Genomic DNA, 54,301 nt, shown 5'->3' on the forward strand with positions numbered 1-54,301 from the left:
CCCCGTATCCCCGGACCACGGACACGATCCGTGCCACCGGATATGGAGCGAACGCGGGCGACCAGGACACCCAACACCGTTCGGGATGTCCGCAGCGCGCAGGAATGGGTCCAGGACTCACTCCTGCACACTGAATAGGAACGGTTCGTGGGCGGGTGGCAGCGGTACGTCGGGCGGGCGGCCGGCCGCCGCCATGTCGCCGGTGACCGGCCGGGACACGCCCTCGCGGACGTCGGTGGCCTCGCGGCCCCACAGCCACAGCCCGAGGAGCAGCACCACCCAGGCGATGCCGGTCACCAGGCGGGGGGCGCCGACGGCGGGTCGCGAGTCCTGTTCGGTCATGGCCGGTCAGTCCGTCCCGCGGCTCCGGCCGCGGACACCGCGCAGCGCGACGGCGACGGCGGCGATGCCCGCGAGGACCAGACCGGTCACGGTGTGCGCCGTGCCGGGAGGCTCGGGGCGGGCCTCGTCCCGGGAGCCGGCGCCGGCCAGCCGCGCGGTACCGCCACCGCCCGCGTCGACGGGGGCGACGGGCGAGGCGGGGGCGGCGGTGGCGGTGGCGGTGCGGGCGGCGGGGAGGGTGCGAGCGGTGCGGGCGGTGGGGAGGGCGGGGCTGTCCGGGCGCCGTCGCTCGGCGTCGCCGCCGGGCGCGGGCGTGGACGGCTCGGGCGGCTCGGGCGCGGGCGGCGCCACCGGGACGCCCCCGCCGTCCGCCTCGTACGCGGCCGGCGTGCTCGTCCCGACCGTCCCCACCGCCCCGGCCGCCCCGACCGGTGCGAGCGCCGCGGTGAGCGCGGCCGCGGCACAGAGAGTGACCTTCATCGAGCCCATCGTGTACCTCCAGTCACCTGGAGACTCCCCCGCGGGCCGGTTCCCCGCACCCCACGCGGGGCCCGGCTACTCCGAACGGGTGGCGCCGAGGAAGTGCGGGTTTACCTGGGCCTACCTGCTGCTACTCGGCTCGCTTCACGCGGCTCCACGGCGTTCAGACCCGATCGACGAGGTCCGCGATCGAGTCGACCACCTTGGACGGGCGGTACGGGAAGTCCTCGACCTGCTCCGGCCGGGTCAGGCCGGTGAGGACGAGGAAAGTCTGCATTCCGGCCTCGATGCCGGCCAGTACGTCGGTGTCCATGCGGTCACCGATCATCGCGCTGGTCTCGGAGTGGGCGCCGATGGCGTTGAGCCCGGTGCGCATCATCAGCGGGTTGGGCTTGCCGGCGAAGTACGGCTGCTTGCCGGTCGCCTTGGTGATCAGCGCGGCCACCGCGCCGGTCGCCGGGAGCGGCCCCTCGGTGGAGGGGCCGGTCTCGTCGGGGTTGGTGCAGATGAACCGGGCGCCCGCGTTGATCAGCCGTACCGCCTTCGTCATGGCCTCGAAGGAGTACGTGCGGGTCTCGCCCAGGACCACGTAGTCGGGTTCGTGGTCGGTGAGGATGTAGCCGATGTCGTGCAGGGCGGTGGTCAGGCCGGCCTCGCCGATGACGTACGCCGAGCCGCCGGGCCGCTGGTCGTCCAGGAACTTGGCGGTGGCCAGCGCCGAGGTCCAGATGGACTCGATCGGCACCTCCAGGCCCATGCGGCGCAGCCGGGCGTGCAGGTCGCGCGGGGTGTAGATCGAGTTGTTGGTGAGGACCAGGAAGGGCTTGCCGGATTCGCGGAGCCTCTTGATGAAGGCGTCGGCGCCGGGGATCGGCACGCCCTCGTGGATGAGGACACCGTCCATGTCGGTGAGCCACGACTCGATGGGCCTGCGGTCTGCCATGTGCGGGATCTCCTGCCGTACGCGGTCCTGCGTGCGCCCCAGCCTAAACGGCGGCCCGATCATGGGGAACGGTCGGTTCACAGGTCGGTTCCCGGGCCCGTGCGCGGGTCAGTTCCCGGTCGCCTCCTTCCAGGAGTCCACGTACGACGTGAGGTTCTCCTCGATGTCGTCCCAGTCGGGCTCGAAGACCTCGACGCCGTCCATCAGCCTGGTGAGCGCGAGGGCGTTGGCGTCGGTGGCCTTGACGTCCTGGCGGGCCGCGAAGCCGCCGCCGATCTCGCTGACCTGCTGCTGCGCCTTCTGGCTCAGCATGTGGTCGAGGAGCTTCTTCCCGTTCTCGGTGTGCGGGGCCCCGGTGACCAGGCCGGCCGCGTAGGGCAGGGCGAAGGTGGTGGGCTTCCCGCCCTCGCGGGCCGGGAACCAGATGCCGAGGTTGGGCATGGACTTCGACTGGGCGTAGTTCATCTGGACGTCGCCGTTGGCCACGAGGAGTTCGCCCTTGTCGACCTTGGGGGCGAGCTTGCCGGTGGACGCGGACGGGCCGACGTTGTTGGCCTGGAGCTTCTTCAGGTACTCCATGGCCTGCTTCTCGCCGCCGAAGTCGTGCATGGCCTTGATGAGGACGGCGGTGCCGTCGCCGGCGACGCCGGGGGTGGAGTACTGGAGCTTGTTCTCGTACCTGCCGTCGAGCAGTTCCTCCCAGGTGGTGGGGGCGTGCTTCAGCTCCTTCTTGTTGTGGATGAAGCCGAAGTAGTTGTTGACGACGGCGGTCCAGGTGCCGTTCGCCGCCTTGTCGGCGCCGCTGACCCGGTCGACGCCCTTGGGGGCGTACTTCTGCAGCAGGCCCTTGGTGTCGGCCTGCTGGATGAACGGCGGGAGGGTGACGAGCACGTCGGCCTGCGGGTTGCGCTTCTCCCGGACGGCGCGCTGCACCATCTCCCCGGAGCCGCCCTCGACGTACTCGACCTCGATGCCGGTCTCCTTCTCGAAGTCCTCGAAGACCTGGTCGTACCAGCCGTCGCCGTTCTCGCCCCTGAGGCCGTCGGCGCTGTAGACGGTGACGACGTTCTCGTCGGAGGCGGCGGAGTTGCCGCCGCAGGCGGTCAGGGGGAGGGCGAGGACGCAGAGGGCGGCGAGCGGCTTGACGGCGTTCCTGGGCATGGCGAGGTGGACTCCTTGCGAGGCGATGCGGAAGGGGGTCAGCGGTAGGAGGCTCTGGTGCGGATCCGGGAGACCGCGAGGAGGACCAGCAGGGTGGCCGCCATGAGGACCACGGCGATCGCCGAGCCGGTGAACAGGGCACCCCGGTCGGTGGACGCGTAGATCAGGACGGGCAGCGGGGTCCAGTCGGGCGGGTAGAGCATCATCGTGGCGCTCAGCTCGCCCATGGACAGGGCGAAGCAGAGCCCGGCGGCGGCCGTCAGGGACGGCAGCAGCAGGGGCAGCTTCACCCGCCACAGGACGTACGCCGGCCGGGCGCCGAGCGACGCGGCGGCCTGTTCGTAGGCCGGGTCGAGGCGGGTGATCGCGGCGGAGACGGACTGGTGGGCGAAGGCGGTGACCAGGACCGTGTGGGCGATGATCACGATCCACCGGGTGCCGTTGAGCAGCATCGGCGGCTGGGAGAAGGCGACCAGGGTCGCGAGGCCGACGACGACGGAGGGCACGGCGAGGGGCAGTACGAACAGGGCGTCGAGCACCTTGCGGTGCCGCTTCCTCAGCTCCGCCGCGGCGAGGGCGGCCCAGGTTCCGGTGGCGAGGGCGAGCAGGCTGGCGGTGACGGCGGTGGCCAGGCTGGTGGTGAGCGCCTGGAGGGCCTCGCCGCGGGTGGCCGTCTGGTAGTTGGCGGTCGTCATGCCGGAGGGCAGGACGCTGGACCAGTTGGTGGCGAAGGAGGCGCCGAGGACCACCAGGAGGGGGAGGGCGAACAGGGGCAGGAAGAGGAGGAGGAAGACCGCCCACACGGCCCACCTCGCCCCGCGGCTATGCACCAGCACGGCGGCTCACCACCCGGTAGAGGCCGTACAGGCCCACGGAGATCAGGACGTTGACGACGGCGACCACGCAGGCGCCCGGGTAGTCGGACTCCAGGATGGCCTTGCCGTAGACGAGGGTCGGCAGGGTCGTGACGCCCTTGGCGCCGGTGAACAGGACGATGCCGAACTCGTTGAGGCACAGGACGAGGACCAGGCTGCCGCCGGCCGCGAGGGCGGGCAGCGCCTCGGGCAGGATGATCCGCCGGATGACGCGCGGCGCGCGGGCGCCCAGCGAGCCGGCGGCCTCCAGCTGGCCGGTGTCCAGCTGCGAGAAGGCGGCGAGCAGCGGGCGCATCACGAACGGCGTGAAGTACGTGATCTCCGCGAGCAGCACCCCCCACGGCGTGGTCAGGAACTGGAACGGCCCCTGGGCGGCGCCCGTGGCGTCGGTCCACGCGCCGTTGGCCATGCCGACCGTGCCGTAGATGAAGAGCAGGGCGAGCGTGATCAGGAAGGACGGGAAGGACAGGAAGACGTCGATGAACCGCGACACCGCCTTCGCCCCCGGGAACGGCACGAAGGCGATGACCAGCGCGAGCGCGAACCCGAGCACCAGGCACCCGACGGTGGCGGCCACCGCCAGCCACACGGTGGTCCACAGCGCCTCCCTGAACGCCCCCGAGGCGAAGACGTCGGCGTAGGGCTGGAGCGAGGTGCCGCCGGAGTCGGGCTGGAAGGACTGCTGGACGACGAGGGCGAGCGGGTAGAGGAAGAAGAGGGCGAGGAGGGCGACGGGGGGCAGGGCCCAGACCCAGGCCCCGGCCGCGGCGCGGGTCCGCTCCTTCACGGCCGGTGCGCTGATCGTCGTACTAGCCATGGCCGCCCACCTCGGCCGGAAGCAGCACCGCGTCGTCCGGGGCGAAGTGCAGGGTGACCTCGTCCCCGTGGGCGGGCGGGTCGCGCAGTTCACGGAGGTCGGCCATGACGCGGTGGCCGGCGACGTCGACGTAGAGACGGTGGGTGGCGCCCCGCCACTGGATCTCCCCCACCGTCCCGGTGAGCCGGTTGGGCCCGTCCCCGAGCCCCACCAGATGCGGACGTACGCACAGGGTCGCGGTCGCCCCCAAGGCGGCCCGCTGAGTGTCGACCTTGATCTCCGCGTCCCCGAAGGACACTCCCCCGGCCCTCACGGTCACCGGCAGCAGGTTCGCGCCGCCCACGAAGGACGCCGTGAACTCGTCGGCCGGCGCCCGGTACAGCTCCCGCGGGGTGCCGCAGGCCTGGAGACGGGCCCTGTCCATCACGGCGATCCGGTCGGCGAGGGTGAGGGCCTCCACCTGGTCGTGGGTGACGTAGAGGATCGACACGTCGGGCAGCTCGCGGTGCAGGCGGGCCAGTTCGGCGAGCATGCCGGAGCGCAGCTGGGCGTCGAGCGCGGACAGCGGTTCGTCGAGGAGCAGGACGTCGGGCCGGATGGCGAGCGCGCGGGCGATGGCGACGCGCTGCTGCTGACCGCCGGACAGCTCGCGGGGGTGGCGGCGGGCGTAGGCGCCCATGCCGGTCATGTCCAGCGCCTCCCGGACACGGGCGCGGATCTCGGCCTTGGCGACCTTGCGGGCCTTCAGACCGAAGGCCACGTTGTCCTCCACCCGCATGTGCGGGAACAGGGCGTACTGCTGGACGACCATGCCGATGCCACGCCGGTGCGGGGGCAGGTCGGTGACGTCGCGGTCGCCGAGCAGGACCCGCCCCGAGGCGGGCCGTACGAACCCGGCGACCGCCCGCAGCGCGGTGGTCTTGCCGGATCCGGACGGCCCGAGGAGCGCCATGACCTCGCCGGGTTCGACGGTGAGGTCCAGGGCGTCGAGCACGACGTTGCCGTCGTAGGCGACGGTGACCTTGTCGAAGCGGATGCCGCTGGCGGTGGCGGTGGCAACGGCGGTGGCGGTGGCGGCAGTGGTGGTGGCGGGGGCGGCCATCAGCCGGCTCCCCGCAGGAGGGCGGGCAGGTCGGCGACGGAGTCGAGGACGTGGCTCGCGCCCGCCTCGCGGAAGGCGTCGTCGCCGTGGGCGCCGGTGCGCACACCGGCGACGAGTCCCGCGCCGGCCCGTACGCCGCTGAGCACGTCGTACGAGGTGTCGCCGACGACGGCGACCTGGCGTACGGCGTCGGCGGCCTGGGTGCGCAGGAAGGCCGCCAGCACCATGTCCGGGTACGGCCGTCCGCGCCCGCCCGCGTCGGCGGGGCACAGGGTGAGCGGCACCAGGTCGCGCCAGCCGAGGGCGCCGAGGATGGCGTCCTGGGTGACCCGGGCGAAGCCTGTGGTCAGGACGACGGTGCGGCCGTCGGCCGTCAGCTCCTCGACGGCCTCGCGGGCGCCGGGAACGGGCGCGATCAGGCCGCCGTCGACGAGTTCGCCGTACGCCTTCTCGAAGGCCGCGTTGGCGTGCTGGGCGCGCTCCTCGTCGCCGAACAGGTGCCGGAAGACGGAGATCTTGGACTCGCCCATGGTGGCGCGGACGTAGTCGAGCTTCTCGGTGTGGTCGGGGGTGCCGGGCTCGACGCCCAGCTCGCGGGCGGCACTGTCGAAGGCGCGCTCGACGAGGCCGCCGTCGGCGACGGTGGTGCCGGCCATGTCGAGGACGACGAGGCGGACGTCCGCCGTGGCCGCAGGGGTGGCAGGGGTCATAGGGGTCGTAGGGGTCATAGGTGCTTCACCAGCCCAGTTCGTTCGCGGTGGTCTCGGCTATCGCGGGTGAGCAGGTCATGCCGCGCCCGCCGGGCCCGGTGACCAGCCACACCCCGTCGCGGACCTGCTGCCGGTGCACGACCCGGCTCTTGTCGGTGCACTGCGCGTACACCCCGGCCCAGCGGCGGCGGATCCTCGGCAGCGGGCGGCCGAGGAGGGACTCGACGACACCGGTGAGGTGCTCGTAGGGGTCCTCGACGGTGTCGAAGGCGAAGGGATGCTCGTACTCGTGGGTGTCGCCGATGGTCAGGCCGCCGTCGGCACGCTGCACCATCAGCAGCTGCATCCTGTGCTCCGCGGCCGTGGCCGGCTGCGGCGCGTGCGCGTTCAGCTCGTCCAGGGCGGGCGAGCCGTAGGCGGGGTAGTAGCGGAAGCTGTCGGCGTCGGCGACCGAGGTGGTCAGCGGTTCGCCGAGCGGGTCGGTCTGCATCATCTGGAGGCGGACCCGGCGCACCGGCAGGCCGGGCCCGGCCAGCTCGCGGACCAGGCCCCCGAGCCAGGCGCCGGTGCACAGGACGACGACGTCGCCGGTGTGTACGTCGCCGTGGTCGTCGCGGACGGCGTTCTCACCGATGACGTCGCGGACCTCGCGGCCGGGCAGGAAGGTGTACTTCGGGGACCCGAGCAGCTCGGCGCGCAGGGCGAGCTGGGCGGTGCGCGGTTCGACCGCCGCGTCGCGCTCGCAGTACAGCGCGGCGTCGAAGTCACCGCGCAGGGCCGGGTTCAGGGCGCGGGCCTCACCTGGGGTGAGGAGCTCGTGGCCGCGGGCGGCGGCGTCCGGGCGGGCGACGGCCGCCTCGGCGACCGCGCGTTCCAGGTCTCCGCGGACGGGGGTCAGGGAGCCGTTCGGGCGAAAGCCCAGCGCCGGGATCCGGCCGCCGATCTCCTCCCACAGCTCCCGCGCCCGCAGCGCGGTCTCCAGCTCCTCTCCACCCGCGCGGCCACTGACCCAGATCTGGCCGAAATTGCGCAGCGAGGCGCCGCGGGCCTCGGTCTCGCGTTCGATCTGTACGACCTCATGGCCACGGTTCACTGCGTGCCAGGCGTGCATGGTGCCCACCACGCCGGCTCCGACGACTATCACTCTCACGACCGCAACGCTCCTCGGCATCGGGGAACCGGAGGAATCCGGCTGACGACGAGAGCGTGAACTGGTCGCCACGTTTGGGCTAGACCCGTTATCTCTCCGTTATGAAAATGCGAGGGGCGGCGGGATGGCGAGGGGTGGTTTTCAGCCGCGCAGGTGGGCGGTGAAGGAGAAGCGGTCGCCCCGGTAGAGCGTCCGTACGCGTTCCAGCGGGCCGCCTCCCGTGTCCCGCGACACCCGGTGGATCAGCAGCATCGGAAGGGCCGGCGGGGTACCGATGAGCAGCGCCTCACGCGGGGTGGCGAGCACGGTCTCGATGCGTTCGTCGGCGTCACCGAAGGCGATGCCCTGCTCGGCGAGGTGGGCGTAGAAGGACGAGTCCGGGTCGAACGCGGTGTCCAGGTCGGGGATGCGGGCCACGGCGACGTAGGTGCTCTCCAGGCCGACCCGCTCGTCGTCGGCGAGCAGCACGCGCTCCAGGTGCCAGACGGGCTCCCCGCGCGTGAGGCCGGTCTCGGCGGCGAGCGCCTCGGGGCAGGGGAAGCGGTCGAGGGTGACGAGCGCGCGGCCGGGGGTACGCCCCTGGCGCCGGACGCCCTCGGTGTAACTGGCCAGCGACAGCGGCTGCGCCAGCTTGGGGCCCGCGACGACGGTGCCGCGTCCCTGCCGGCGCAGCTTGCCCTCCAGTACGAGTTCGCGCAGCGCCTGCCGGACGGTCTCACGGGCGACCTCGTACCGCTCGGAGAGATCCCGTTCGGTGGGGATGGCGCTGCCCTCCCCCAGTTCGCCGACCAGACGGTCGATCCGCGCCTTGACGGCGTAGTACTTCGGCACGCGGCCGTGTTCCGGGATTCCGGAGCGTACGGGGGCGCCCGGGGCCTGGTCGTTCGGGTAGTCCACGCAGGGATGGTCGCAGACGGGGGTGGCGGGGACGCGGGGTGTCCCGGGTTCAGCGTCCCCGCCCTCTGGTCACGGGCACGGTTGGTGCGCGTCAGCGACGTCAGTGGCGTCAGCGGTGTCAGTGGTGTCAGTGGCATCAGCGACGTCTGCGGGCCAGCAGTACGGCCGCGCCGCCGGCGGCGACGAGCAGGACGGTGGCGCCCAGGGCCGCGTCCGCCCGCCCCAGACCGGTGCCGGCGAGTTCGTCGGCGAACGGGAAGCCGGTGCCCTGGTCGTCCGGGGTCGCGGCGACGGAGGGCGTGGCCGGGTCGGTGGGGGCGGCTGGGTCGGTGGGGGCGGTGGGGATGGCCGGGCCGGTGCTCGTCCCGGTGGCGGACTCGCCGGTCCCGATGCGGAAGCGGTAGTCGTTCGACTGGCCGATCCACTCGCCGTCGCCGCCACGGCGCTGGACCACGGCCGCGTTGGCGGTGACCTCGTTGGGGGCGGTGTCCGGGGTGAGCGCGAGCCGCACCTTGACGGTGAGGGTCTTGCCGGGGCCGACGGTGAAGCCGGGGAAGCCGCCGGTGCCTTTACCCTCGCCTTCACCGAAGGCGCCGATCAGCTCGTCCCGGTCGGTCGTCTCGAAGCCGACGGGGTGCGGGCGGGAGCCGTCGTAGAACTCCAGGCGGGCCTGCGACGGCTCCAGCGCCCGCTTCTCGTCGACGAGGACGACGACCGGGTGGATGCCCTCGCAGGTGCGGGAGGTGGTGTTGGTGAGGTCCAGGTACCAGGTGCCGTGGCCACCGCCCGCCTCGTAGCCGGCGGGGCCGCCGTGGATGCGGGTGGTGAGGGGGAAGGTGTGGTCCTCCGGTGCCGTGCAGGCGGGAAGCGGCGCATCGGGGCCCGCGTGCGCGGGGCCGGCGGACGCGAAGCCCGCGTGCGCGGAGGCGGCGTGCGCGGGGCCGGCGGACGCGAAGGCGGCGGACGCGAGGGCGGCGGACGCGGAGGCGGCGTGCACGGAGGCGGCGTGCGCGGGGCCGGCGGACGCGAAGGCGGCGGGCGCGAGGGCGGCGGACGCGGAGGCGGCGAGGAGGGCGGCTGCCGCCACCGGACGGGGGGACGCGGGCGTGAACAGTCGCATAAACACATGAGCGTGCCGGTAGATCGCCGCTTCGGGCACCGCCAATCGGGCCACGACGCCCGGACGGAGCACGCACGTCCCCCGATCGGCACTGTTTCGCGCCAGGCGGCGTGAAAGTGGCGCGATCACGCGTTGCCGCTCCGCTCCGTGAGCCGCAGCCTGAGTGCGGGAGCGCTCCCAAAGACCCTCTGACCCCACCCCTCCCGGCATGCGGAAAGAAGGACTCGTGGACACAGCAGCTTGTCATATACATGCTCACCATGTATGGCGTCGCCTGTCGCTTGCCCTGACCACTCTCGCCGCCGCTCTCCTGCTGATCACCCTCATCCCCGCGCCCACCGCCGCAGCGGAATCCGCCTCGGCCTCCCCCGTCCCCCTCCCGTCGCTCAGCGCCACCACCACCCAGGTCGCCTCCGGACTGAGACGCCCCACCGCCCTCGCCGCCCCCGACGACGGCACGGACCGGCTGTTCATCACGGAGAAGTCCGGCACCGTCCGCGTCTACCACCCGGACACCGGTCTGGCCGGGGCCCCGCTGATCGACATCACCTCTGCCGTGGACGAGTCGGGCAACGAGCGCGGCCTGCTCGGTCTCGCCCTCCCGCCCGACTTCGCCGACAGCCGGGAGCTGTACCTGGCGTACACGGCGCTGCCCGACGGCGCGGTCACCCTCGCCCGCTACCGGCTCGACGAGTCCCGCCTGGAGGTCCTGCTCTCCCAGGAGCACGCCGAGTACAGCAACCACAACGGCGGGCAGCTCGCGTTCGGCCCCGACGGCAACCTGTACTGGAGCATCGGCGACGGCGGCGGCTCCGGCGACCCCTTCGACGCCGGGCAGCGGCTGGACACCCTGCTGGGCAAGATCATGCGCATCGACGTGAGCCGCGCCTGCGGCCCGCTCGCCTACTGCGTCCCCGACGACAACCCCTTCGTCGGCACCCCCGGCGCCCGCGAGGAGATCTGGCTGTACGGGCTGCGCAACCCGTGGCGGTTCTCCTTCGACGCCGTCGACGGCTCGCTGTGGATCGGCGACGTCGGCCAGGGCCACTGGGAGGAGATCAACCACATCGCCGCCGGACAGGGCGGGCTGAACCTCGGCTGGTCCTGCTACGAGGGGCTGGAGAAGTTCACCGACGGGGACTGCGTTCCCGGCGAGGAGTACACCGAGCCGGTCTTCACCTACTCCCCCTACACCGGCGGCTGCTCGGTCATCGGCGGCCACGTCTACCGGGGCGAGCGCTACGCCGGCCTGGTCGGCGGCACGTACATCGCCACCGACTACTGCTCGTCCACCGTCTGGGCGCTGCGCCCCGACGGCCGGGGCGGCTACGAGCAGGCCGAGATCGGCGACATGCCCACCCAGGTGACGAACATCGGCACGACGGTGGACGGCGAGTTCTACGTGGTGAACGACCTGCCCGGCGGCCTGCATCGGGTGTCGTTCGCGCGGGAGGAGCCCACCTGCCGGGTGGACCGTACGGTGACGTCCTGGGGCACCGGCTCGACGGTGGACCTCACCGTCACCAACACCGGTGACGCTCCGGTGAACGGCTGGACGCTCGAGTTCACGCTGCCCCTCGGGCAGACCGTCGTCTCCGACTGGAACACGGAGCTGACGCAGCTGAGCAACACGGTCTCGGCGGGCAGCGCCGCGCACAACGCCACGATCGCGCCGGGTGCGAGCGTCACACTGGGCTACCTCGTCGGGCACACCGGTGACGCGTCGCCGCCGCCACGGTTCATGCTCAACGAGGACGCGTGCGCGGTGGGCCGCTGACCGGCGGCGCAGGCCCGCACAGAAGCCCGCCCGGCGCCCGGACGCCGGGCGGGCCCCGTCAGGCGTCCCCCCGCCCGAACAGCGGCGCGAGCAGCAGCTGGGCGGCGCCCTCCGCGACCGCGCGCGTCCCGCCGGGCGCGATCCGCACCGGTACGGCGCCGTCGTGTCCGCCCTCGCGCCGGGCGCGGGCGTCGAGGACGGCGCCGACGCCGTGGACGAAGGCCTCGGGCGCGGCGGCGACGGTACGGCCGCCGAGCAGCACCAGGTCGATGTCCAGCAGCCCCACCAGGTTCGCGGCGCCCGCGCCCAGCACCCGGGCCGCCTCCGCGAGGTCGCCGCGGGCGACGGCCCCGAGGCACAGGGCCTCTACGCAGCCGCGGGCGCCGCAGGTGCAGGGCGGCCCGTCCAGCTGGACGACCTGGTGCCCGAACTCCCCGGCCCCGGTCCGGGCGCCCCGGTGCACACCACCGCCGAAGACGAGGCCGGCGCCGAGTCCCGTACCGAGGTGCAGGTAGGCGAAGGAGCCCCCCGCGCCACCCCGCGCGCCGCCACCCCCACCCCCACCTGCGCCTCCACCCGCACCAGCGCCCTCTTCGCCACTCTCTTCGCCGCCCGCGCCGCCACCTTCGCGACCGCCCTCACCGCCGCCCGCGCGACCACCCTCACCGTCACCGTCGCGGTCACCCGCGTCGCCCCGCTCAGCGCCCTCACCGCCCTCACCGCCCCCACCGCCGACCGGGAGACCGACCGCGAGGCCGAGCGCCGCCGCGTTGGTGTCCTTGTCGACGACGACCGGCACCCCGAGCCGCCCCGCCAGCGCGTCCCGCAACGGGAACCCGTTCCACTCCGGGAACCCGGTGACCCGGTGCAGCACCCCCCGGACGTGGTCGAGCGGCCCCGGGAGGGCGACGCCGAGGCCGAGGAGGGTGGGCGCGGCGGAAAGGTCACTACCCGGCGATGCCAGAGTGCCGGCGACCAGTTCCCGGGCCACCCGGGCCACCGCCTCCACCACGGCTTCCGCGCCCGCGCCCAGGTCGAGCGGGGAGCGCCGCTCCCCCACCACGGCACCGTCGAGATCGACCAGCACCGCCCGCAGCTCGTCCCGGTCCAGGTGGACACCGACCGCGTGGCCCGCACCCGGCCTCAGGCGCAGTACCGTGCGCGGCTTGCCGCCCGTGGACGCGCGGCGTCCGGCCTCGGCGGCGAGGCCCTCGTCCCGGAGCCGGGCGGTGATCTTGCTGACCGCCTGGGGGGTGAGCCCGGTCCGCTCGGCGAGTTCGAGCCGGCTGATGCCCCGGGCACCGGCGGTGCGCAGCAGGTCGAGTACCAGGGCGGTGTTGTGGCTGCGCAGGGCGAGCAGGTTGGCGCCACCCGCCGCACCCCGTATCCCGCCGCCCCTCACGGAGCCCGCACCCGACCCGGTGCCGGCCCCGGCACTCGCCCCGACACCCGCATCCGCACCCACGTCCGCGCCCGTACCCGTACCCGTACCCGTACCCGTACCCGCGCCTCCACCGTTCGTCCTGTTCACATCCCCCATTGTCTCCGGCGCTTGCACTTTGGCAACACCGTTGCCAAAGTAGGGCGTATGACTGCTACTCCCCCCGGCAACGCCCCTGGTAACGCCCCGGGCGGCCCGCTGCGCGTCGGCCTCGTCGGCTACGGCCTCGCGGGCTCCGTCTTCCACGCCCCGCTGATCGCCGCCACCGAGGGCCTGACCCTGGACACGGTGGTCACCTCGAACCCGGAGCGGCGGCAGCAGGCCCGCGCCGAGTTCCCGGACGTGCGGACGGTCACCGGTCCGGACGAGCTCTTCGACCGGGCCGCCGAGCTGGACCTGATCGTCATCGCGTCCCCGAACAAGACGCACGTACCGCTCGCGACGAGGGCCCTGCGGGCCGGACTGCCGGTCGTGGTGGACAAGCCGGTCGCGGGCACGGCGGCCGAGGCGCGGGAGCTGGCGGCACTGGCCGAGGAGCACGGCCTGCTGCTCTCGGTCTTCCAGAACCGCCGCTGGGACAACGACTTCCTCACCCTCCGCAAGCTGCTCGCCGAGGGCGCGCTGGGCGACGTATGGCGCTTCGAGTCGCGCTTCGAGCGCTGGCGGCCGAAGCCGAAGGGCGGCTGGCGCGAGTCCGGCGACCCGGCAGAGATCGGAGGTCTCCTCTACGACCTCGGGAGCCACGTCGTCGACCAGGCGCTCGTGCTCTTCGGCCCGGCCACGCAGGTGTACGCCGAGTCGGTCGTCCGGCGCGCGGGCGCGGAGGCGGACGACGACACGTTCATCGCGATCACGCACGCGAACGGCGTCCGCTCCCACCTCTACGTCTCCTCCACCGCCGCCCAGCTCGGCCCCCGTTTCCGGGTCCTGGGCTCGAAGGCCGGGTACGTCAAGCACGGCCTGGACCCGCAGGAGGCGGCGCTGCGCGAGGGCAAGCGGCCCGGTCCGGGCTGGGGCGAGGAGGACGAGTCGCTGTGGGGCCGCGTGGGTTCCGGGGAGTCCCCGCTGACCGGCGGCGGACACGTGGAGGCGACCGTGGCGGGCGACTACCCCGCCTACTACACGGCGGTGGCGAAGGCCCTGCTGGAGTCCGGTCCGAACCCGGTCGGCGCCCGGGAGGCGGCCGACGCCCTGGACGTGCTGGAGGCGGCCCGCCGGTCCGCCCGCGACGGAATGGTGGTCACCCTGTGAGTCCCTCCCCCGACACCGCTGTCCCGACCGTGGAGGAGCTGGAGGCGCAGGAACGCCGCCTGGTCTTCCGCCGGTTCACGAACGACGACGCGTGGGCGCTCGGCTCCCTCCTGGTCGAGCTGGCCCGGGAGCGCCGGGCGCCGGTGGCCATCGGCATCCACCGCGCCGGCCGGCAGCTCTTCCACGCGGCCCTGCCCGGCTCGACCCCGGACAACGACGCCTGGATCGCCCGCAAACGCCGGGTGGTGGAGCGGTACGGCTCCGCGTCGTACCTGGTGGGATCCCGTTTCCGGGCGAAGGGCACGACCTTCGAGGAGTCCTCGCGGCTCGACCCCGACACGTACGCGGCGCACGGCGGCTCCTTCCCGGTCACCGTCGCGGACGTCGGTGTGATCGGTTCGGTGACGGTGTCCGGACTGCCGCAGGTGGAGGACCACCGGCTCGTGGTGGAGGCCCTGGAGCGGTTCCTGGGCCGATAGCCCGACTGGCCCCGGACGGCGTGATCGGGGAATCACCGGTGGGTACCTGTGGTTGGCAGGCAGGTACGCAGGATGATCACGGCGCCCACCGGAGGGATCGCAACCGATGAACGACGCGACGGCTTCTCTGAAGGAATCGGTCGGACGGTACGGCGCCTGGAGCGCGCAGCTGCGTTCCGGGGACCCGGACGGCGCCGGCGAACGGGCCGAGGCCGTCGCCGAGTTGGAGCAGCTCGGCTTCGGCGCCGTGTGGCTGGGCGGCAACACCTCCGCCCAGCACGCCGCGCCGCTGATCGAGGCGACCGAGCGCATCGTCGTGGGCACCAGCATCCAGAGCATCTGGGAGCACGAGGCCGCCGCCACCGCCGCGGCCTTCGCCGAGCTGGAGGTGGCCCACCCCGGCCGCTTCGTGCTCGGCCTCGGCGTGAGCCACGGCCCGATGGTGGGCGGGTACAAGCGCCCGTACTCGACGATGGTCGGCTACCTCGACGACCTCGACAGGGCGGGGATGCCGGCCGGCCACCGGGTACTGGCCGCGCTCGGCCCGAAGATGCTGGAGCTGTCCCGGGACCGGGCGGCGGGCGCGATCCCGTACCTGGTCACCCCGGAGCACACCGCGCAGGCCCGCGAGAGGCTCGGCGAGGGCCCGCTGCTGGCTCCGGAGTTCAAGGTCGTCCTCGACTCCGACCCGGCCCGCGCCCGCGCGACGGCCCGCGCCTACCTCGCCGGGTATCTGAAGCTTCCGAACTACACCAAGAACCTCATCAACCTGGGCTTCACCGACGCCGATGTCGCCGACGGCGGCAGTGACCGTCTGATCGACGCGGTCTTCGCCTGGGGCGACGACGACACGGTCCGCGCCCGCGTCGACGCCTTCCACGCCGCGGGCGCGGACCATGTGGCCCTCCAGCTGGTGGAGAACGACATGGCACCCCTGCCCAGGGAGGGCTGGCGCCGCCTCGCTTCACTCCTGACCTGAGGCAAAGCGCCCCGAAGGGGCGCGGGGCTCTGCCATGTGCGGCTCCGCCGCGTGGGCGCGACCAGCCACGACCCACTCCCGGCCGACAACGCACCGCACTCCCCGCGCCCCCGGCGGAGCGCCTACGCGTCCTTGAGCTGCTGCCGCTGCCGCCCGAGCCCCTCGATCTCCAGCTCCACGACGTCCCCCGCCCGCAGGTACGGCTTCGGCTCGGGCTGCCCCATCGCCACCCCCGCCGGCGTCCCGGTGTTGATGACGTCACCGGGGCGCAGCACCATGAACTGACTGACGTACCGCACGACCTCTCCCACGGAGAAGATCTGCTCCGCGGTCGTCCCGTCCTGCTTCAGCTCGCCGTTCACCCACAGCCGCAACGACAGCCGCTGCGGGTCGGGTACCTCGTCGACGGTCACCAGCCACGGCCCCAGCGGGTTGAACGTCTCGCAGTTCTTGCCCTTGTCCCAGGTCCCGCCCCGCTCGATCTGGAACTCCCGCTCGGACACGTCGTGCGCGACCGCGTACCCGGCGACGCACGCGAGGCCTTCCTCTGCCGACTCCAGGTAGCGGGCCGTACGCCCGATCACGACCGCCAGCTCCACCTCCCAGTCGGTCTTGGCGGAGCCGCGCGGCACGAGCACCGTGTCGTCCGGCCCGACGACCGTGTCCGGCGCCTTGAAGAAGACGACGGGCTCGGCGGGCGGCTCGGCCCCGGTCTCGCGGGCGTGGTCGTGGTAGTTCAGCCCGATGCACACGATCTTGCCGATGCGCCCCACGGGCGGTCCGACGCGCAGTCCGGTGCCGTCCAGGGCGGGCAGTTCACCGGCCTCGGCGGCGGCCCGTATCCGGCCGAGCGCGGCCTCGTCGGCGAGAAGCGCTCCGTCGATGTCCGACACCACGGCCGACAGGTCTCGCAGGGTTCCGTCGGCGTCGAGCAGCGCGGGTCGCTCCGACCCCGCCGTACCGACTCGCAACAGCTTCATGATCCCCAACTCCTCGGTCTCGGGCAGCCCGCCCGATGAGGTGCGACCTGGATGCGGCAGTGCGCAGCCATCGGAGGACTGGTCGATCGTCCAAGGTCTTGGTCCACTCCGCAATACCCCGTTCACGTACTGGACCGTAGCCGTGCCGTTCGTCCGTGGCTCACCGATACAGAACGGCCCGCTCGACGACGCTCCACGTCGTACTGGTGACGACGTACAGCGCGGCGGCGAGCGGCACCACGGCCACGGTGACAAGCGTGAAGAAGGACATGAACGGCATGACCTTGGTCATCGCCCCGAGCCCCGGCACCTGCTCCCCGCCTCCGGCTCCACCGGCGCCGCCGGCCGGGAGCGCCGGACGGTCGGCCGTCGTCCGCTTGGTGAGCCGGTAGCTGAAGGTGGCGACTGCGGCCACGAGCGCGAACAGCGCGACGTACACGAGCCCTGCGTCCCCGGCCGGTCCGCCGCCGGCGCCCAGCGCGTCGGCCCACCGTCCGCCGAGCGGGGCGGCGAGGAGCTGGTGCGAGAGCAGTGCGTTGGCCTCGCCGCCGATCGAGGAGCTGGAGAAGAGGTGGTAGAGGAGGAAGAAGGCGGGGAGCTGCAACAGGCTGGGCAGGCAGCCCGACAGCGGGGACACCTTCTCCTCGGCGTGCAGTTCGAGCACGGCCTGCTGGAGCTTCTCGGGGTTCTTGGCGTGCTTGCGGCGCAGTTCGGTGATCCGCGGCTGCAGTTCGGTGCGTGCCTTCTGCCCGCGCGCGGCGGCCCGGGACAGAGGGTGGACGAGGAGCCGTACGAGGGCGGTGAACAGGACGATGGCGGCGGCCACGGCGCAGGCGCCGAACAGCGGCTGGAGCAGGTCGGCCAGGTGCTCGACCAGGGTGGCGAAAACGGACATGGGTGGGTGAGCCCTCCGGGGGTCTCGTCGTGCCGGGTGAAGGGGATGGCGGCATGACGACACGACCGGCGCGGGGCCAGAGGTACGGAAGAGGCTGTGCCCTACGCGGTGGTCGCCGGGAGGGCGTGCCCGGGTGCTCGGGGCCGGCGGCGGCCGCGGGCGTCGGGATCGCGTTGCGGCAGGAAGGCCGTACGCAGGTCACGGTCCCTGATCGCCGTGCGCACCCGGGTGGGTGGCACGACGGGAGCGCAACGCGCGGCGATGACGGCGCAGACGGCGAGCGCGGAACCGGCCGCGGCGGTCGCGGCGAGCGCGACGGTGGCGGAGAGGCTTCCGACGTCGACGAGCGCGACGGGGAGGAGCACGAGCAGCAGCACGAGCAGGGGGCGTCCAACGGCCCGTCCTCGGGTCATCGGCCACTCCCCCTCTCGTGCGCGCGTTTGCCCCAGTTATACAGGACTTGGCGCGGGGCTCGTCCGTCCCCGACGCAGCCGGCGATACCCGCACGTTGCCGGAACCGGGCAATGACCGGGACGCACAGGCCGGATAGGTTCCTGCCAGCGCGCGGGGAAGGTACAGGTCGTGGCCACTGGGCTCTTCCGACCGGCGCCCGCGCGGACGGGGGGCGGCACATGGGAGGGACCGGCGTCGGCAGCCCGTGGAGGCTGCTGCGGGCAGCCGCCTGCGGACTGGGTCTGCTGGGCGGGTTCGCGGGCGGGTTGGTGGTGGGCTCGGTCGTGCTGCTGGTGATGGACGGCCCGTCGTTCCCCCCGGTCGTGGTGCTGCTCGTGGCGGGGACGGTCGGATTCTTCTACACGGCACTCGGCAGGGGCATCCTGAGGAAGGGGCCGTGGGCGGCCGCGTGCGGGGTGCTCGCCGGTGTCGTCGCCGCGGCGTCGCTGTTCCTCTGGTACCGGTCGAACCGGGTCGAGGAGGCGTGGGCGGTGCCGAACGACCGTCCCAAGGCCCTGAAGGCGGTCGGGGCTTGGGTTACTCCGGACCTGGCCGTGCGGGCGCGAGCCGATCTGGTGACGGCGTACCGGATCACCGACGGCGCCGTCGCGTGGACGTGGGAACCGCCCGGAAGGGACACCGTCTGCGCCATGAGTGCCGCGACCCATGACGGGCTGGGGCTGATCGGCCACGCGCCCGCCGGGAAGCCGTGCGTCGCCACGGTCGCACTCGACCTGCGGGGAGGCACGACGCGGTGGGCGCACCACGATGACGCCGCGGCCCTGTTCCCGACCGAGCCGTTCGTCATGCGGCTGGCCCTGGCGGGGGATGTCGCGGTCGTGCGTCGAGGTTCGGGCTGGCAGGCCCTGTCCGCCGCCGACGGCCGCGAACTCTGGCGCACCGAAGCGGGTGAGGGCTGCTTTCCCGCCTTCGTCGACGCCGTTCCCGGTTCGGTCGTGGCCGTCGTCCACTGCTCGTCGGAGTCGGAGTCGGAGTCGGAGTCGGGGCCGGTCCGGGCGGCGGCCCTGCGGATCGCCCCGGACACGGGCGCCGTTCTCACCCGGACCGTCCTGCCCGTCCAGGACGGTCTCACCCGCTACGCCGTTCTCTCCGCCGACCCGCTCGTCCTCTGGGTGGGCGAGTCGGTGGCACGAGGTACCCGCGCCGTCCTGGTCATCGACGGCCGGGGCGCGGTGCGCACCACCATCCCCGCCGAGGCGGAGGATCACACGCTGCTCGTCGACGGTTTCGACACCTACGGGACGGTGACGTTCGGGGCGCGCCCGATACCGGCCGCGGTCGTCGACCGGGGTCTGCTCATCGCACCCGCCGTCGAGCCGGGCGACCGGCGCGTGATCCCGGGCAGACACGGTTCTTCCTTCCAGTACGACGGGAGGCTCGTCGCGGTCTCCCTCGACGACGGCACCCGGCGGTGGACCTCCGGCCTCGACGACGAGACACGGGGAATCACCGTGAGCGACGGCTCGGTCTGGGTCCTCGGCAGGGACGACCTGTTCCGCGTCGACCTTGCGAGCGGGCGTCGCGTCCGCACTCTCAGCGGCTACGGCCTCGGTCACGCCCAGCCCGTCTCGCTCACCGTCCGCGGCGACCGCTACCTCGTCATCGCCGAGGACGGCACCGGCTCGCTGCCTCCCGTCCGGGCACTGCGGCCCGACTTCGTCGTCTTCTGACCGGCTCGCGCACCTGGGCGGTCGCCTTCGGGAGAGCCTCTGGCCTGCGGGGACCTCACCTCGGTCACCTCTCGGCAGTACGGTGTCACCCATGCGCCCCGACACGCCTGCCGAAAACGTCGACCACGCCGCCGAGGCGGCCCGCCTGGAGCGAACCGCCGGCCTCTATCCCGAGGACGCCGAGGCCCTGCTCCTGCGCGCCGCGGCCCATCTGGAACTGTCCGGCGACCGCCCCGCCGCGACCAAGCTCTACGACCGTCTGCTGTCGCCCTCCGAGACCGGCCCCTCCGGTCTGGAGAACCCGTCTCTGGTCCGTGCCCTGAAGGCGTCGAACCTGTGGGAGTACGGCCACGAGGCGGAGGCCCGGGCGATCATCGACGGCGTCCGTGCGGCGTCGCCGCGCGACCCTGCCCCCTGGGTGATCGTGGCGGAGGCCCTGGAGGCCCATGACGAGCTGGAGGCGGCGCACGAGTCGTTCACGGAGGGCGCCCGCCTGCTCCTGACGGGCGTGGCGGAACCCCCGTACTCGACGCATCCGCTGCTCTACGGCCGTCACCGCGTCCGCAGGATGCTGGGTCTGCCCCACGACGACTGGGACGCCCTGGCCGACACCCTGCACTCCATGCCGGTCTCCTTGGACGAGCTGCACGACCCGAAGCGCGTCTGGTCGCTGGGCTCGGACAATCCGGCGGACCTGGAGGCGGAGATCTCCCGCCTGCGCGCCGAACTGGGCGCGTATCGCGAGGCTCTCTCCCGCCCCTTCCCGGTGGCCATGCTCCACTGGCCGGCCGGCGAACTGACGGAACTCGTCGAGGCGTACCCGCCCCTCGCCGCCGAGTACCCCTCGTACGAGGAGCACCTGGCGACGATAGAGGCGGCCCTGCGGGAGCTGGCATCGTCCGGCACCCCGAACCTGGGCGTGGTCCGGGGCACGGTCCCGTCGTACGAGGCGTTCGCGGCCTCGGAGAGCGCGTCCCCGGCCGACCCGGACCTCCTCCCCCAGTACGCGACGACGCTCGCGGCCCGGGGACGCGCGGTGGCGTGGCCGCCGCAGCGGGGCGCGGCGTGCTGGTGCGGCTCGGACCAGCCGTACGCGCGGTGCCACGGCCCGGAGGGAACCGGCGCGACGGACCGATGAGTTTCCGCGCCGGCGGCCGTCTACAGGTGCGACAGCCTCTCGAACCGACGAGGAACGCGAGGCGTCGAGCCGAACTCACCGATCCGAGGAGCGGGACGACATGAGCACCGAACAGACCACCGAGGCGGCGCACGGCTTCTCCTACACCCTGACCCGCGCCCTGGACGCCTCCGCGGCCCGGGTCTGGCAGGCCTGGACCACCCCCGACCAGTACGCCCAGTGGGCCCACGCCGCCCCCGGCTCCGTGGAACTGGACGTACGGCCGGGCGGCTCCTGGAAGTCCACGATGATCACCCCCGACGGCACCGAGGTCCCCCTGACCGGCACCTACCAGCAGGTCACCGAGAACCGCCACCTGACCCTCGGCATGGACATCCCCGGCCGCCCCGACCCCGCGACGATGACCATGGAACTCACCGAGGAGGGCCCCCGCAACACCGTGATCACCCTCCGCCAGACCTGCGACACGGCGGAGGAACGCGACATGGCGGAACAGGGCAGCGGCATGCTCCTGGACGGCCTGACGGCCTTCCTGTCGGACGGGGCGGAGGCCTGAGCCCTCGCGGCGGCCTCAGGCCCCCTGGTCATGAAAAGCGTGAACTTTCCCGCCGGAAAGTTCACGCCCCGCTCAGACGAGCGCGACCGCAGGACAGTCCGCGAGTCTCGCCGCTGCTCCAGCCACCCCTCCGTCGCTTCGGTAGAGGAGCGTCGAACCTGGTCACGGCGCCTCGAAACTGGTCACGGCCAGCGCCTTGTCCCACCGGGCGGCGGCAAGGTCGTCGCGGCGGATCACAAAACTCGTGTAGTACTCCTCGTAGATCTCGCCTTCACTGACCAGCGATATCCACTCGCTCGTCAGCCGGTGCTTTTCCTTCTCCAGACGGGAATACCATTCCGCGGTCGGGATGGCCGGGATCTCGCCTGCCTTCTCGCGTCCCGCGAGGGTCTGCTCCGCGATGCTGTTGATCACCTCGTCATCGGCATACCCGCCGATGGCGAGGTAGGCGCCGGACGACCAGAGACTCTCGGCCAGAGCGCGAAGTTCGTCCAGGTGCGGCAGTTCACGCTCCATGTACCGGACCAACTGCTGCTGGAAGGGCGACATGTCCTCCCAGTCGAGATCCTCCCAGAACTCGTGCCAGTCCTCGTCCTCGCCCTCCTCGAGCCAAAGGGGCAGTTCGGCTCTGAGCTCGGCTCTGACGTCGGCCCGCTCGCGGACACACGCGGAGCCGGGGGCCTCCGCGACCGCGGTCTCGGTGCCGTCCGGTACGTACACGACTCGCGCGTACCTCCCGGAACCGTCCTCATGGTCCATCTCCTGATCCACGAAGAAGAGCAGCGTCCCGTCCGCCGGCAGGTCGATGCCGTCGACCCTCGGCAACGCCCCGCAGTCGACGGAAAGGAACAACGGCAACGGAATGTCCCCGGCGGACGGCCACTTCATGCCCACCGGCAGCCGGGGCAGCCCACCGATGTGCCCGACCGGAGAACCATCGCCGTACCTGGGCAATCCGATCACCAAACGAAGGTGCCGGCCGAACCTGCTGATCTCGTCGTCCGGGATGCCCAACTCAAGCGCTGCCCGACGAAACTCTCCCTGGTGATCCATATCCGAGAAGATAAGCCCCTTCCAACCTGGCTGCGTCATCGCGGTGTTGGTGGGCATGGGCTGCACGTGGTGGATGCGAGCGATCGGTCACCCTGGAACATCCCAGCGGGCCCGCGGATCCGCCTCCAGGAAGTTGCCTCTCGTACTCCTGGTCCGGCAGGCCTGTCCGTCTGCTACGGCGCGCCTGGTGATCGACAGTCACATGGCTCCGGTGACACCCGTCAGCGTCCCCGGTCCATCCGTCCTCGACGCGTAAGGTCTCGGCCACCGGGATGCGGAGGCGCTGGAGGGCGGCGTCATCTCCGATCCCGGCCGCTTCCACACCCGCATCCGCATCGAGGGCGACCGGCTCTCCGGCATGGTCGACGACCTCTTCGAGCTCTCCCGCATCCAGGCCCGCTCCCTGGAGCCGGCCCTGACCCGGGTGTCGATCTACGACCTGGTGGACGACGCCCTCGCCACGGCCCGGCCGCTGGCCGACGAGCGGGGCGTTCGTCTGGTGGACGGCGGAGTCGCCGCGTTCCCTGTCCGGGTCGATCCCTCCTCCCGACCACCGGCCCCTCATAGCCCGCCGGCCCCCAACGAGGCGGTCTCCCACGACGCCCGCCCAGGTCGTTGGCGCAGGCTCACTGATGGATCACGGCCCGTCCGAGGCCACGGGCGAGCGGGTTCGATGGCCTGCAGCCTCCCGCGTACGTCGGCCATCAGCTGTCGAGTTACACACTGTCGCTGTCTCGCCACTCCCGATAGCCTGCCTGGTGACTGTTGGCGGCATAGCTTGGGCTGGGCTGGGCGGGGGGACCGTGGGACGGCGCGATGTGCGAGGGCATTACGACGGCCTCGCAGCCGAATACGACGAGCACTGGGTCTACGGGCCGGAGTACGTTCCGTGGATGTCCGGCCGGATTTCCGAAGCGTTGCGCCTCGGCCCGGCCGACCGGATCGCCGACATCGGCTCAGGGACGGGCCTGTTCACCAGGGAGGTGGCCAGGCAACTGCGCCCGAGCCATCCCATTCTGTGCGTCGACCCCTCGGAAGCGATGCTCCGCGAGCTCGGCACCCCTCCCCCAGCGGGGCTGACTCCGGTTGTGGCGTCTGCGGAAGACTTCGCCGAAGGCCGCACCAGGCTGCCGTACAAAGAGCTGGACGCGATCTGGCTGAAGGAGTCGGTGCACCATGTGACCGACCAGGCCCGCACGCTGCGCGGCCTCGCCGACCGGCTGGCCCCGGGCGGTCGGCTGCTGATCGTCATGCTACCGGCCACCATTCGATACCCCTTGTTCAAAGCGGCCCTCACCCGTTTCGAGGAACTGCAACCGGACCCAGCCGTGATCCAAGGCCATCTGCGACAGGCTGGCCTGGAAACCCACATCGGCCATGTCGAGCATGAGCTCCGCATCGACCGGGACAGGTACCTCGGCATGGTCCGCGCCCGCTACATGTCCCTGCTCTCCACCTTCAGTGACAGCGAGATCGAGGAAGGTGTCGAGGAGATGCGCGCCGCCCATCCGAAACCCGTACTGGTCTTCCCGGACCGATTCGCGTTCGTTCTCGGCCGACGGGTGGAGGAGAGCGCGTGAACACCGTCGTCGACGAACGGCTGCGGCGCCTGCGGAGGGAACTCGACGACCACACGCGGATCGCCGACCGTCTCGGTCTTGACCTGGAGCGTCCGTTACGGTCGCTCAACGACGGCTACCCGGAGAACGCGGTCGCGCTGATCGGGAAACTGACCGAAAAGCTCCTCAAGGAGTTGTGGAGGCACCACGACGTCGAGGGTGACCCGTCCACCAAGGCGCTCAACGACCTGGTCAAGCGCTGCCGCCCGTACATCCGCAGCAGCACAGTGCTGGACGCGCTCGACGACATCCGGCGTCTACGCAACCGCTCCACCCACGACGGGTACGACATCAGCGACGAGGACGGGCTGCTCGCCGTGCGCAGACTCGTCGACGTCCTCATCTGGTTCACGGATACGGGGAGCGCGGCCCTGCTCGGCGGGGAACCGGACCTGGCCCCCGAGGTCGCACGGCGCTGCGAGTTCCTCGCCGGGCTTCACGTCACTCTCGGTTACCGCCAGGCCAAGCGATTCGTACTCAGCTCTGACACGGTGTACCTGTTGTTCTGCCGGGAATCGGGGATGCGGCTGGAGTACGTGGAGCTGATGCTCTCCCGGGACGCCGACGACCTCGGAACTGTCCTCACTTCTCGCGGAGGTGAGTTGCTCCGCACTCGGCTGCCCAAGCTCACCCGGTTCGTGGTCGTGGACAATGACGGCGGTGCGGCCCCCGGAGCACTTCACCAGTTGCTGGGCACGGACTTCCGGATCGTGCGGTACGACGGGTTCGTCGACACCGTCGTCAATCTTGACACCCACCTCGCAGGACTCACCGGTGCCACGGCCCCCGAGGACGCTGCCGGGGCTCCGCCCGAGCCGCGAGCCGCCGTCGCCGCGACGGTCCTGAGCACCGACCCGCGCACTGGCGAATCGATGGTGACGGAGTCCGGTGACGCGGCGGAACTCCTCGCACGTCTCGCAGGCGGTAGTGCCAATGTCCTGGTCACTGGCCGTCCAGGCAGCGGAAAGAGCACTCTCTTGCGCACCCTGGCCGCCGACCCGGAGGTCCGCCGCTTCCGCTTCTACTTCGACCTCGGCCTCAAACCGAAGGACGAACCCTTCTCCGAGTACGCGGCACGCATTCTGGCGCCGGCCATGGCCTCGGACCGTTCCCGCGCGTACGACCTCTTCCTCTACCTCATTCGCTCCGGGACCGCGCTGTGCGTACTCGACGCCTTCGACGAGGGAGTCGTGGAGCCGAGCCCAGCCGGGTTCCTGCGCCTGTTCACGGACCTCTCGGCGGTTCTCTCCGCCGAGTCCGCGGTCGTGATCAGCTCCCGGGTCTCCTTCCTCGCGGACTCGCCCCAAGTACGTCAGCTACTGGACAGCGGCGCCGGGCGCTCAGAGCAGCTGGTGGAGCAGATGTACGCGAACGGTGTGGACCCGTCCCGCGTGCCACACTTCCACGTCGTACGCCTCACCGAGCCGGAGGAAACCCCGCTCGAACGACACCTGACCGCGCGACTCGGCCTTCTTCCGGGCCTGCCTCTGGCGGACATCATCAGCGCCCACCTCACGCAGACGCTGACTGAGCGTGGGCATCCCGAGCTGGAACAGCGCCTTCCCGCATCACTCGGTCGGGCGTTCCTCACCGACCGAACCGTGTTCTCTCTCCTCGACCTGCACCGCGAACTGGGCGCCGACGCCTTCGCGGACGGCCGTATCGACTCTGCTGCCTGTGTCCTCGCATCGCTGCTGCGCCCAGCGGGACCGGACCACGTCGCCTTCGTGCACACCGCGTACCAGGAGTTACTGGCTGCCCGGTATCTCGCCGACCCGGCTCACCGGGAGGCCGTGACAGACCTCCCGGGTGGAGCCTTCCTGACGGAGCAGGTACGCGCGTTCCTCGCCGAACTGACCAACAACGGAAGTAACGGCGATGACGACGCCTCGGCGCACGACGACTGTGTGCTGCCCGCCGGGGCGTATCTCGTCGGCCCGGCCGAGCGACTGATGATCCACCGCGTCAAGCGCTCCGTACGCTTCGATCGCCAGGCTGTGACCGTCGCCCGCTACAGGCGCTTCCTTGGCGCGCTCGACACGGACGGCACCTCACGGTGGGACCACCCGGACCAGCCGTCCCATGTCACCCACCGCCCCTGGACCGACCGGTTGCGACACCCCGACTACTACGAGAACCGGCGCTACGACGACCATCCGGCGGTCTGCGTCAACTGGTGGAGCGCCTACGCCTTCGCCGCGTTCGAGGGTAAACGGCTGCCGACCTCGCTCGAATGGGAGGCAGCCGCACGCGGCACCGACGGACGGCTTTTCCCCTGGGGTGATACCCCGGACAGCAGTCGTGTCAACTGCGCCGACGCCTGGGTCGGCCGCCCCGTCGTGACCTATCAGGCGTGGTACCGCGACTTCGCGGGCGACGCCGTTCGCCGGGCAGGCGTCACCCCCGCTGACGAGCGCCCGGACAACCGCTCTCCGTTCGGAGTGCTGGACATGGTGGGCAACTGCTGGGAGTGGACCTCCACATCGGTGGACGACGTCGCCGAGGCCGTCATCTGCGGCGGAAGCTACGACAACCCGATGCGCGCAGTGCAGGCCAGCACCAAGGGCATCTACCGCAAGCGTGGCGGAAGCAACGCGGTCGGCTTCCGCTGCGTCGAGGACGTGGACGCGGCAGAAGGCCCCGCCACGGCCGGGAGCATCGGCGCGACTGAAGTGAGGGAGACGACGGCATGAGTGGTGGCAGCGAAGGCGGTGGTATCGCCGGCAGCGGCGGGCCACGGCACGGGACCATCGTCACCCGGCGGCCCAGCGGCGGCGGAGCGAGTGGGGCGCTCGGCTCCTACATCGTCCGGGACGACGAGGACGAGCACTACTACAACTTCGACTACCGGCAGATCGTGACCGAGGGCTTTCGCACTATCCGTACAGGCGAGCACGTCCGTTTCCACACCAGTGCCACGAGCCCCGACCAGGCGGAGTTCGTCATCCGTCTCGACCAGCCCGACCCTGCCGAGTACTACCGGTGACGACAGCCGACGCCGCACCACCTCTCGACGGCATCACAGGCGCTCGGCAGGAGCTGACCGTCGTCCTGCCCGCCCGGCTGCATCGTGTCCCCAACTGGGCTGAAGGCCCCTTTCCGTTCGAACTCGGCAGTCGCCGGACGGACACGCAGACGCGGTCCACCTACTTCGCCCCGGCCTCCGCCCGAGCTCTCTACGGCGCGCCGGGGCGGCCCCGCCGCTGGCATCTACCCCTGGACGTGAAGCACGAGGGGATGAGCCTGCTCGGTGTGGAGCTGCTCCGCGCGGGCACCGCTCGCGATCCGGAACACGCCTTGGCCGTTCTGCACTTCGGCGTGGAACGACCACTCCTCCCAGTACTCCGGGCGATCGCCGGCCGCGGCTCAGCTCCCGGTGACGAACGCCTGACTGGACTCACCGGACCGTTCGACCCTGCCCTGCTCCTGAGTGGAATCGCCGACGTCCATGACTCCGCCGCACCCTTCGCCATAGCCAGGCCGTACACGATCGCCTTCCTCACTCCGACGTCACACCACACTTCCGCACTCCGCGACGGGCCCGAAGGGAGCCTGCCGACCACCGCCGACAGCTGGCTGTGGCAGCTGGCCTCCCGCTCGAACCCACAGGACTTTCCCCTGGCTCCAGAGACAACAGCGGAGCACCTGAGGGACACCGTACGTATCTCCGCCGACTGGAGCGCTTTGGTACTGCGGCAGGGCGCCGCCTTCCTCGGCCACCGGCCCGACACCGGCGAGGCAGACTTCTACGGCTTCGGCGCGCTGCACTCCCGCACCATCTACCTCGACGCCCTGCTGCTCGGTTCGCTCCAGCGCGACCATATCGACGAACTCACTGACGAGCTCTCGGAGGTTTTCGCCTCTCCCCGGCACCTGGCCCGTCGCGTCGCCGGTCTGGAGAGGAACATCGCGCTCTTCCGCAGCGGCTACTGGCGGCAACACCTCACGGCCCACGGCCCCGCGAACGAACTCCTGCTCGCCTTTCAGAACCAGCACCGGCTACCGGCCCGCTTCGCCGAGATCCTCACCGAGGCCGCTGACTACAGCCGGTTGGTCCAAACCCAGGAAAGCCAGCAGATCAGCGGCGCCCTGGGCGTCCTGACCATCCTCGGTCTCCCCCTTGGTACGGCCCTTGGCATCCTCCAGGTCCTCGACGACGACTCCCTGTCTCACCTGCTCATCGCCCTGACTCTGTCGGTGGCCGCGACGGGCGGGGTGCTGACGACTCGGTACGGGCGCCTGGTGTTGTCGTCGCTGCGGGGTGGAAAGGGACGGTAATCGCCTCCGAGCGCCCCTCACCGCCAAGAGGGCATCGCTCCAGTTCAACGGGATACGGCTCGCTGCGGACCACCAAACACACTCCTGCGTTCTGCCAAAGTACGCGGCGACACCGGCGGCAGGAGGGCATGCGGTGGCTCGGTGGCGCCGCGGCCACAGCAAGGGCTGAGGGTCGGCGTGGGTCGGAAACACTGACCAGGAGTGCCACAGGAGGTGACGTCCGGACATCCCTCTCCCCGAGCGACCTCCACACTGAGCGTCTGTGCCGACCCGCCGGCCGGCACAATGGATGCCGTGTCCGGTGTTGTGCCCTCCTCTGCCGCCGTGTCCGCCCGCATGAGCCGACAGGGCTCCCGCGACACTGCTCCCGAGATCGCCGTACGTCGTCTACTGCACGCCGCCGGTCTGCGGTACCGGGTCAACATGCCCGTTCCCGGGATGCCACGTCGCACGATCGACATCGCCTTCACCAAGGCACGCGTTGCGATCTTCCTGGACGGCTGCTTCTGGCACGGCTGCCCCCAGCACGCAACGCACCCGAAGGCGAATGCCGCATGGTGGCGGACCAAGTTGGACAAGAACATGGCGCGCGACCGTGAAACCTCAGAACACCTGCGCAAGGAAGGGTGGACCGTCCTCCGGTTCTGGGAGCACGAGGCCCCCGACGCCATCGCTCTGGCCGTACAAGAGGCAAGGAGGGCCGTGAACGGTCCGGATGCCCGCACGAGGGGTGACGACTGAGCGCCGCTCAAGCAGACGCGTGGGCTCTTCACCCAATGTCCGAGCCTGGCGCTACGGTCGCCATTGATCGCATCAAACCGTTGACCCCGAGGCGAGTAGATGAAGACGGATTGGCAATTCGACGTCCCCACGGCCGGAAGCAAATTTCTGCCCCCTGAAGCACGCTACATGGAAGCTCTCAGTAGTCAGGGGTACGCCTTCGAAGTGGCCATCGCCGACCTGGTCGACAACTCGATCGATGCCGGCGCCAAGGATGTCGTGATCCACTTTCTTCGGGACGGCGACCAATTGGTCAGCCTGTTGGTCGTGGACGACGGCAAGGGCATGACCGACGATGGCCTGGACGTCGCCATGACCGTCGGTGGTCGCCGCGACTACGCGGATGACGCGTTGGGGATGTTCGGTACCGGTCTGAAGTCGGCGTCCCTGAGTCATGCATCGGCGGTCACTGTCGTCAGCACGACCAAGCGGACCCGCGCCACGGGACGGCGTTGGTTGATGGAGCGAGCTGTCTCGGGCTTCCAGTGCGACATCGTGGACCCGTCGTACGCTCAGGCCCTCCTCGACCGCTACGCGGGGCGGCCCATCACGTGGCAGGGCACCGTGGTTCGGTGGGACGGGGTAAAGGACTTTCCCAAGCACGGTGGCGGCGGCCAGACCGATCGCTATGTGCAACGCACCATCAACAAACTGGGACTGCACCTGGGACTGCACCTGCACCGCTTCCTGTCACGGGACGACTTCAACATCACCATCGCGGTCGAAGACGTACGCACCAGCACTGTCTATCTGGCCTTCGGCGTGGAGCCTCTCGATCCGTTCGGATACCCGGTGAGTGGCGATCCCGAATACCCGCGGACATTCCTGGCTCCTGTCCCGTCCGTCGGTGACGTACGGTTGGAGGCACACATCTGGACCCCCAGATCCACGGTCGACGAGTACAAGGCTGTCGGCTCGGTCATCGAACGACAGGGCTTCTACTTCTACCGACACGATCGCCTGGTGCAGGCAGGCAGTTGGAACAACTTCCGGCAGCCCGAACAGCGCCTGTCCCTTGCACGCGTGTCAGTCGATCTGCCGGATGTAGCGAATGACGTCTTCGGTCTGACCGTGAAGAAGTCGGAAGTCCAGGCCTCTTCCGAGTTCACCTCGGCGTTGGAGAAGGCCACCGACGCAGAGGGCCGCACGTTCCTCGACTACTTGGCGGCTGCGGACGCCGTCCACCGGGAGGCTCGCAGACGCACCAGCACCACGCGAAGGGCGGTGATTCCGCCGGGGCGCGGCTTCGACCCGGGACTTCGCGAGGCGATCACCGAAGAGCTGCCCCTCATACCTCACGAGGAGCCGATCGCGGTCCGCTGGCAGAAGCTCGACAACGGCCTCTTCTTCGACATCGACCGCGAGAACCGGACAATGGTCCTCAACCAGCAGTATCGAACAGCGATCCTGGGTGGGCGTCGAGGAGGCCTCAACGACGTTCCGCTTCTCAAGGCCCTGATGTGGCTCGTGCTGCACCAGGTCTTCGAAAAGGAATACAGCGGAAGTCGAGAGAAGGACAACCTGCAACTGTGGCAGTCGATCCTGGTCGCGGCAGCCAGAGCCGAGGCCCAGCGAGGCGGCGACGATGAATGACTGCCCCCACGTGCCCTGGTCCGAGGTCGAGCACTTCCTCGGCAGGAAGCAGGCAACGACCTTCCCTCTCTCAGCGCGCTCCACGCACCCACAGGTCTCGTACGTCGTCGGTCATGGAGGCCGGGACATAGCCCTCCACGTGGAGCTGGACCGTGGGGGCCGCCCGCCTCGGTCGATCCTGCCGACGATCCGCATCGATCAGATAGCGGAGCGGGGAATGCGGCTGGCGCGCATCAGCACCACCGAGGTCGCTCTGATGCGCGACTTCCACGACCTGCTGACGGCGGTAGCGGATCGCATCGTGGCCCACGGGCGCACACTGGACCAGGCGTACGCGGAAACCATTCGAGGTTGGAGCTCACTGCTGAGCCGGCCCCACGGCCTGGACATGCAGAAACGTCTCGGCTTGATGGGTGAACTCGGTGCCATGTGCTCAGTCGCCGCAGCATACGGCTGGAGTACCGCCGTGCGGTCCTGGACCGGGCCGAAGGGTGAAGAACACGATTTCGGTCTGCCCGAACTCGACCTCGAGGTAAAGACGACGGCGACGGAGACCCGCCAGCACACGATCCACGGGTTCGGTCAATTGGAAGCCAAGCTCGGACGTCCGCTGTGGCTCATGTCGATACAGCTCACTCGAGGCGGCGCGGCCGGACGTACACTCTCGGGCTGCGTCCGATCGGTACGCTCCGCAGTCGGCGAACGCGCGCCAGCCGTACTCGACCACCTCGACCGCAAACTGGCCTCGGCCGGCTGGACGGACACCCAGGACGACGAGCAGTGGTCAGTCCGCTCCGCCCCGGCCCTCCTCGACTCCTCCGCACTGCCGCGGCTGGACGCGTCGGAACTCACCAACTTCGTCCGGGAAAGAATATCCGGCGTCCAATACGTCATAGACGTCACAGGGCTGACGCCTACGCTCACTCCGCCGCCTTTTCTGAGTCACTTCCGACTCCCCTGAGATACCGAGGAACGCTGTCCATGAACAACGCAGAAATCCTACGACTCACGTTGCACCGGTCGGCACTCGGCGGTATGCAGGCCGGCCGACCTAAGAACTTGGAACGCGCCCTGCAATACCAGGCGGAGGATGAAGGCCCCGAGGCAGAGGATCTCGCTCGCGAGACGGACTTTCAGCGGACGCTCGACTTGTCGCACTCCACGGACCAGTTGGTGGACCTTTGGCGCAAGCAACTCACGCAGTGGGACTACTTGGAAGGTCCCGACTGGTCTGATACGGCACCCAGGTCCGTCGAGCGTCGAGTCGCCGTCTACGATCTGCTGGCCCTCCAGGACGACACCCGAGAACTATTGACCTCGCTGATTCCTGTTCCCCGGGCAGACGGAACGGTCGTAATCAGCGACGAGTTCACTCCGTGGTACACCCCTCAGTCGCAGCAGGGCCGGGCGTGGTACTGGCCCGCCTACCGACGAATGCTGAGCGAGGGCAAGGAATGGCCCGAAACCGCAGTCGCCGCTCTCGATCAAGCTTCGGACCGAGTCGTCGAAAGACTCGCGAACCCGATCGATGAAGCCGCCTACCAGACCAAGGGTCTCGTCGTCGGATACGTACAGTCCGGTAAGACCGCGAACTTCACGGCGGTCATCGCCAAGGCTATTGACGCCGGTTATCGACTGATCATCGTCCTGGGCGGCACACTCAACCATCTGCGTGCGCAGACCCAACGACGCCTGGACATGGAGCTCGTGGGTCGTGAGAACATCTTGCGCGGAGCGGCGGACTACGAATCCGACTATGCGGACGACCCCGCCTGGCCGATGGGTAAGTTCCTGTCGCACGAAGCACTCCCGTCCACTCGGGGAGCCTTTGACATCGTTCGCATGACGACGCGCGACAACGACTACAAGAGCCTTCTCCAGGGCATCGTGGCGCTCGAGTTCGAAAAGCAGGAGCCTAATCTTCCACTGTACGAACCGCACAATCTCCATCGCGCCTCGGCGCGTCTGATGGTAGTGAAGAAGAACAAGAGCGTCCTCACCAAACTGGTCAAGGACCTCAACAAGATCAAGACCCCGCTCACCGAGATTCCGGTGCTCATCATCGATGACGAGTCCGACGAGGCATCGGTCAACACGGCCAACCTCCGTAAGCCGGACGCCGAGCGCACTGCAATCAATCAGAAGATCTCAGAGCTTCTCCGCATACTGCCCCGGGCCCAGTACGTGGGATATACCGCGACCCCTTTCGCCAACGTCTTCGTGGACCCCGGCGACACGGAGGACGTCTTCCCGAAGGACTTCATCGTCTCCCTACCGCGACCCGCGGGCTACATGGGCGTCCAGGACTTCCACGATCTCGATTCGGCGATCCCTGAAGCGGAGCGCACTTTCGCGAATTCGAACGAGAAGGCCCATGTCCGCGGCATCATCCTCTCTGACGAGGAGGACGACGAGCCGCTTCAGCAAGCCATGGACATGTTCGTCCTGACGGCCGCGATGAAGCTGTACCGCGAGGTGCACGGGTTGGGCGACCGCTACTTCCAACACCACACAATGCTCATCCACGAGAGCGTGCGCACGGCGGACCACCGTGAACTGCTGGCACGGGTGACCAGGCTCTGGTGGAACGCCGGCTACTCGGGGGAACGCGGCCACCAGCGTTTGCGCAAGCTCTTCGAGAACGATGTACTCCCGGTGTCCCGAGTGCGCGCGGACGGCCACGCAGTGCCGGCCACGTACGAGGAGCTGAGTACCCACATCGGTGCCGCCGCCATTCGGATCGGGGGCGACGACCACCCGATCATCGTCATCAACGGCGACAAGGACATCGAGACCGGCGAGGCCGACTTCGACAAGCGGTCCATCTGGAAGATCCTGATCGGCGGGCAGAAACTGGCCCGTGGATTCACCGTCGAAGGCCTCACCGTCACCTACTACCGACGCCTCACGAACAACGCCTCCACGTTGATGCAGATGGGGCGCTGGTTCGGCTTCCGCAAGGGCTACCGAGATCTCGTCCGCCTGTACCTGGGACGCGAGGAGACCATGAAGGCCAGGGATGTCGACCTCTATGAGGCCTTCGAGGCGATCTGCCGCGATGAAGAAGCCTTTCGACAGGAGTTGCGACAGTACTCGGAATTTGTCGACGGGCGAGCTCAGGTGACTCCCGCTCAGGTGCCGCCGCTCGTCTCGCAGCATCTGTCCTGGCTTCCACCCGCGAGCAAGAACAAGATGTTCAATGCTCGACTGGTCAACAAGCGGACGCCCGGTAGGTGGGAGGAGCCCACCGCCTACCCCGCGGGTGCGCCCGCGTTGCGGCACAACACGGGCCTGTGGTTGCCCGTGCTCGAATCCCTCTCGATCGCTCCCACCACGTTCGAGTATTCGACCGACGGCGAGACCTTCGGGTTCGACGCGTTCACCGGTTCCCTTTCCGGTGAGGGGTTCCTCGCGCTCGCGCAGTCACTCAAGTGGGGTGCGGACAGCCAATTTGCCCCCCACCTCGCTTACCTGACCGAGATCTGTGGGGGCTCGACACCCCAGGTGGACGATTGGCTCGTCCTCGCCCCGCAGCACAGGACCGGAAAGAAGAAGCTGGCGATCGACTCGTCCGAGCGTTCGTACTCCTGGTTCAGTCGCAAGCGTCGACGCGGCCCGCTCTTCAGCGCCATCAGCGAACCGAAGCACCGCCCCAGCGCCTATCGCATCGCCGGCGCCTTCCCTGCGGGTGGCAACGGCGCGACCGAGCGTCACGTGGCGGAGCGGCGCGGAGTGGTGTCGCTGTATCCCGTCGTCGAGCCTCAGCACAGGGACGAGGTCGAGGCCTCAGGCCGGATCGACTCCGGCAAGTTGGTCATGGCCTTCGCCTTCGTTGCTCCGGCGGCGGCTCACGGGCGAGACGGGAAGGCAGTCGTCTTCACCACGATCGATTCGTCGAACAACGCCATCATCCCTCGTCAGCAGGTTTAACTCAGCCACCTCATCACAGTGGCACTGCGGGCTCGCCCGGTGGCACAGAGCCCGCAGTGCGCCGTACGTCTGCGCCCCTCACATCTGAGATCCTGCCGCCGGAAGGCACGTCTCACGACGGAGCGATGATCCGAGGGGGAGCGACTATATGGGCGACCAGCAATTCACGGCCGTCGAACTTTGCTCAGGGGTGGGAGGACAAGCCATCGGCCTCGAGCAAGCAGGCTTCGAGGTGACGGCAGCCGTGGACATCGACGAGGACAGTTGCCGGACCGTCTCGAAAAACCGTCCCGGCTGGTATGTGATCCATGCCGACCTGAAGCGCCTGAATCCACTGGATCACGCGCCGCTCGACCACGCAGACATCCTCAGCTGCGGCCTGCCCCGCTCCCCCTACACCATTGCGGGGAAGCAACTCGCCACGAGCGACTCACGAGACACCCTTCAAGCCGTGCTGGACATGGCTTCCTTCGTACGTCCCCGGGTCCTTCTTCTGGAGAACATCCCCACATTCCTTCGTGCTCCCAAGTTCGAGGCGCAACGTGTCAAGGTCCGCGAGGCCGTCGAAGACCTCGGCTACGAGATGGTCTCCACGGTCCTCGACGCCACCTCTTTCGCGGTGCCACAGCATCGGTCTCATGCATTCATCGTCGCCATGCGTTCCGAGGACATGGCCCGTTTCGAGTGGCCGTCCCCGGTGTCCGGCCCATGCCCGACCCTGGGCGAGACACTGTCGGCGTCGATGGGGTCCGGCGGCTGGACCGGCGCGGCCGAGTGGGCCGCACGCGCCTGCGAGCCGGCGCCACTGGTCATGGGCGGGGCGGCGGGGCGCGGGGGCGCGGACCTGGGAGCGAGCCGGGCCAAAGCCATCTGGGCGCGTTGGGGAATCTACGGCGGCAGCATCGCGGACGCCGTGCCCGGACCCGACTTCCGGCTGGATGCAGAAATCGCTCCCCGCTTCGGCCTGCCCCGCCTGACCGTCAACCAAGTGGCCCTACTGCAAGGATTCGAGCCCAGCTGGCAGATCACCGGGCGGAAGACCTCGGCCTATCGACAGATCAGCCAGACGACACCGCCCCCGGTGGCTGCCGCGCTAGGTAGGCAGATTGCCGTGGCTCTGGGACGTTGATCGCGATTGTCGGGCACCGATCATCGAGCCTTAATCGCGTTGAGTGCAAGTCGAGTCACTCTTAGTCATTCCTTGGGGTTGGTTCGGGTCCTGAACGAGCCACCATTAGACTCTCATCCCATGGCCACCAACAAGACCGTCAAGACAGCCGGTACAATGCCGGCGGACTCCTCGATCACGGTGGTCGACCTCTTCTCGGGTGCAGGCGGTTTCTCCGCAGGTTTTCGCGCCTACGAGCCGACTGGCCCCGGATCATCCCCCTTCCGGTCCGTCGCCGCCGTGGAGTTCGACGAGGCGGCGGCGGCCACATATGCCGCCAATTTCGGCAGCGCACATGTTGCAAATGTGGACATCGCCACCTGGGATCCCTCGTCATACACCGGCCAGGTCGATGTAATCATGGGCGGGCCGCCCTGCCAGGGGTTCTCAGCCCTGCACCGGAACAACCCCGAGAAGCCCAAGGCCGAAGACCCGCGGAACCAACTGTGGGCCGAGTATGTGCGGGTGGTTCGGACCATCCAGCCCAAGATTTTCGTTCTGGAGAACGTGGACCGCTTCCTGACGTCCCGGGAGTTCCAACACCTACAGGAAGCCACCTCCGAGGGAGGCGACCTCTCCAACTACACGCTCCGCTCGGGCATCCTGAACGCTGCCGACTACGGCGTGCCCCAGGCCCGCAGGCGCGCCATCGTGATCGCCACACGTAATGATCTCGGTGAACCGCTGAAGCACCCGCGTCCTACCCACACCCGTGACACGGCGACTTCACCGCAGGCCCGCTTCGAAGTCGAGGAGGGCGCGTCCGCGGAGCCGCTCCCCTGGGTCTCGGTCCAGAGCGAGGTGTTCGATCACACGCCCGCCGAGACTCCGTCCGTCGACCTGCCGGAGCGCACCGACAAACCTCTGGGCATCCTGCTGCCCGGCCCGTACCGGACGACCGAACTCCACATCGGCCGCAATCCCACGGAACTGTCACTGGCCCGGTATCGAGCCATCCCCCCCGGCGGCAACCGACACAACCTCACGGGCAAGTACGACGAGGTTGATGGCGTCAAGACGTATCTCTCGACAGCCAGTTGGGACAAGCACAAGACCGGCTCCGGGGACGTCATGGGCCGCATGCACGCGGATCGCCCGGCCGTCACGATCCGCACGGAGTTCTACAAGCCCGAGAAGGGGCGCTACCTACACCCCGAGCACCACCGGCCCATCACCCACTACGAGGCTGCTCTCATCCAGGGCTTTCCGGCTGATTTCCAGTGGTTCGGCTCCAAGGTCCAGATCGCGCGGCAGATCGGCAACGCGGTGCCGATCGGGCTGGGGAAGGCATTGGCACAAGTGATTCACGCGCGCCTAGAACGGTGAGTACGGCTTGGCGAGGCTGACTCCCTCGTTCCTGGGCCGTTCCGTTCCTTCCCGCCCCTCCTCCTTCCCCCTTACCGGAGCCTCGGCGAAGAGTTGTGCGAAGCGTCGGACCAACTCGTCGACGGAGTCGCTCGGGACACAGCCGTCATCGGGACCGAAGGGGAGGTTGTCCAGGGACACTGGCCCCGCGTGTTCCGCCTCGTCTATCCAGTAGCGGCGCGAGTCGGCGTCCGGCGCCTCATCCGGAGCGAGGACATCGTAGACGAGCGTGCCGGCGGCCGTGTTGATCGCTGTTCCCAGCGCATTCACATCACGGCCCGTGCGCACCAGCCCTTTCTCCATCAGGCGAACGAAGGCACGTGCCGTGGGACGGTGATCGATGACCGCCAGGCGCAGCGTCGTGTTGAGAATGTCCTGAACGCTGCAAGCCAGGTGAACCGGCTCATAGTCGTCTCCGTCCCTGAACAACTCCGCGGCCCACCAGAGGCGGGCGAAGGTCTGATTGTAGTGGAGGCCGACGAAGCGGTCGGCGGTCGCCCGTTCCCCCTCCTTGGTCACTCCCTTGTGTCGCCACAGCACATAGTCCGGTGCCACCACCATGGCCAGGAAGTTCCATATCCTCGTATCCGCCGCTTCCCTCCTGGTGATTCTGAGAGTCGCGTGCAGTCTCGGCGCCAGCCAGGCGTCTGCTGACGCCCGGTCTCCGCCGTACCGGCGCATGGCGACGTCTACCAGCTGACGCAGCGGTTCGACGCTCCATCGCATCGCTGGCTTACTCATCGGCTCGCTCCCCCGTAGCAGGGCAAGCTGTGGCGGTCTCTCACTTCCCGCGAGCACGCTACGCGTCAGGTACTTGGACGCGACGATGTCAGGCAGTAGCGCGATCTGTTCGGGGAGATCGAGGGGCGCAGCACTCATCGTTCCGTCTCCACGTCACGGCTCATGGCTCTCAGGCCGTTGGCTATGCTCTTGGGCGTCTTGGCCCGTCGGGCCGCCGCATACTGGATTCGAGGCTGCAATTCCTGCCAACCGCCCTCGGTGAGTCGCAGGTGGACCTCCATCAGCGCGTCCGAGATCGAGAGGTCAGGCAGGACGTCGGGCAGCATGGAGCGAAGAACACCGTCCCGCCATCCTGTGGGCCATTGCGGTCTTCCAGTCTTGTCGCATTCCAGTTCATCGACTGCCGCGTTGAACATGGCCGTCCACGCCTCGGCCGCGATCTGTGCGGCGAGCATGCCCCGTACTGCCTTCTCCACGGGCGCTCCGCCGCCGTTCAAGAACTCGACAAGGCCTTCAAACCCGGTGTTGAGATGCACGGTGGGCATGTCACCAGTCGTCTCGACCAGCCAGGGGGCATCCTGGAACATTCGCAACCATGTCTCGGGGCCGTGGCGGAAGTCCGTCTCGTGGATGTTCAGCTCCTGCTTGCGTGCGGGTACACGCTCATCCAGTTCGATGGTCCAGGGTTCCTCCGCAGTGCCGATGAGCCGACCGGACTCGCCGTCCACCGTGGCCGCCACCGCGACCGTGAGGGAGGCGCGTGTCAGGTGGGCGTCGCGGGAGAACACAAGGCTGCCGGTCCACCAACCCGCGTCCGAGCGCCGTAGCCGGACGGTCGTCCTTGCATTCGTCGCGGACTCTGTGAGGGCCGCTAGGCAAACCACGTCGTCCCAGGGCCCCTCGGCAAGTTCGTTCTCCGGTAGGACGACCCGCAGGTCCAAGCGAGCCTCGTCCCACCTGGACCGCTCTACCTCGTGAAGTGCCACGGCCTTGTGATCCCGCGAGATCATGGACAGCGGGAGCGGTCGGCCGTCGAGCTTCACGGAAGTGACCTCGATCCTGATCTCACCGGTCAGGACCTGGTAGGGGAAAACGGTGTTCACGGGTCACCTGCCCTTCTGAAGGTCGACGACCACGCGCGCCATTCGCCCTGTCACGGGATGACTGGACACGTCTGTGACACCTTCGAACGAAGCGCTGGTGGCCCCCGCCTCGAAGTGGAGCACGCCGTTCTCCACTCGGCAGTTCTCGCCTGCTATGAGCTTCGCCCAGGAAATCGCGGGTCTGGAGCCCGACCGTACGTCGAACCGGGCAGTCGGCGTCATCGACCAGGGATCAGTGCGCCTCGGCAGCTTGACCTCGACCCGTACGTTCCAGGCACCCCGTGCGTCGACACTGCCCTCCACATGGCGCACCACCGGATACCTGTCCGGCCGGCGGGCTCCCGTGGTGTGCGCGTCGATGCGCAGCAATTCCCGCAACACTGCCGGCCCACCGGTCTTCACCTGCTCACGGCGACCGACGAGCAGACGTACTGCGACCAGCATGTCCTTGCGGAAGTCCTCGATGCGCTGCCTGGCACCACGGACATAGGTGGTGACGAGGTCTTCCGTCTTGGTCCAGTCATTGTGCTCGGGCGGCTCGGAAGTGCGCAGGAACTGATCCGCCGCACGTGCTTCTGGGTCGTGCGATCCGGTTGCCCGCCCCGCCAGCAGAACCGCCTGGAAGGCATCCGTACCGAGCGGTAGGTCGGTCACTCGCCGTGTCATGACGGTCATGCGGTTCCCTCGCATACACACCAGGCGGTTCGGCTCCCGGTCATCGTCATCTGCTGCCGTGACAAGGAGCACGGCCTTGTGCTCCTCGTTCTTGCGCGGTCCACCCTTCGCCGGGGGCACCTGAAGCGGAACGTACGCCACGGCCACCTGCGTGGTATCGGTCCGCTGCTCGACGGCCTCGCCGTTCAGGTAGGCGCTGAGCGCCCGGGTACGGGCGGGCTGGTAGACGGCCGGGTCGACCCGCTGCTCGGGAATGACCACGTTTCCATTTCGCAGAGTCGTTACCGAGGCTTCCAGGACCGGACTGCTGTCCCTGGCCGCGGTCATGGCGGCCCAGAAGTTGTCGGCGAGCGCCCTGACCAACTTCTCGTGCATCTCCTGGAGTGTCTGCGCATCACCTGCCGCATCGTGCGCACCGACGACAAGGAAGGACGTACCCGGATCACGTCCCTCCCGCTCCAGATGCAGAGCTCCGGTCGTCGTCTCGTCCGCCCACCAAGAGCGGGCCGTGCCCTCTCGTCCGGGCTCGGTGTCGGTCTCACCGAAGCCCGCCAGCCCTGCGAAGTTCTGGCCGTCCCTGCTGTGCCAGGGCAGCTCGAGGCGTCCGTACAGTCGACGAGTCGTACGACCCTCGTGGGAACTGGACAGGGTGCTGTTGACCAGAACGAGTCCAAGTCGGCTGGTCGCCCAGAGCGTGATCTTCCCCAGCCCGTAAGAACCTCCGGCCATGCTGTTGCCCTTGTGGCTGTTGAGCTGGTCTCTGAGAACGGCGGCGAACTTGCTGTCGTCCCCGTAATCCGGGCCCGTCAGGCCCGTGCAGTTGTAGTCGTCCACGCGCAGGAGCAGTAGAGAGTCGGACTCGGTCATCTCGCGAAGCCCTTCCGCGATGACCCTTCCGACCTTGTGCCGGCCCGTGGCGGAGGCCTCGAAGTGCGGGCGTATCTCATCCCACTGGAGCGCATCGAGGAATGTGCGCAAGTACTCGCCCGACAATTCTTCGAGGGTGTACCGGACCCGTACAGGGCTCTGCGGATCAAGCTGCTCGTCGAGACTGTTCTGCGTGGCTTCACGCGCGAGCACAGCCAGGTCCGCGTCGAAGGCAAAGGCCGCAGCATTGCCAAACTCCCGCCCGCCGTCACGATGTGCCGGTCGGTGATGCCATTTGAGAGCACTTGAGGACAGCACCTCGGCGGCACGGCGCAGCACCGTCTCCTCGTCAACACCGAGGGCAGCGGCTATCGCTCGCTTCCTGTCCTCGCGAGGCTCAGCACGGCCTGTGGCCCAGGCAGAGACCGCAGCCGGCGTGACTGCAAGGGCCTCTGCCAGCGCCGATTGTGTCATCTGACGCAGCCGCAGCTGCTTCTCGAGCCAGGCCCCGAAATCCTGTCGCTGGTCCGTTGCTTCCACCGTGCCCCCAAGTCAACCAAGTGGAGCAACAGATGATAGCAAAAGACGTTTGCGGTGAGCCGCGTGCAACAATTTCGTTTGTGGGGCGACTTGAACCCCACGAGGGTCACGCGTGTACCTGCCGACTCAGCTCCTCCAGGGCATCGATGCGCATCTGTGCTCGGTCCAACACCTCGTCCGTGTCCCGCCCATGCGCCCGAAGCCAGTGGAGGAGGTCGGTGATGATGAGGATCACCGTCTCCTCCGCTTCGGTGGCCCACAGCCGGCCCGAACGCGAGTGGCTCGGCGGTCCGGCTGCACCGTAGAGATCAATCAGCGCCACCGCCCGTGCTGCTTGCGGGGTGCTGCCGGCTTCAGGCCGAGTCTCGGGCGCCGTGGCGAGCTCGCACCAGGTCACCTTCCGGTCGGCGTGGAGCAGTACACCCCAACGGTCGGTGACCGCGTCGACAAGCGCCACACCGCGCCCGGCCTCTGCCTGTACGTCCGCGGCGACCAACGTGGGCAACGCGCGGGTGTCCGGGTCGTGTACCTCGATGCGGAGGAACGTGCCGTTCATCAGTACGGCCAGGGTGGTCGGAGTACCTGCTCCGACGTGGGTGATGACATTGGCCACCAGCTCACTCACACAGAGTTGCGCCTCGTCCACGAGGCCTTGAAGTCCCCACGTGTCCAGTCGCGTCCGCACCTTGCGTCGCAGCTCTGCGACTTCTTCCTCCTGAGCAGTGAATTCCACAACGTACGGGGATCGCACCATGCACGCCTTCGGGATCACCTTCGAGCCTTTCGTCGCTGCCGGTTCACTCGGCCGTCGTCGGAGGCTCCGATCCATCGGGCCCCGTGCCGTTCGGCGTCAACAGAATGGCCGGCACAAATCCCGTCGTGCAATGTGCACGGAGAGAATCCCACGATCGAGTGATTGGCACGTGATGCCCTTGGCGCGGAGACTGAACGCCGTTCGTCAAGAAGGGGGTTCACATGGCCGGTTCACCGACGGCACGCCGACGTCGGCTCTCCATCGAGCTGAAGAAGCTTCGGGAGCAGAACGCGTTGACCTGCGCCCAAGTGGGGTCGTCGCTGGACTGGAGCGGCTCGAAGGTCAATCGCATGGAAACCGGCAGTGGGCGGGTACAGCCGTCCGACATCGATGCTCTGTGCCGCTTCTACGAGACCACGGACGAGCTGCGCGAGTTCCTGAAGTCGCTGGCTCGGCAGGCCAAGACGCGCAGCTGGTGGCAGGTCCACGGCTCCGGCGTGCCCGAGTGGTTCTCCATCTACATCGGTCTCGAACAGGACGCCTCCGCCCTGCGTCAGTACCAGTGCGAGGTGATGCCCGGACTCCTCCAGACCGAGCCGTACGCACGTGAGCTCCACACCTGCGGCTCGTACCTGCCTCCCGAGGACATCGACCGTGCCGTGCGGGTACGTCTGGAGCGCCAGTCGATGCTCAGCGCTCCCGACGCTCCCGACTGCTGGTTCGTCGTGAGCGAGGGAGCAGTGCGCAGGGTCATCGGCGATCGCGAGCTGATGCGAGCGCAACTGGAACATGTGTTGGACGTCGCGCAGAAGGCGAGCGTGACTCTTCAGGTGCTTCCCTTCGATGCCGGTACCTGCCCGACCACGGGCCAGTTCACCATGCTGGGTTTCCCGGATCCCGAAGACCCGGACATCGTGTACCGGGACGGCATCACCGATGCGATGTACTTGGAAGGGGAGCCTCATGTCCGCGAGTACAACAGGGCCTTCGACGAGTTGAGGGCGGCGGCCCTGAGTCCTCGACAGAGCATTCAGTTGATCAGGAACGTGGTGAAGGAGTGGGCACGGTGAACATCGGTCCCAGCGGTACCGAGCCGTCTCTTGCTTGGTTCAGGTCGTCGTACAGCAACGGTGCGGGGGGCGAATGTGTCGAGTGCGCCGCTGACGGTGGGCGGATACTCCTGCGCGACACGAAGATCGCCGATGGACACGTCACAGCCGTAGGGGCTCCCGCGTGGCGTTCCTTCACGCGCGCGGTGCGTCGGGGCTGGGCGTAGGCCCTCGGAGCTGCGGTGCGGTGGCGCACCGCACAGGCCGGCCGAGCGGACAGTGTCGCCATTCGGCGGTGTCAGAGGCGCCTGAGCGGGGCCTGCGACCGGCGCGGACCTGTAGGACACTCCACGTAGGGCAGAGGAGACCAAGGAGCAGATGATCGTGAGCGCACAGCATGCGGAGAGCGGTTTTCCCGCACCGTTGCCGTTGAAGACCATCGGCGACATAAGAGCTGCTCTGCTTTCCGGCCACGGGTTTCCCGGCGATCGGGACGCCTTCGAGACCGACCTGCAGCGCGCGCTGGAGGCGTCTTCGGAGACCGACCTGAAGGCCGTGGCCGCGGTGATCGTGGACTACCGGGGGCGGATCCGCCTGTACCAGGATCCCGACTTCGACATCGCCGTCCAGGAGGGCATCGATCTCGCCATGCGGCTGAAGCGGGAGGCGCGGGGCGAGTGAGCGGCGTCATCGCAGCCGTCACAGTGCGAGCGGCCCAACGGGCGAAAGAACTCGGTGCGGAGCAGGCCTTGGAAGCCTTACGACGGGAACTGGAGCTGGTGCCCCGCCTCGGAGTGCTTCTCGGACCGCGTGGTCAGGACGGCATAGAGGTACGCAAGACCAGGATCGAGCCGACTTCCGACGTACCGGGGCTCGCGGTGGCATACGTGTACACACCGGCACCTCCACCACCAACGGTCGCGATCACTTCGGTGACCCCGGACGACGGGACCTCCGAGTAGGTCAGTCGACCTACGTGCCGCAGGGCTCTCTCGGCAGCACGCCGCGACCGTGTCCATTGCTCTCTGCGGAGCATCACGCCCGGTCGTCGGTCCGGTCCTCGTTGCCGCCGTCGATGACGGTCAGGTCTGTGCGCGTGCCGGCATACGGGTCGGGTGTGCCCTCGGGGATGTTCTGCATGGCCTGGCCCTGGGCCGCGCCGTTGCCGTTGAACACGAAGTCGGGCCGGATACGCCAGTTGCGGCCCTCACGGTAGATGAAGCCCTGGGCGGCGAGCTGCTTGAGGCTGCGTGAGACGGACGCCTGTGACATGCCCACCTGCTCGGCGAACCTCACCTGGCTCTCGACGAGGACGAGACCGTGGTCCTTGCGGTTCTGGAGGGCGCACATCTTGTGGAACAGCTTGTAGGCGCTGACGCTGAGGTCGGCGTCGGCGAGGGCGTTGTGGGCCGCGTAACCCATCGTGGTGAAGCCTCCTCCCCTGAACCAGAGGGCGTGAGCGGCCGAGACCGACGAGTGGACGGTGAAGTCGTTCACCTCGCCCGTCCCCTTGTTCACGGTCTCGATCCGGGTCACTCGCCGGGCCGCACGCACAGAGTACTCCCAAGGGTGAATGGAAAGCATGCAGCGCTGACTCGTCTGTTCCAGCACCGATGCGGAACGATTCGGTGCTGCATAGCCTAGGCCATCTATACAGGTCTGAATGGTCGTATCCAGCATTGGAAGAGCGGTTTTGTGTTCCTGCACGTCAGCGGCGTGGCCGCCATCGCCTGTCTTTATAGGTCAAGGGACCCACCGTGCCTCCCGTCCCCGAGGCACTCGCGGTTGGCCGGCACGTCCGGCTGCCGGGCCGCTGCGGCGGACGCTCTTCAGGGAAGCGTGGCTGATGCCGGTACTGGGCTGAGGGCGGCACACGTGACGGGCGGCCGTTCGGCTCTCCCGCCGCTGTGGCGTGCTTTCGACAGCTCGGGTTTCGAGGTCCGTCGATGCTCGGGTCAGATGTCCACGGACCGCCACATGCGCGGCGGCCGAGCAACCCCAGGGCCCTCACCACGCGCTCGCGTACAGGTGAGCGCGGTGCCTGGGCCTCAGTGAACTCGTAGTGTGCGCCGGCGCCCTGGCGGTCCGCCGCGACGCTGACCCGTTCCGCGTGCGTCCGTACGGTGTTTCCCCTCCGCACCCCTCCCGTTCGCCGTGCCTGGCTACCTTCGCCTCGCCCGGTCCGGCAGCTGGAGAGGTATGTCCATGAGCACCCCTGCCCACCGCACCTCCGAACAGCCGTCCGTAGCCGCACTGACAGCGGCGCGGGAGCGTCGGGAGGGAAGCCGGGCGGGAAGCCGGGCGGGAAGTTCCTCCGGGTCCGGGACCTCGGCGGAGCAGGCCTTACTCAGACTCCAGTCCAGTGCCGGCAACCGTGCTGCGGCCGCTACGGTGCAACGCGCCAGGGGCAGGACCCTGGAACGGGCCCCGGAAACCGACACCGCCCGGCCCAGCTCGGCCCCCGGCGCCCGGCGTGCCCCGGCCGGCCGCACCCGGCGCGGCTCGGAATCCGGCCTCGCAGACCTGGAATTCGACCCCCGTTTCCGGGAGCGCGCCGAAACGCCCAGGCCGGTCACCCCGGATCGCGCTGTGACGCCCGAGGCCGTCACGGAAACCCCGGCCGCCCGCACCCGTAAACGCGCCCGCCGCGACTCGGACTCCGAAGCCCCGCACACCACCGGTGCCCGGAAACGCGCCCGGCGCGACTCGTACGCCGAGGCCCAGCACACCACCAGCAGCCCGGAACGCGTCGCGACCCCCGAGAGCACCACGGAACCCCGCACCGCCCCGGCCGGGCGCACTCGGAGCGGCTCCAGCCCCGGCGCCCGGCGTGCCCCGGCCGGCCGCACCCGGCGCGGCTCGGAATCCGGCCTCGGAGACATGGAGGTCGACCCCCGTTTCCGGGACCACGTCGAAACGTCCAGGAACGAAGCGCGGGCCGCCGCGGAAGCACGCGCGGCGGAAGCGGCACGCCTCGCCGAAGAGGAAGCGGCACGCGCCGCCGAAGCCGCACGCGTCGCCGCCGAAGAAGCTCGCGCGGCGGAGGAGGCGCGCATCGCCGAAGCGGCGCGTATCGCCGCCGAGGAGGCCGCACGCGCCGCGGAGGCCGCACGCGTCGCCGAGGAGGAAGCCCGCGCGGCCGAGGAAGCACGCACCGCGGAAGCCGCGCGCGTCGCCGCCGAAGAAGCCGCACGCGCCGCGGAGGCCGCACGCGTCGCCGCCGAGAGGGAAGCGGCACGCGTCGCCGAAGCCGCACGCGCCGCCGAGGAGGAAGCCCGCGCGGCCGAGGAAGCACGCGCCGCGGAGGAGAGGGCGGAAGCCGCCGCGGAGAAGAGGAGTGAGCGTCTCAAGGCGGTGGCCGAGAACGCGGATCAGGGGAAGAGGCTCCTCGAGCCCACGGACGCGCTGGGTAAGGGTGTCCAGGCCCCCACCGCCGCCGGCCTCGGTCAGGAGGCCACCGCGTTGGAGAGCGCCGCCCCGAAGCCCGGCACATCTACCGGGGGGGCTTCCGGCGCGTCGGGGGCCGCCGCCCTGAAGCACGACGCCGCCGCCACGGGCGTGTCCGGGGCGTCGCTGAGCACCCTCACGGAGCTCCTCTCCCTCGGGGCCAGCGTCGCGGATTCGCTCAGGAACCTGAAGACGTCCCTGAAGGAGAGGGCCGGAGCCGGGCACCACAACGCGAGGAAGAAGGGCAAGACCAAGGCGACCGACGCGGGTGTCAGCGTCGCCAGTACGGGTGCCAACAGCGGCGCCATCGCCAAGGACGCGGTCAAGCTCCAAGGGGCGGCGAACACCGCGACCGCCGCCGAAGCGAGCGGCATTCTCAGCGCCATCGCCGGTCTGGCGAAGAGCATCCGCGCCATGGGCAAGGTCGGAAGAGCGTCCAGCAAGTACAGGAATCTGAAGAAGCTCGGGGACGAAAACCGCGCCGTCCACGCCGAGCTGCTGGCCCGGCTGGCAGGCGAGGCGAACGGCGCGTACCAGCAGGCCAACAACGCGCTCAACGCCGTGGAGACGATCAGGGCGGCCAACGCGGGCCGGCCGGCCGAGCTGTGGGCCGAGCAGGTTCGCGAGCCCCTGGCCGCCTCCACCGCGGCGGAGGAGCGCGCACGCGACACCCGGGAGGCCTACGACCGCGCCCTGCGCGACGTGGGCACGCTGGCCGAGATGCAGAAGTTCGCGAAGAGGAAGCAGGCCTTCAAGATCGGCAAGGAGGCGACGGGCGGCGTCGTGGGCGAGGGCCTCAAGGGCGCGGCCGGCATCGTGACCGCGACCACGATCGCCGCGGGAACTCTCGGGAGCAACCCGGCCGGTTGGATCATCGCCGCGGTGGGAGCGGGCCTCGTCGTCACGGTCGCCGGCTACAAGGGCGGCCGGGCGGCCCACAAGCGTTTCCAGCAGGAGCACCACCCCGAGCGTTATACGCCGGAGGGCGAGCCGACGCCGGTGGCCAAGCCCACCTGGGAATCGCTGAAGCACGCCATGAAGGTCTGGAAAAAGGTGGAGAGGCACAAGCGCCAGCTGGCGGCGCACAAGATCTACAACATGGCGTCGAGTCCCGACGTGGCGCCCGAACTGCGCCACTCCGCCCTGGAGCTGCTGGTAGCGCTCAAGGCCGGCCCCGAGAAGCACAACATGGAACGGGAGGAGTGGGAGGCGAGCCTCCGGAACTCGGCGGGCAAGGTCAAATGGATCAAGGAGATCACGGACCAGCTGAGCTCCGGATCGTGACGGAGCGGGCCGGGAGTGGAGTGGGAGGCCTCGCGTCGACAGCCCCGCCCCCGGCCCGCAGCGTCGGCGCCCGCAGCACCGGCGCCCGCAGCGTCGGCGCCCGGAGCGTCGGCGGGGCCTGCTGCCGGCCGCCGCGCGGCAGCAGGTCACGGGCCGGGGCCCACCGTCTCGGCGGACGCTCAGTCGAGGCAGAACTCGTTGCCCTCGACGTCCCGCATCACGATGCACGACTCGTTGTACTCGTCGGCGACCATCACTCGCTCGCACGTCGCGCCGAGGGCGACCAGGTGGTCGCACTCGGCCTGGAGCGTGGCGAGGCGCTCCTCGCCCACGAGCCCGGTACCGGCTCGTACGTCGAGATGGACCCGGTTCTTGACGACCTTGCCTTCGGGGACGCGCTGGAAGAACAGTCGCGGGCCCGCGCCCGAGGGGTCCACGCAGGCGAACGCCGAGCCCTGCTGCTCGGGCGGCAGGGCGCGATCGAAATCGTCCCACGTGGCGAAGCCCTCCGGGGGCGGCGGTACGACGTACCCGAGCACCTCGCACCAGAAGCGGGCGACGCGCTCGGGGTTCGCGCAGTCGAAGGTGACTTGGACCTGCCTGATCGATGACATCGGCGCACGATAGCAAGTGAGGTCCGATTGCTCATTTCCCTTTTCGGGTGCGCGTGTTGCCGGGCGGGCGGGGACCTGTTGATCTTCCCGGCCGAGTGGGTAGTGTGCGTCGTCGTGCCCGTGTTCCGGGTCCGGCTCTCGGGCCGGTCCCGGGGCGGCAGCGGTTACGGCCCGTGGAGCGCTTGGGTGGGGAGGGCGTGTCGGTGTTCGCACCGCTGGAGGAGACGGATCCGCGTCGCGTGGGCCGGTTCCGGATCGTGGCCAGGCTCGGGGCGGGAGGCATGGGCCGGGTCTATCTCGGGCGTTCGCCCGGAGGCCGGTCGGTCGCGGTGAAGGTGGTGCGTGCGGAGCTCGCCGAGGAGGCCGGGTTCCGGCGGCGGTTCGCCCGGGAGGTGGAGACGGCCCGGCGGGTCACCGGGTTCTTCACCGCCGCGGTGGTGGACGCCGACCCGCAGGGCTCCCCCGCGTGGCTGGCCACCGAGTACGTACCGGGGATGCCCCTGGGCGAGGCGGTCGGACAGCACGGGCCGTGGCCCGAGAGGAACGTGCTGGCGCTGGGGGCCGGGCTGGCCGAGGCGCTGGAGGCCGTCCACGACGCGGGCGTGGTCCACCGGGACCTGAAGCCGTCGAACGTACTGCTCGCCGCGGACGGCCCGCGCGTCATCGACTTCGGGATCTCGGTCTTGGCCGAGGTGAGCGCGCACGCGAGCGTACTGACGCAGACCGGGGCGGTCATCGGCACGCCGGGTTTCATGTCGCCGGAGCAGCTGGTGGGGGGTGAGGTCGGGCCGCCGAGCGACGTGTTCTCCCTCGGGGCGGTGCTGGCGTTCACCGCCACCGGCTCCGGCCCGTTCGGAGCCGGCGCGGCCCAGGCGCTGAACTACCGCATCGTCCACGAGCAGCCGGACCTGAGCGGCCTGTCGCCGGTGCTGGCCGATGTGGTGGGGCGCTGTCTGGCCAAGAACCCGGCACGGCGGCCCTCCGTGGCCGCGTTGGTGCGCGACCTCGGGCGAAGCCTGTCGGACGAGGGGCAGGAGGCGTCCCGGCCACTGTCACAGGGCGGTTGGCTGCCGGAGCCGGTGACCCGCGTACTGCGGGAACGGGCGCACACCCGCACCGCGGCCCCCCAAAAGCACGGCCAGGAGCGGGAATACGAGCGGGAGCGGGAACAGGTACAGGGCCAAGAAGAGGGAGAGCGAGAGGGAAAGCGGCACGAGCGGCGGCGGGGAACGCCGCTGTCCGGCGGTGGCGAACCCGCGCCCCACCACGCGCCGACCCGGACGGGCCCGCAGTCGCCCCCGGCTGTGCCCCCGGCTCCGGTCCATCCTCCGACCGCGCTGGCGCCACCCGCACGTGAGGTGAGGCCCGAGCGGCCCCGGATACCGGTGACTCCGAAACCGGCGGACATGCGCCCGTCACCGTCACCGCCCTCCACGGTCCCGTACCCGCCGGTCGTCACCCGTCGCCGGGTGCTGGGCACCCTGGGCGGTGTGGCGGCCGTGGGCGCCGGTTTCACCCTGCTGAAGGTGCGGAGCGACAGGGCCGACGCCGCCGAGAGACCCCCGGCCGGTGTCGAGCAGCGCTGGGCCCTCGGGGACTTCACGACGTCCTCCCCGGTGGCGGTCGTCGGCAGCACCCTCTACGTGGGCCAGTCCGGCGGCCTGCGCGCCATCGACGCCGCCGACGGCCGGCGCCGCTGGGCCTTCGACGCCCCCACGGACAGCACCGGTCACCCCCCGGCCGTCGCCGACGGGACGGTCTACTTCGGCAGCAGCGACGGAAACATGTACGCCATCGACGCCGGCACCGGCGGCAAGCGCTGGAGCTCCCCGGTGGCGGCCGAGGGCAGGGTGGGCATGTCCGCGACCGTCGCCGACGGCATCGTCCACTTCCTCAGCCGCAGACGCACCGGCGCCGAGCACATCGAAGCCAGGCTGCACGCCGTCGACGAGGCCACCGGCCGGGAACGCTGGGCCTTCACCTATTCCGCGGACTTCGCCAACGTGCCGCCCCCGGTGGTCTCGGGCGGCACGGTCTTCGTCGCCGGCCAGGACGGCACCCTGTACGCCGTGGACGCCGCCACCGGCCGGGAACGCTGGGCCGTCCCCACAGGCGGGAAGTCGCTCCCCGAGCCGCGGCAGCGTCTCCACCTGGCCCCGCTGGTCGCGGACGGCACCGTCTACGCCGGCGGCCAAGACGGCACCCTGTACGCCGTGGACGCCGCCACCGGCCGAAAGCGCTGGACCTTCGGCACCGGTGAACGGGCGACCGTGCGGCCCGCCGTCTCCGGCGGCACCGTCTGTATCAGCGGCTACTCGGACAAGCTGTACGCCGTCGACGCCGCCACCGGAAAGCGACGCTGGACCATCACCCTCGGCGGCGACTCGTCCACGGCTCCGACGGTCGCCGCGGGCACCGTCTACGTCGGTAACCGCGACCACAAGCTCTACGCCGTCGACGTCGCCACGGGCCGCAAGCTGTGGGCCTACAGGTCCGAGGGCCCGGTATCCGCGACTCCGGTCGTCGCGGACGGCACGCTCTACTTCAGCTCCGGCAGCCCGGGCAACGAACTGCGAGCGGTGGCACTCGGCGCACCCGGGCCCGGCGCGGCCGGGTGAGGGGCGGCGCCCATCGGCCTGGTCACGGCGTCCGGGGCGGCGACGCGGCCCCGGACGCCGCACCGGTTGGGCTCACGCCGCCGGTTCAGCGGTGCACCAGGTGAGCGGGACGAGCCGGCCTCACGGCTTGCGCGCCACTCCGCAGTAGGCGTCGACGGCGGCGGTGCCCGGAGCGTCCGGGTCCGGGCGCCAGGACGGGACCTGGGCGATACCGGGAGCGACCAGCTCCAGCCCTTCGAAGAAACCGGCGATCTCCTCGACCTCGCGCACGTGGTACGGCGTCGCGCCACTGGCGTTGTAGGCGTTCGAGGCGGCGATCATGCCCTCGCTCGTCGCGGTGCTGTCGCTGATCACCAGGTAGCTGCCCGACGGGAGGCCCGCCATCAGCTGTCGTACCAGGTCGCGTGCCTGGTCGTAGTCGGCGACATGGCCGAGGGTGTTGAGGATGATCAGGGCGATCGGCCGGGAGAAGTCGAGGGTGCCGGCGGCGGCCTCCAGGACGGTGTCGGGCGCGTAGAGGTCGGCGTCCAGGTAGGCGGTCCGGCCCTCGGGGGTGCTGGTGAGCAGCGCGTTGGCGTGGGTCAGCACGATCGGGTCGTTGTCGACGTACACGATCCGGGCGTCGGGAGCCGCGCGCTGCGCCACTTCGTGGGTGTTGTCGGCGGTGGGGAGCCCGGTGCCGATGTCCAGGAACTGCCGGATGCCCTGCTCCCGGACCAGATGGCGGACGGCGCGTCCCAGGAAGAGCCGGCTGGTGAGGGCCACGTCGACGAGGCCGGGGAAGATCTCCTTGATCTGCTCCCCGATCTCCCGGTCGACCTCGTAGTTGTCCTTGCCACCGACGAAGTAGTTCCAGAAGCGGGCCGAGTGCGGGGTGGCGGTGTCGATCCGGGCCCGTATCTCCGCGCTGGCAGCGACCTGGGAGTTGGTGTCCGACACGGCAGGGTCTCCTAGGGGTTGGCTCGAGTGATCCGGACACCAACCTAGTGCCGCCGCCGTACGGGTGGCGTGAAAAGCCCTGGAGACGGGGCAGTTGACGCCTGTGCGGCCTGACGGCCGTGCGGCCTGACGGCCCGCCCGGGACCTCGGGGGCGAGCCGTCCGCCGGTGGCCCGCGGGCGTCAGCCGAACATGCCCGGCACGTAGTCGCCCGCCGGCTGGCGGGTGATGACGTTCATGCGGTTGTACATGTTGATCACGGCGATCAGTCCGATCAGACCGGTGAGCTGGTCCTCGTCGTAGTGCTCGGCCGCGTTCGCCCAGGCCTCGTCGGTGACGCCGCCGCCGTCGGCGATACGGGTGCCCTGCTCGGTCAGTTCCAGGGCGGCGCGCTCGGCGTCGGTGAAGACCTTGGCCTCCCGCCACGCCGCGAGCAGGTTCAGGCGCAGAGCGGTCTCGCCCGCCTTCTCGGCGTCCTTGGTGTGCATGTCGAGGCAGAAACCGCAGCCGTTGATCTGGCTGGCTCGGATCTTCACCAGCTCCTGGGTCGTGACCGGCAGCGACGACTCCAGGGTCTTGGCCGCCGAGTTGATGTGCCGCAGGAACTTGCCGGCGAGCGGGCTGGTGAACATGTTGAGACGGGCTTCCATGATGATTTCCTCCGGTCATCGGCAAGCGAGTTGCCTGTCGGGCTCGGTCTTCGGGCTTGTCGCTCGCGCCCTTGGGTGTACACCGCTACGACGGAGCGCGGGGGGTGGGATGTGACAGGCCCGGGGAGATGGCGGGTGTGACCTGCGTCTCAGCCGTCCGGGGTGGCTCGCGCCAGCAGCCGGCGCAGGGCCGCCGTCACCTCGGCGGGGCGTTCGTCCATCACCCAGTGGCCGGTGTCGTCCAGCATCGTCAGTTCGGCCCCGGGGATCGCCTCGGCCAGCTCGGTCGCGATCGCGGGGCGCAGGTACGTGTCCTCGCGGCCCCAGACGACCGATGTCGGGCAGGTGATGCCGGGGAGGCGTCGGCGCAGTCGGGGACGGGGCGGGGTGCGGTAGTCGCCGAAGAAGTGGAGGAGCCGGCGGCGGCCCTCCGGCGTGTCCATCCAGCCGACGTAACCGTCCAGGACGCCCGCGTCGAGGTGGCCCGCGCGGACCAGCGGCGCGAAGGCCCGGCGGTGGATGGCGGCGAAGGGCAGGCGCATCGCCGCCGGTCGCAGTACGGGCGTTCGTCCGGCGAGGCTGATCAGGCTGAAGACGGCGTACCAGTGGCCGGCGAAGGAGGCGTGCGCGCGGCTGTTGAGGATCGCCAGCCGGCGTACGCGCTCGGGGTGGGTCTCGGTGAAGCCGAGGGCCAGGAAGCCGCCGTAGTCGTGGCCGACCAGGTTCACCCGCTCCAGCTCCAGCGCGTCCAGCAGCAGGCCGAGCCGGGCGACCTCGGTGTCGTAGTCGAAGCGCAGGTGCAGCGGGCGGTCGGACTCGCCCCAGCCGAGGAGGTCCGGGGCGATGACCCGGTACTGCCGCGACAGGGGCGGGATCTGGTGACGCCAGCAGTGGTGGTTGGCGGGGTAGCCGTGCAGGAGGAGGACCGGCTCGGCGTCGGGTGGTCCCGACTCCCAGCAGGCCACGCGGGCACCACCGTCCACCGTGACCGACCGGGCGCGGGACCCGTCCGTGCCGGGGCTCTGCGTACTCATCGGCTGTTCGCTCCCTCGTTCCGTCCGTACTACCCCGCTCCCCTCCCCCTCAGCCCTAACTCGGCGGATGCCCGGAAGTGACGCGCCCGGGGCAGGGTGTTCGGCCGAAGGGCCTGCGCGCTGCCGCCGACGCGCGGCGCACCGGCGGCCACCCCGGCGCGTGCGGCGCGCCCCGCGAGGATTGGGTTCGGTTCCGGTAGCCGGTACGGCAGGAGGCAGACATGGCGAAGGTTCCCAGCGCGGTGGTCGCCGCGGGTGGTCTCGTGGGCGGGTACGGCGTGGCCCGCTGGACGAAGAAGCGGCAGCTCGGCGGGGTCGTACTCGCCGGCGCCGGGGCCCGGGCCGCGCAGCGGTGGCGGGAGCGGGCCGGCGGGAGGGCCGCCGGAGCGCTGACGGCCGCGTACGTCGCCGGCTTCGCCGGGTCCCACCCGCTGGCCAAGAAGGTCGGCGCCTGGCCCGCCGTCCTCGGTGTCGCCGGGGCCGTGGCACTGGCCTCCTGGGCGGTCGCCGACCGGCGGGACTGACCGGCGGGACACCGGACTCACCGGCAGGTCCGCCCGGCGGTTGGGCGAGGTCCCACCCGACCGGGTTCAGGTCCGGTGCGTCAGTACGTTCACCACCCGCCCGTTCGGGTCCCGTACGAAGAAGCGCCGTACGCCCCACTCCTCGTCCCGCAGCTCCCGTACGACCTCCGCGCCCGACGCGGCGACCCGCGCGTACACCGCGTCGACGTCCTCGACCTCCACGCTCAGGTCGGGGGCGACGGGCGCGGTGCGTTCCTCGGTGAAGAGGCTGATCTGGGCGGTGGGGTGTGGAACTGCTCGCGTTTGACTGCGTATGAGTGTGTTCTGGCGTGTGTGAGTGAGTGTGGGGGTGCGGTTCGGAGGCGGGATGTGCTGTGGTGGCGGGGGGAGGGAACGGGGGTCCGTGTGTCGAATGCGTGACCTTTGACGGGTGTGCTCGT

At 69.9% G+C, this 54,301-nt stretch carries 47 protein-coding genes and 2 pseudogenes; 23 read left to right on the top strand and 26 right to left on the bottom strand.

The features are described from left to right. Positions 1-141 precede the first annotated feature (141 nt). From ACH4NX_RS37150 to ACH4NX_RS37200, 11 genes and pseudogenes are all read right to left on the bottom strand, one after another. Positions 142-342: pseudogene (locus ACH4NX_RS37150) on the bottom strand (class F sortase); the annotation flags it as partial. A gap of 6 nt (positions 343-348) precedes the next feature. Continuing rightward, positions 349-831: a hypothetical protein gene (locus ACH4NX_RS37155; RefSeq protein ID WP_398130264.1), complete on the bottom strand. Its 483-nt coding sequence runs from the start codon at positions 829-831 to the stop codon at positions 349-351. 154 nt (positions 832-985) lie between these two features. Beyond that, positions 986-1,765: an HAD-IIA family hydrolase gene (locus ACH4NX_RS37160; RefSeq protein ID WP_398130265.1), complete on the bottom strand. Its 780-nt coding sequence runs from the start codon at positions 1,763-1,765 to the stop codon at positions 986-988. Between the two features lie 108 nt (positions 1,766-1,873). Next, positions 1,874-2,926: a 2-aminoethylphosphonate ABC transporter substrate-binding protein gene (locus ACH4NX_RS37165; protein WP_351400613.1), complete on the bottom strand. Its 1,053-nt coding sequence runs from the start codon at positions 2,924-2,926 to the stop codon at positions 1,874-1,876. 38 nt (positions 2,927-2,964) lie between these two features. Further along, positions 2,965-3,762, bottom strand: a complete 798-nt coding sequence (locus ACH4NX_RS37170) for an ABC transporter permease (protein ID WP_398130266.1) — start codon at positions 3,760-3,762, stop codon at positions 2,965-2,967. Further along, complete coding sequence (locus ACH4NX_RS37175; protein WP_351400611.1) at positions 3,749-4,618, bottom strand: 2-aminoethylphosphonate ABC transporter permease subunit; 870 nt, start codon at positions 4,616-4,618, stop codon at positions 3,749-3,751. The genes ACH4NX_RS37170 and ACH4NX_RS37175 overlap by 14 nt, the downstream gene beginning before the upstream one ends. Then, on the bottom strand, positions 4,611-5,720 hold the full coding sequence (locus tag ACH4NX_RS37180; protein WP_398130267.1) for an ABC transporter ATP-binding protein: 1,110 nt from the start codon (positions 5,718-5,720) through the stop codon (positions 4,611-4,613). The genes ACH4NX_RS37175 and ACH4NX_RS37180 overlap by 8 nt, the downstream gene beginning before the upstream one ends. Beyond that, complete coding sequence (locus tag ACH4NX_RS37185; protein WP_398130268.1) at positions 5,720-6,430, bottom strand: HAD family hydrolase; 711 nt, start codon at positions 6,428-6,430, stop codon at positions 5,720-5,722. Before ACH4NX_RS37185 ends, ACH4NX_RS37180 begins: the two co-directional genes overlap by 1 nt. Positions 6,431-6,455: 25 nt before the next feature. After that, the gene (locus tag ACH4NX_RS37190) at positions 6,456-7,580 is read right to left on the bottom strand and encodes a TIGR03364 family FAD-dependent oxidoreductase (RefSeq protein WP_351400608.1); all 1,125 of its coding nucleotides are present in this window, start codon (positions 7,578-7,580) and stop codon (positions 6,456-6,458) included. 141 nt (positions 7,581-7,721) lie between these two features. Then, positions 7,722-8,477, bottom strand: coding sequence for a GntR family transcriptional regulator (locus tag ACH4NX_RS37195; RefSeq protein ID WP_351400607.1), 756 nt, complete (start codon positions 8,475-8,477; stop codon positions 7,722-7,724). A 136-nt stretch (positions 8,478-8,613) separates the two neighbouring features. After that, positions 8,614-9,597, bottom strand: coding sequence for a hypothetical protein (locus tag ACH4NX_RS37200; RefSeq protein WP_398130269.1), 984 nt, complete (start codon positions 9,595-9,597; stop codon positions 8,614-8,616). A gap of 226 nt (positions 9,598-9,823) precedes the next feature. Here ACH4NX_RS37200 and ACH4NX_RS37205 point away from each other — a divergent pair, with 226 nt between their 5' ends. After that, positions 9,824-11,374: a PQQ-dependent sugar dehydrogenase gene (locus tag ACH4NX_RS37205; RefSeq protein WP_351400605.1), complete on the top strand. Its 1,551-nt coding sequence runs from the start codon at positions 9,824-9,826 to the stop codon at positions 11,372-11,374. A 58-nt stretch (positions 11,375-11,432) separates the two neighbouring features. Here the strand turns inward: ACH4NX_RS37205 and ACH4NX_RS37210 are convergent, their stop codons facing one another. Beyond that, positions 11,433-12,914 (bottom strand): ROK family protein, encoded by a 1,482-nt coding sequence (locus tag ACH4NX_RS37210; RefSeq protein ID WP_398130270.1) that lies wholly within the window; start codon positions 12,912-12,914, stop codon positions 11,433-11,435. Between the two features lie 48 nt (positions 12,915-12,962). On the opposite strand from ACH4NX_RS37210, the gene ACH4NX_RS37215 reads away from it, so the two are divergent. The 3 genes from ACH4NX_RS37215 (at position 12,963) to ACH4NX_RS37225 (ending at position 15,524) form a co-directional block, all read left to right on the top strand. Continuing rightward, the gene (locus tag ACH4NX_RS37215) at positions 12,963-14,066 is read left to right on the top strand and encodes a Gfo/Idh/MocA family oxidoreductase (RefSeq protein WP_351400603.1); all 1,104 of its coding nucleotides are present in this window, start codon (positions 12,963-12,965) and stop codon (positions 14,064-14,066) included. Further along, positions 14,063-14,545, top strand: a complete 483-nt coding sequence (locus tag ACH4NX_RS37220; RefSeq protein WP_351400602.1) for a heme-degrading domain-containing protein — start codon at positions 14,063-14,065, stop codon at positions 14,543-14,545. Before ACH4NX_RS37215 ends, ACH4NX_RS37220 begins: the two co-directional genes overlap by 4 nt. Positions 14,546-14,651: 106 nt before the next feature. Next, the gene (locus ACH4NX_RS37225; RefSeq protein ID WP_398130271.1) at positions 14,652-15,524 is read left to right on the top strand and encodes an LLM class F420-dependent oxidoreductase; all 873 of its coding nucleotides are present in this window, start codon (positions 14,652-14,654) and stop codon (positions 15,522-15,524) included. Positions 15,525-15,646: 122 nt separating this feature from the next. Here the strand turns inward: ACH4NX_RS37225 and ACH4NX_RS37230 are convergent, their stop codons facing one another. From ACH4NX_RS37230 to ACH4NX_RS37240, 3 genes are all read right to left on the bottom strand, one after another. Beyond that, entirely contained in the window at positions 15,647-16,504 is an 858-nt protein-coding gene (locus tag ACH4NX_RS37230; protein ID WP_398130272.1) for a fumarylacetoacetate hydrolase family protein, read from the bottom strand. A gap of 160 nt (positions 16,505-16,664) precedes the next feature. Further along, complete coding sequence (locus tag ACH4NX_RS37235; protein ID WP_398130273.1) at positions 16,665-17,399, bottom strand: YidC/Oxa1 family membrane protein insertase; 735 nt, start codon at positions 17,397-17,399, stop codon at positions 16,665-16,667. A 101-nt stretch (positions 17,400-17,500) separates the two neighbouring features. Then, positions 17,501-17,812 carry a DUF6412 domain-containing protein gene (locus ACH4NX_RS37240; RefSeq protein WP_351400598.1) on the bottom strand — a complete coding sequence of 104 codons (312 nt, stop codon included), beginning with the start codon at positions 17,810-17,812 and terminating at the stop codon, positions 17,501-17,503. 219 nt (positions 17,813-18,031) lie between these two features. Between ACH4NX_RS37240 and ACH4NX_RS37245 the strand changes: the two genes are divergently transcribed. The 3 genes from ACH4NX_RS37245 (at position 18,032) to ACH4NX_RS37255 (ending at position 21,237) form a co-directional block, all read left to right on the top strand. Further along, positions 18,032-19,543, top strand: coding sequence for a hypothetical protein (locus tag ACH4NX_RS37245; protein WP_398130274.1), 1,512 nt, complete (start codon positions 18,032-18,034; stop codon positions 19,541-19,543). 91 nt (positions 19,544-19,634) lie between these two features. After that, entirely contained in the window at positions 19,635-20,681 is a 1,047-nt protein-coding gene (locus ACH4NX_RS37250; RefSeq protein WP_351400596.1) for an SEC-C domain-containing protein, read from the top strand. 100 nt (positions 20,682-20,781) lie between these two features. Beyond that, positions 20,782-21,237, top strand: coding sequence for an SRPBCC domain-containing protein (locus ACH4NX_RS37255; protein ID WP_351400595.1), 456 nt, complete (start codon positions 20,782-20,784; stop codon positions 21,235-21,237). Between the two features lie 162 nt (positions 21,238-21,399). Here ACH4NX_RS37255 and ACH4NX_RS37260 read toward each other — a convergent pair whose 3' ends face one another. Continuing rightward, the gene (locus ACH4NX_RS37260) at positions 21,400-22,347 is read right to left on the bottom strand and encodes a DUF1963 domain-containing protein (protein WP_398130275.1); all 948 of its coding nucleotides are present in this window, start codon (positions 22,345-22,347) and stop codon (positions 21,400-21,402) included. Positions 22,348-23,093: 746 nt separating this feature from the next. On the opposite strand from ACH4NX_RS37260, the gene ACH4NX_RS37265 reads away from it, so the two are divergent. The 10 genes from ACH4NX_RS37265 (at position 23,094) to ACH4NX_RS37310 (ending at position 36,984) form a co-directional block, all read left to right on the top strand. Beyond that, positions 23,094-23,870 (top strand): class I SAM-dependent methyltransferase, encoded by a 777-nt coding sequence (locus ACH4NX_RS37265; protein WP_398130276.1) that lies wholly within the window; start codon positions 23,094-23,096, stop codon positions 23,868-23,870. Further along, positions 23,867-26,602, top strand: a complete 2,736-nt coding sequence (locus ACH4NX_RS37270; RefSeq protein ID WP_398130277.1) for an SUMF1/EgtB/PvdO family nonheme iron enzyme — start codon at positions 23,867-23,869, stop codon at positions 26,600-26,602. Before ACH4NX_RS37265 ends, ACH4NX_RS37270 begins: the two co-directional genes overlap by 4 nt. Continuing rightward, positions 26,599-26,895 carry a hypothetical protein gene (locus ACH4NX_RS37275; RefSeq protein ID WP_398130278.1) on the top strand — a complete coding sequence of 99 codons (297 nt, stop codon included), beginning with the start codon at positions 26,599-26,601 and terminating at the stop codon, positions 26,893-26,895. The genes ACH4NX_RS37270 and ACH4NX_RS37275 overlap by 4 nt, the downstream gene beginning before the upstream one ends. Continuing rightward, on the top strand, positions 26,892-28,187 hold the full coding sequence (locus tag ACH4NX_RS37280; protein ID WP_398130279.1) for a hypothetical protein: 1,296 nt from the start codon (positions 26,892-26,894) through the stop codon (positions 28,185-28,187). Before ACH4NX_RS37275 ends, ACH4NX_RS37280 begins: the two co-directional genes overlap by 4 nt. Positions 28,188-28,472: 285 nt before the next feature. Further along, complete coding sequence (locus tag ACH4NX_RS37285) at positions 28,473-28,928, top strand: very short patch repair endonuclease (protein WP_398130297.1); 456 nt, start codon at positions 28,473-28,475, stop codon at positions 28,926-28,928. Between the two features lie 99 nt (positions 28,929-29,027). Then, positions 29,028-30,560, top strand: a complete 1,533-nt coding sequence (locus ACH4NX_RS37290) for an ATP-binding protein (RefSeq protein WP_398130280.1) — start codon at positions 29,028-29,030, stop codon at positions 30,558-30,560. 139 nt (positions 30,561-30,699) lie between these two features. Then, a complete protein-coding gene (locus ACH4NX_RS37295) occupies positions 30,700-31,521 on the top strand; it encodes a PD-(D/E)XK motif protein (protein ID WP_398130281.1) in 822 nt (273 codons plus the stop codon). Positions 31,522-31,541: 20 nt separating this feature from the next. After that, entirely contained in the window at positions 31,542-34,490 is a 2,949-nt protein-coding gene (locus tag ACH4NX_RS37300; protein WP_398130282.1) for a Z1 domain-containing protein, read from the top strand. A 148-nt stretch (positions 34,491-34,638) separates the two neighbouring features. Next, positions 34,639-35,619 (top strand): DNA cytosine methyltransferase, encoded by a 981-nt coding sequence (locus tag ACH4NX_RS37305; protein ID WP_398130283.1) that lies wholly within the window; start codon positions 34,639-34,641, stop codon positions 35,617-35,619. A 120-nt stretch (positions 35,620-35,739) separates the two neighbouring features. Continuing rightward, on the top strand, positions 35,740-36,984 hold the full coding sequence (locus tag ACH4NX_RS37310; protein ID WP_398130284.1) for a DNA cytosine methyltransferase: 1,245 nt from the start codon (positions 35,740-35,742) through the stop codon (positions 36,982-36,984). Here the strand turns inward: ACH4NX_RS37310 and ACH4NX_RS37315 are convergent. The 4 genes from ACH4NX_RS37315 to ACH4NX_RS37330 form a co-directional block, all read right to left on the bottom strand. Further along, positions 36,973-37,902, bottom strand: a complete 930-nt coding sequence (locus ACH4NX_RS37315) for a DUF6339 family protein (RefSeq protein WP_398130285.1) — start codon at positions 37,900-37,902, stop codon at positions 36,973-36,975. The genes ACH4NX_RS37310 and ACH4NX_RS37315 overlap by 12 nt on opposite strands. Then, positions 37,899-38,867: a hypothetical protein gene (locus ACH4NX_RS37320; RefSeq protein WP_398130286.1), complete on the bottom strand. Its 969-nt coding sequence runs from the start codon at positions 38,865-38,867 to the stop codon at positions 37,899-37,901. The genes ACH4NX_RS37315 and ACH4NX_RS37320 overlap by 4 nt, the downstream gene beginning before the upstream one ends. A 3-nt stretch (positions 38,868-38,870) precedes the next feature. After that, positions 38,871-40,949 carry a helix-turn-helix domain-containing protein gene (locus tag ACH4NX_RS37325; RefSeq protein WP_398130287.1) on the bottom strand — a complete coding sequence of 693 codons (2,079 nt, stop codon included), beginning with the start codon at positions 40,947-40,949 and terminating at the stop codon, positions 38,871-38,873. Positions 40,950-41,055: 106 nt separating this feature from the next. Further along, entirely contained in the window at positions 41,056-41,703 is a 648-nt protein-coding gene (locus ACH4NX_RS37330) for an ATP-binding protein (RefSeq protein ID WP_398130298.1), read from the bottom strand. A 221-nt stretch (positions 41,704-41,924) separates the two neighbouring features. Between ACH4NX_RS37330 and ACH4NX_RS37335 the strand changes: the two genes are divergently transcribed. From ACH4NX_RS37335 to ACH4NX_RS37345, 3 genes are all read left to right on the top strand, one after another. Next, on the top strand, positions 41,925-42,773 hold the full coding sequence (locus ACH4NX_RS37335) for a helix-turn-helix domain-containing protein (RefSeq protein ID WP_398130288.1): 849 nt from the start codon (positions 41,925-41,927) through the stop codon (positions 42,771-42,773). Then, positions 42,770-42,979: a DUF397 domain-containing protein gene (locus ACH4NX_RS37340; protein ID WP_398130289.1), complete on the top strand. Its 210-nt coding sequence runs from the start codon at positions 42,770-42,772 to the stop codon at positions 42,977-42,979. The genes ACH4NX_RS37335 and ACH4NX_RS37340 overlap by 4 nt, the downstream gene beginning before the upstream one ends. Positions 42,980-43,130: 151 nt before the next feature. Continuing rightward, a complete protein-coding gene (locus tag ACH4NX_RS37345) occupies positions 43,131-43,433 on the top strand; it encodes a DUF6247 family protein (protein ID WP_398130290.1) in 303 nt (100 codons plus the stop codon). Between the two features lie 354 nt (positions 43,434-43,787). Here ACH4NX_RS37345 and ACH4NX_RS37350 read toward each other — a convergent pair whose 3' ends face one another. Further along, positions 43,788-44,270 (bottom strand): helix-turn-helix domain-containing protein, encoded by a 483-nt coding sequence (locus ACH4NX_RS37350; protein ID WP_398130291.1) that lies wholly within the window; start codon positions 44,268-44,270, stop codon positions 43,788-43,790. A 1,071-nt stretch (positions 44,271-45,341) separates the two neighbouring features. On the opposite strand from ACH4NX_RS37350, the gene ACH4NX_RS37355 reads away from it, so the two are divergent. Then, on the top strand, positions 45,342-47,483 hold the full coding sequence (locus ACH4NX_RS37355; RefSeq protein ID WP_398130292.1) for a hypothetical protein: 2,142 nt from the start codon (positions 45,342-45,344) through the stop codon (positions 47,481-47,483). A 179-nt stretch (positions 47,484-47,662) separates the two neighbouring features. On the opposite strand, the gene ACH4NX_RS37360 is transcribed toward ACH4NX_RS37355, so the two are convergent. Beyond that, positions 47,663-48,097 (bottom strand): VOC family protein, encoded by a 435-nt coding sequence (locus ACH4NX_RS37360; protein WP_398130293.1) that lies wholly within the window; start codon positions 48,095-48,097, stop codon positions 47,663-47,665. A 197-nt stretch (positions 48,098-48,294) separates the two neighbouring features. Between ACH4NX_RS37360 and ACH4NX_RS37365 the strand changes: the two genes are divergently transcribed. After that, the gene (locus ACH4NX_RS37365; protein WP_398153387.1) at positions 48,295-50,715 is read left to right on the top strand and encodes a PQQ-binding-like beta-propeller repeat protein; all 2,421 of its coding nucleotides are present in this window, start codon (positions 48,295-48,297) and stop codon (positions 50,713-50,715) included. 120 nt (positions 50,716-50,835) lie between these two features. Here ACH4NX_RS37365 and ACH4NX_RS37370 read toward each other — a convergent pair whose 3' ends face one another. From ACH4NX_RS37370 to ACH4NX_RS37380, 3 genes are all read right to left on the bottom strand, one after another. Continuing rightward, the gene (locus ACH4NX_RS37370) at positions 50,836-51,654 is read right to left on the bottom strand and encodes an SAM-dependent methyltransferase (protein ID WP_351400580.1); all 819 of its coding nucleotides are present in this window, start codon (positions 51,652-51,654) and stop codon (positions 50,836-50,838) included. 181 nt (positions 51,655-51,835) lie between these two features. Next, a complete protein-coding gene (locus ACH4NX_RS37375) occupies positions 51,836-52,303 on the bottom strand; it encodes a carboxymuconolactone decarboxylase family protein (RefSeq protein ID WP_398130295.1) in 468 nt (155 codons plus the stop codon). 149 nt (positions 52,304-52,452) lie between these two features. Beyond that, positions 52,453-53,337 carry an alpha/beta hydrolase gene (locus tag ACH4NX_RS37380; RefSeq protein WP_351400578.1) on the bottom strand — a complete coding sequence of 295 codons (885 nt, stop codon included), beginning with the start codon at positions 53,335-53,337 and terminating at the stop codon, positions 52,453-52,455. Between the two features lie 221 nt (positions 53,338-53,558). On the opposite strand from ACH4NX_RS37380, the gene ACH4NX_RS37385 reads away from it, so the two are divergent. Then, positions 53,559-53,861 carry a hypothetical protein gene (locus ACH4NX_RS37385; RefSeq protein WP_398130296.1) on the top strand — a complete coding sequence of 101 codons (303 nt, stop codon included), beginning with the start codon at positions 53,559-53,561 and terminating at the stop codon, positions 53,859-53,861. Positions 53,862-53,927: 66 nt separating this feature from the next. On the opposite strand, the pseudogene ACH4NX_RS37390 reads toward ACH4NX_RS37385, so the two are convergent. Continuing rightward, positions 53,928-54,149 (bottom strand): annotated as a pseudogene (locus tag ACH4NX_RS37390) (VOC family protein); the annotation flags it as partial. Positions 54,150-54,301 lie beyond the last annotated feature (152 nt).

Origin of the sequence: Streptomyces sp. NPDC017225, from assembly GCF_044331465.1 — a bacterium.
In the GTDB taxonomy this organism is placed as follows: domain Bacteria; phylum Actinomycetota; class Actinomycetes; order Streptomycetales; family Streptomycetaceae; genus Streptomyces.

Excerpts from the sequence above, each read along its gene's own strand:
- ACH4NX_RS37155 (WP_398130264.1), bottom strand. The coding sequence starts at position 831 with ATGGGCTCGATGAAGGTCACTCTCTGTGCCGCGGCCGCGCTCACCGCG.
- ACH4NX_RS37160 (WP_398130265.1), bottom strand. The coding sequence starts at position 1,765 with ATGGCAGACCGCAGGCCCATCGAGTCGTGGCTCACCGACATGGACGGT.
- ACH4NX_RS37165 (WP_351400613.1), bottom strand. The coding sequence starts at position 2,926 with ATGCCCAGGAACGCCGTCAAGCCGCTCGCCGCCCTCTGCGTCCTCGCC.
- ACH4NX_RS37175 (WP_351400611.1), bottom strand. The coding sequence starts at position 4,618 with ATGGCTAGTACGACGATCAGCGCACCGGCCGTGAAGGAGCGGACCCGC.
- ACH4NX_RS37180 (WP_398130267.1), bottom strand. The coding sequence starts at position 5,720 with ATGGCCGCCCCCGCCACCACCACTGCCGCCACCGCCACCGCCGTTGCC.
- ACH4NX_RS37185 (WP_398130268.1), bottom strand. The coding sequence starts at position 6,430 with ATGACCCCTGCCACCCCTGCGGCCACGGCGGACGTCCGCCTCGTCGTC.
- ACH4NX_RS37200 (WP_398130269.1), bottom strand. The coding sequence starts at position 9,597 with ATGCGACTGTTCACGCCCGCGTCCCCCCGTCCGGTGGCGGCAGCCGCC.
- ACH4NX_RS37210 (WP_398130270.1), bottom strand. The coding sequence starts at position 12,914 with ATGGGGGATGTGAACAGGACGAACGGTGGAGGCGCGGGTACGGGTACG.
- ACH4NX_RS37215 (WP_351400603.1), top strand. The coding sequence starts at position 12,963 with ATGACTGCTACTCCCCCCGGCAACGCCCCTGGTAACGCCCCGGGCGGC.
- ACH4NX_RS37225 (WP_398130271.1), top strand. The coding sequence starts at position 14,652 with ATGAACGACGCGACGGCTTCTCTGAAGGAATCGGTCGGACGGTACGGC.
- ACH4NX_RS37230 (WP_398130272.1), bottom strand. The coding sequence starts at position 16,504 with ATGAAGCTGTTGCGAGTCGGTACGGCGGGGTCGGAGCGACCCGCGCTG.
- ACH4NX_RS37235 (WP_398130273.1), bottom strand. The coding sequence starts at position 17,399 with ATGTCCGTTTTCGCCACCCTGGTCGAGCACCTGGCCGACCTGCTCCAG.
- ACH4NX_RS37240 (WP_351400598.1), bottom strand. The coding sequence starts at position 17,812 with ATGACCCGAGGACGGGCCGTTGGACGCCCCCTGCTCGTGCTGCTGCTC.
- ACH4NX_RS37245 (WP_398130274.1), top strand. The coding sequence starts at position 18,032 with ATGGGAGGGACCGGCGTCGGCAGCCCGTGGAGGCTGCTGCGGGCAGCC.
- ACH4NX_RS37250 (WP_351400596.1), top strand. The coding sequence starts at position 19,635 with ATGCGCCCCGACACGCCTGCCGAAAACGTCGACCACGCCGCCGAGGCG.
- ACH4NX_RS37255 (WP_351400595.1), top strand. The coding sequence starts at position 20,782 with ATGAGCACCGAACAGACCACCGAGGCGGCGCACGGCTTCTCCTACACC.
- ACH4NX_RS37260 (WP_398130275.1), bottom strand. The coding sequence starts at position 22,347 with ATGCCCACCAACACCGCGATGACGCAGCCAGGTTGGAAGGGGCTTATC.
- ACH4NX_RS37275 (WP_398130278.1), top strand. The coding sequence starts at position 26,599 with ATGAGTGGTGGCAGCGAAGGCGGTGGTATCGCCGGCAGCGGCGGGCCA.
- ACH4NX_RS37285 (WP_398130297.1), top strand. The coding sequence starts at position 28,473 with ATGGATGCCGTGTCCGGTGTTGTGCCCTCCTCTGCCGCCGTGTCCGCC.
- ACH4NX_RS37290 (WP_398130280.1), top strand. The coding sequence starts at position 29,028 with ATGAAGACGGATTGGCAATTCGACGTCCCCACGGCCGGAAGCAAATTT.
- ACH4NX_RS37300 (WP_398130282.1), top strand. The coding sequence starts at position 31,542 with ATGAACAACGCAGAAATCCTACGACTCACGTTGCACCGGTCGGCACTC.
- ACH4NX_RS37305 (WP_398130283.1), top strand. The coding sequence starts at position 34,639 with ATGGGCGACCAGCAATTCACGGCCGTCGAACTTTGCTCAGGGGTGGGA.
- ACH4NX_RS37310 (WP_398130284.1), top strand. The coding sequence starts at position 35,740 with ATGGCCACCAACAAGACCGTCAAGACAGCCGGTACAATGCCGGCGGAC.
- ACH4NX_RS37315 (WP_398130285.1), bottom strand. The coding sequence starts at position 37,902 with ATGAGTGCTGCGCCCCTCGATCTCCCCGAACAGATCGCGCTACTGCCT.
- ACH4NX_RS37330 (WP_398130298.1), bottom strand. The coding sequence starts at position 41,703 with ATGGTGCGATCCCCGTACGTTGTGGAATTCACTGCTCAGGAGGAAGAA.
- ACH4NX_RS37335 (WP_398130288.1), top strand. The coding sequence starts at position 41,925 with ATGGCCGGTTCACCGACGGCACGCCGACGTCGGCTCTCCATCGAGCTG.
- ACH4NX_RS37345 (WP_398130290.1), top strand. The coding sequence starts at position 43,131 with ATGATCGTGAGCGCACAGCATGCGGAGAGCGGTTTTCCCGCACCGTTG.
- ACH4NX_RS37360 (WP_398130293.1), bottom strand. The coding sequence starts at position 48,097 with ATGTCATCGATCAGGCAGGTCCAAGTCACCTTCGACTGCGCGAACCCC.
- ACH4NX_RS37375 (WP_398130295.1), bottom strand. The coding sequence starts at position 52,303 with ATGGAAGCCCGTCTCAACATGTTCACCAGCCCGCTCGCCGGCAAGTTC.
- ACH4NX_RS37380 (WP_351400578.1), bottom strand. The coding sequence starts at position 53,337 with ATGAGTACGCAGAGCCCCGGCACGGACGGGTCCCGCGCCCGGTCGGTC.
- ACH4NX_RS37385 (WP_398130296.1), top strand. The coding sequence starts at position 53,559 with ATGGCGAAGGTTCCCAGCGCGGTGGTCGCCGCGGGTGGTCTCGTGGGC.